General features: G+C 43.1%; 68 protein-coding genes, 2 pseudogenes and 1 other annotated feature (1 of these 71 only partly in view). Of the genes and pseudogenes, 1 reads left to right on the top strand and 69 read right to left on the bottom strand.

The features are described 5' to 3' along the window. From sat to KFT32_RS21280, 61 genes and pseudogenes are all read right to left on the bottom strand, one after another. Nucleotides 1–939, bottom strand: the 5' portion of a protein-coding gene (gene sat, locus KFT32_RS21580) for a sulfate adenylyltransferase (protein ID WP_211749540.1). It extends 231 nt beyond the left edge of the window; the window shows 939 of its 1,170 coding nt (coding positions 1–939); its start codon is at nucleotides 937–939; the stop codon falls past the left edge of the window. 59 nt (nucleotides 940–998) lie between these two features. Continuing rightward, a complete protein-coding gene (locus tag KFT32_RS21575) occupies nucleotides 999–1,691 on the bottom strand; it encodes a phosphoadenylyl-sulfate reductase (protein WP_211749539.1) in 693 nt (230 codons plus the stop codon). A 418-nt stretch (nucleotides 1,692–2,109) separates the two neighbouring features. Beyond that, entirely contained in the window at nucleotides 2,110–2,505 is a 396-nt protein-coding gene (gene rpsI, locus KFT32_RS21570; protein WP_211749538.1) for a 30S ribosomal protein S9, read from the bottom strand. A 19-nt stretch (nucleotides 2,506–2,524) separates the two neighbouring features. Next, entirely contained in the window at nucleotides 2,525–2,962 is a 438-nt protein-coding gene (rplM, locus tag KFT32_RS21565) for a 50S ribosomal protein L13 (protein ID WP_211749537.1), read from the bottom strand. 194 nt (nucleotides 2,963–3,156) lie between these two features. Then, nucleotides 3,157–3,945 carry a tRNA pseudouridine(38-40) synthase TruA gene (gene truA, locus KFT32_RS21560; RefSeq protein ID WP_211749536.1) on the bottom strand — a complete coding sequence of 263 codons (789 nt, stop codon included), beginning with the start codon at nucleotides 3,943–3,945 and terminating at the stop codon, nucleotides 3,157–3,159. 178 nt (nucleotides 3,946–4,123) lie between these two features. Continuing rightward, nucleotides 4,124–4,489, bottom strand: coding sequence for a 50S ribosomal protein L17 (gene rplQ, locus KFT32_RS21555; protein WP_160036628.1), 366 nt, complete (start codon nucleotides 4,487–4,489; stop codon nucleotides 4,124–4,126). Between the two features lie 34 nt (nucleotides 4,490–4,523). Further along, a complete protein-coding gene (locus KFT32_RS21550; RefSeq protein WP_160036627.1) occupies nucleotides 4,524–5,468 on the bottom strand; it encodes a DNA-directed RNA polymerase subunit alpha in 945 nt (314 codons plus the stop codon). Between the two features lie 133 nt (nucleotides 5,469–5,601). Continuing rightward, nucleotides 5,602–5,997, bottom strand: a complete 396-nt coding sequence (rpsK, locus tag KFT32_RS21545; RefSeq protein WP_017692100.1) for a 30S ribosomal protein S11 — start codon at nucleotides 5,995–5,997, stop codon at nucleotides 5,602–5,604. A 19-nt stretch (nucleotides 5,998–6,016) separates the two neighbouring features. Continuing rightward, complete coding sequence (rpsM, locus tag KFT32_RS21540) at nucleotides 6,017–6,385, bottom strand: 30S ribosomal protein S13 (protein WP_076315710.1); 369 nt, start codon at nucleotides 6,383–6,385, stop codon at nucleotides 6,017–6,019. 21 nt (nucleotides 6,386–6,406) lie between these two features. Further along, a complete protein-coding gene (rpmJ, locus tag KFT32_RS21535) occupies nucleotides 6,407–6,520 on the bottom strand; it encodes a 50S ribosomal protein L36 (protein WP_003333770.1) in 114 nt (37 codons plus the stop codon). A 158-nt stretch (nucleotides 6,521–6,678) separates the two neighbouring features. After that, nucleotides 6,679–6,894, bottom strand: a complete 216-nt coding sequence (gene infA, locus KFT32_RS21530) for a translation initiation factor IF-1 (protein ID WP_018753971.1) — start codon at nucleotides 6,892–6,894, stop codon at nucleotides 6,679–6,681. A gap of 2 nt (nucleotides 6,895–6,896) precedes the next feature. Continuing rightward, nucleotides 6,897–7,203, bottom strand: a pseudogene (locus KFT32_RS21525) (KOW motif-containing protein). Nucleotides 7,204–7,333: 130 nt separating this feature from the next. Then, nucleotides 7,334–7,456: pseudogene (locus KFT32_RS27730) on the bottom strand (type I methionyl aminopeptidase); the annotation flags it as partial. A 113-nt stretch (nucleotides 7,457–7,569) separates the two neighbouring features. Continuing rightward, a complete protein-coding gene (locus KFT32_RS21515) occupies nucleotides 7,570–8,214 on the bottom strand; it encodes an adenylate kinase (protein ID WP_211749534.1) in 645 nt (214 codons plus the stop codon). Between the two features lie 112 nt (nucleotides 8,215–8,326). Next, complete coding sequence (secY, locus tag KFT32_RS21510) at nucleotides 8,327–9,625, bottom strand: preprotein translocase subunit SecY (protein ID WP_211749533.1); 1,299 nt, start codon at nucleotides 9,623–9,625, stop codon at nucleotides 8,327–8,329. Continuing rightward, complete coding sequence (gene rplO, locus KFT32_RS21505) at nucleotides 9,625–10,065, bottom strand: 50S ribosomal protein L15 (RefSeq protein WP_211749532.1); 441 nt, start codon at nucleotides 10,063–10,065, stop codon at nucleotides 9,625–9,627. The genes secY and rplO overlap by 1 nt, the downstream gene beginning before the upstream one ends. Before the next feature lie 42 nt (nucleotides 10,066–10,107). Then, entirely contained in the window at nucleotides 10,108–10,290 is a 183-nt protein-coding gene (gene rpmD / locus KFT32_RS21500) for a 50S ribosomal protein L30 (protein ID WP_211749531.1), read from the bottom strand. Nucleotides 10,291–10,302: 12 nt separating this feature from the next. Further along, nucleotides 10,303–10,800: a 30S ribosomal protein S5 gene (gene rpsE, locus KFT32_RS21495; RefSeq protein ID WP_211749530.1), complete on the bottom strand. Its 498-nt coding sequence runs from the start codon at nucleotides 10,798–10,800 to the stop codon at nucleotides 10,303–10,305. A 26-nt stretch (nucleotides 10,801–10,826) separates the two neighbouring features. After that, a complete protein-coding gene (gene rplR / locus KFT32_RS21490; protein WP_211749529.1) occupies nucleotides 10,827–11,195 on the bottom strand; it encodes a 50S ribosomal protein L18 in 369 nt (122 codons plus the stop codon). Between the two features lie 120 nt (nucleotides 11,196–11,315). Continuing rightward, nucleotides 11,316–11,858, bottom strand: coding sequence for a 50S ribosomal protein L6 (gene rplF / locus KFT32_RS21485; RefSeq protein ID WP_211749528.1), 543 nt, complete (start codon nucleotides 11,856–11,858; stop codon nucleotides 11,316–11,318). A gap of 30 nt (nucleotides 11,859–11,888) precedes the next feature. After that, nucleotides 11,889–12,287, bottom strand: a complete 399-nt coding sequence (gene rpsH / locus KFT32_RS21480) for a 30S ribosomal protein S8 (protein ID WP_076315708.1) — start codon at nucleotides 12,285–12,287, stop codon at nucleotides 11,889–11,891. Between the two features lie 31 nt (nucleotides 12,288–12,318). Beyond that, a complete protein-coding gene (locus tag KFT32_RS21475; protein ID WP_010348808.1) occupies nucleotides 12,319–12,504 on the bottom strand; it encodes a type Z 30S ribosomal protein S14 in 186 nt (61 codons plus the stop codon). A gap of 72 nt (nucleotides 12,505–12,576) precedes the next feature. After that, nucleotides 12,577–13,116: a 50S ribosomal protein L5 gene (gene rplE, locus KFT32_RS21470; RefSeq protein ID WP_211749527.1), complete on the bottom strand. Its 540-nt coding sequence runs from the start codon at nucleotides 13,114–13,116 to the stop codon at nucleotides 12,577–12,579. 32 nt (nucleotides 13,117–13,148) lie between these two features. Then, nucleotides 13,149–13,502: a 50S ribosomal protein L24 gene (gene rplX, locus KFT32_RS21465; RefSeq protein WP_076315706.1), complete on the bottom strand. Its 354-nt coding sequence runs from the start codon at nucleotides 13,500–13,502 to the stop codon at nucleotides 13,149–13,151. A 75-nt stretch (nucleotides 13,503–13,577) separates the two neighbouring features. Beyond that, the gene (gene rplN / locus KFT32_RS21460) at nucleotides 13,578–13,949 is read right to left on the bottom strand and encodes a 50S ribosomal protein L14 (protein WP_211749526.1); all 372 of its coding nucleotides are present in this window, start codon (nucleotides 13,947–13,949) and stop codon (nucleotides 13,578–13,580) included. Between the two features lie 34 nt (nucleotides 13,950–13,983). After that, nucleotides 13,984–14,250: a 30S ribosomal protein S17 gene (rpsQ, locus tag KFT32_RS21455; RefSeq protein ID WP_211749525.1), complete on the bottom strand. Its 267-nt coding sequence runs from the start codon at nucleotides 14,248–14,250 to the stop codon at nucleotides 13,984–13,986. A gap of 52 nt (nucleotides 14,251–14,302) precedes the next feature. Further along, on the bottom strand, nucleotides 14,303–14,500 hold the full coding sequence (rpmC, locus tag KFT32_RS21450; RefSeq protein ID WP_047914082.1) for a 50S ribosomal protein L29: 198 nt from the start codon (nucleotides 14,498–14,500) through the stop codon (nucleotides 14,303–14,305). Then, a complete protein-coding gene (gene rplP, locus KFT32_RS21445; RefSeq protein ID WP_160036613.1) occupies nucleotides 14,490–14,924 on the bottom strand; it encodes a 50S ribosomal protein L16 in 435 nt (144 codons plus the stop codon). The genes rpmC and rplP overlap by 11 nt, the downstream gene beginning before the upstream one ends. Before the next feature lie 2 nt (nucleotides 14,925–14,926). Then, entirely contained in the window at nucleotides 14,927–15,589 is a 663-nt protein-coding gene (gene rpsC / locus KFT32_RS21440; RefSeq protein WP_211749524.1) for a 30S ribosomal protein S3, read from the bottom strand. 13 nt (nucleotides 15,590–15,602) lie between these two features. Continuing rightward, complete coding sequence (rplV, locus tag KFT32_RS21435; protein ID WP_211749523.1) at nucleotides 15,603–15,935, bottom strand: 50S ribosomal protein L22; 333 nt, start codon at nucleotides 15,933–15,935, stop codon at nucleotides 15,603–15,605. Between the two features lie 36 nt (nucleotides 15,936–15,971). Beyond that, a complete protein-coding gene (gene rpsS, locus KFT32_RS21430; RefSeq protein ID WP_211749522.1) occupies nucleotides 15,972–16,250 on the bottom strand; it encodes a 30S ribosomal protein S19 in 279 nt (92 codons plus the stop codon). Between the two features lie 75 nt (nucleotides 16,251–16,325). Further along, the gene (rplB, locus tag KFT32_RS21425; protein ID WP_211749521.1) at nucleotides 16,326–17,156 is read right to left on the bottom strand and encodes a 50S ribosomal protein L2; all 831 of its coding nucleotides are present in this window, start codon (nucleotides 17,154–17,156) and stop codon (nucleotides 16,326–16,328) included. A 29-nt stretch (nucleotides 17,157–17,185) separates the two neighbouring features. Then, nucleotides 17,186–17,476 carry a 50S ribosomal protein L23 gene (gene rplW / locus KFT32_RS21420; protein WP_211749520.1) on the bottom strand — a complete coding sequence of 97 codons (291 nt, stop codon included), beginning with the start codon at nucleotides 17,474–17,476 and terminating at the stop codon, nucleotides 17,186–17,188. Continuing rightward, nucleotides 17,476–18,099: a 50S ribosomal protein L4 gene (gene rplD, locus KFT32_RS21415; RefSeq protein WP_211749519.1), complete on the bottom strand. Its 624-nt coding sequence runs from the start codon at nucleotides 18,097–18,099 to the stop codon at nucleotides 17,476–17,478. Before rplD ends, rplW begins: the two co-directional genes overlap by 1 nt. A 26-nt stretch (nucleotides 18,100–18,125) precedes the next feature. Next, on the bottom strand, nucleotides 18,126–18,749 hold the full coding sequence (gene rplC / locus KFT32_RS21410; RefSeq protein ID WP_211749518.1) for a 50S ribosomal protein L3: 624 nt from the start codon (nucleotides 18,747–18,749) through the stop codon (nucleotides 18,126–18,128). A gap of 39 nt (nucleotides 18,750–18,788) precedes the next feature. After that, on the bottom strand, nucleotides 18,789–19,097 hold the full coding sequence (rpsJ, locus tag KFT32_RS21405; RefSeq protein ID WP_005544556.1) for a 30S ribosomal protein S10: 309 nt from the start codon (nucleotides 19,095–19,097) through the stop codon (nucleotides 18,789–18,791). Between the two features lie 467 nt (nucleotides 19,098–19,564). Continuing rightward, nucleotides 19,565–20,755, bottom strand: coding sequence for an elongation factor Tu (gene tuf, locus KFT32_RS21400; protein ID WP_211749517.1), 1,191 nt, complete (start codon nucleotides 20,753–20,755; stop codon nucleotides 19,565–19,567). A gap of 108 nt (nucleotides 20,756–20,863) precedes the next feature. Beyond that, entirely contained in the window at nucleotides 20,864–22,942 is a 2,079-nt protein-coding gene (gene fusA, locus KFT32_RS21395; RefSeq protein ID WP_211749516.1) for an elongation factor G, read from the bottom strand. A gap of 47 nt (nucleotides 22,943–22,989) precedes the next feature. Next, nucleotides 22,990–23,460, bottom strand: a complete 471-nt coding sequence (gene rpsG, locus KFT32_RS21390) for a 30S ribosomal protein S7 (protein ID WP_047914093.1) — start codon at nucleotides 23,458–23,460, stop codon at nucleotides 22,990–22,992. A gap of 109 nt (nucleotides 23,461–23,569) precedes the next feature. Further along, the gene (gene rpsL / locus KFT32_RS21385) at nucleotides 23,570–23,992 is read right to left on the bottom strand and encodes a 30S ribosomal protein S12 (RefSeq protein WP_160036603.1); all 423 of its coding nucleotides are present in this window, start codon (nucleotides 23,990–23,992) and stop codon (nucleotides 23,570–23,572) included. 145 nt (nucleotides 23,993–24,137) lie between these two features. Beyond that, nucleotides 24,138–24,389 carry a ribosomal L7Ae/L30e/S12e/Gadd45 family protein gene (locus KFT32_RS21380; protein WP_211749515.1) on the bottom strand — a complete coding sequence of 84 codons (252 nt, stop codon included), beginning with the start codon at nucleotides 24,387–24,389 and terminating at the stop codon, nucleotides 24,138–24,140. A 211-nt stretch (nucleotides 24,390–24,600) separates the two neighbouring features. Beyond that, the gene (gene rpoC, locus KFT32_RS21375; RefSeq protein ID WP_211749514.1) at nucleotides 24,601–28,215 is read right to left on the bottom strand and encodes a DNA-directed RNA polymerase subunit beta'; all 3,615 of its coding nucleotides are present in this window, start codon (nucleotides 28,213–28,215) and stop codon (nucleotides 24,601–24,603) included. Nucleotides 28,216–28,346: 131 nt separating this feature from the next. Further along, nucleotides 28,347–31,898, bottom strand: a complete 3,552-nt coding sequence (rpoB, locus tag KFT32_RS21370; protein WP_211749513.1) for a DNA-directed RNA polymerase subunit beta — start codon at nucleotides 31,896–31,898, stop codon at nucleotides 28,347–28,349. Nucleotides 31,899–32,324: 426 nt separating this feature from the next. Then, nucleotides 32,325–32,924 (bottom strand): class I SAM-dependent methyltransferase, encoded by a 600-nt coding sequence (locus tag KFT32_RS21365; RefSeq protein ID WP_211749512.1) that lies wholly within the window; start codon nucleotides 32,922–32,924, stop codon nucleotides 32,325–32,327. Nucleotides 32,925–33,080: 156 nt separating this feature from the next. Then, on the bottom strand, nucleotides 33,081–33,446 hold the full coding sequence (gene rplL / locus KFT32_RS21360; RefSeq protein WP_160036598.1) for a 50S ribosomal protein L7/L12: 366 nt from the start codon (nucleotides 33,444–33,446) through the stop codon (nucleotides 33,081–33,083). Nucleotides 33,447–33,501: 55 nt separating this feature from the next. Continuing rightward, the gene (gene rplJ, locus KFT32_RS21355) at nucleotides 33,502–34,005 is read right to left on the bottom strand and encodes a 50S ribosomal protein L10 (protein WP_249436041.1); all 504 of its coding nucleotides are present in this window, start codon (nucleotides 34,003–34,005) and stop codon (nucleotides 33,502–33,504) included. Between the two features lie 159 nt (nucleotides 34,006–34,164). Next, nucleotides 34,165–34,314, bottom strand: a sequence feature (ribosomal protein L10 leader region). Nucleotides 34,315–34,386: 72 nt separating this feature from the next. After that, nucleotides 34,387–35,079, bottom strand: a complete 693-nt coding sequence (gene rplA, locus KFT32_RS21350) for a 50S ribosomal protein L1 (RefSeq protein ID WP_211749510.1) — start codon at nucleotides 35,077–35,079, stop codon at nucleotides 34,387–34,389. A gap of 82 nt (nucleotides 35,080–35,161) precedes the next feature. Further along, on the bottom strand, nucleotides 35,162–35,587 hold the full coding sequence (rplK, locus tag KFT32_RS21345; RefSeq protein WP_211749509.1) for a 50S ribosomal protein L11: 426 nt from the start codon (nucleotides 35,585–35,587) through the stop codon (nucleotides 35,162–35,164). Between the two features lie 73 nt (nucleotides 35,588–35,660). Then, nucleotides 35,661–36,194, bottom strand: coding sequence for a transcription termination/antitermination protein NusG (gene nusG, locus KFT32_RS21340; protein ID WP_047914103.1), 534 nt, complete (start codon nucleotides 36,192–36,194; stop codon nucleotides 35,661–35,663). Between the two features lie 22 nt (nucleotides 36,195–36,216). Then, nucleotides 36,217–36,408, bottom strand: a complete 192-nt coding sequence (gene secE / locus KFT32_RS21335; protein WP_160036594.1) for a preprotein translocase subunit SecE — start codon at nucleotides 36,406–36,408, stop codon at nucleotides 36,217–36,219. Nucleotides 36,409–36,429: 21 nt separating this feature from the next. Beyond that, nucleotides 36,430–36,579, bottom strand: coding sequence for a 50S ribosomal protein L33 (gene rpmG, locus KFT32_RS21330; RefSeq protein WP_072735843.1), 150 nt, complete (start codon nucleotides 36,577–36,579; stop codon nucleotides 36,430–36,432). A 411-nt stretch (nucleotides 36,580–36,990) separates the two neighbouring features. Further along, nucleotides 36,991–37,635, bottom strand: a complete 645-nt coding sequence (sigH, locus tag KFT32_RS21325; RefSeq protein ID WP_211749508.1) for an RNA polymerase sporulation sigma factor SigH — start codon at nucleotides 37,633–37,635, stop codon at nucleotides 36,991–36,993. Between the two features lie 171 nt (nucleotides 37,636–37,806). Further along, nucleotides 37,807–38,331 (bottom strand): NYN domain-containing protein, encoded by a 525-nt coding sequence (locus KFT32_RS21320; RefSeq protein WP_211749507.1) that lies wholly within the window; start codon nucleotides 38,329–38,331, stop codon nucleotides 37,807–37,809. Between the two features lie 13 nt (nucleotides 38,332–38,344). After that, complete coding sequence (gene rlmB, locus KFT32_RS21315) at nucleotides 38,345–39,085, bottom strand: 23S rRNA (guanosine(2251)-2'-O)-methyltransferase RlmB (protein ID WP_211749506.1); 741 nt, start codon at nucleotides 39,083–39,085, stop codon at nucleotides 38,345–38,347. A gap of 65 nt (nucleotides 39,086–39,150) precedes the next feature. After that, a complete protein-coding gene (locus tag KFT32_RS21310; RefSeq protein WP_211749505.1) occupies nucleotides 39,151–39,630 on the bottom strand; it encodes a Mini-ribonuclease 3 in 480 nt (159 codons plus the stop codon). Next, nucleotides 39,627–41,024, bottom strand: coding sequence for a cysteine--tRNA ligase (gene cysS / locus KFT32_RS21305; protein ID WP_211749504.1), 1,398 nt, complete (start codon nucleotides 41,022–41,024; stop codon nucleotides 39,627–39,629). The genes KFT32_RS21310 and cysS overlap by 4 nt, the downstream gene beginning before the upstream one ends. Nucleotides 41,025–41,070: 46 nt before the next feature. Next, a complete protein-coding gene (cysE, locus tag KFT32_RS21300; RefSeq protein WP_211749503.1) occupies nucleotides 41,071–41,754 on the bottom strand; it encodes a serine O-acetyltransferase in 684 nt (227 codons plus the stop codon). Between the two features lie 492 nt (nucleotides 41,755–42,246). Next, a complete protein-coding gene (gene gltX / locus KFT32_RS21295; protein WP_211749502.1) occupies nucleotides 42,247–43,701 on the bottom strand; it encodes a glutamate--tRNA ligase in 1,455 nt (484 codons plus the stop codon). 24 nt (nucleotides 43,702–43,725) lie between these two features. After that, nucleotides 43,726–44,214: a 2-C-methyl-D-erythritol 2,4-cyclodiphosphate synthase gene (gene ispF / locus KFT32_RS21290; protein ID WP_211749501.1), complete on the bottom strand. Its 489-nt coding sequence runs from the start codon at nucleotides 44,212–44,214 to the stop codon at nucleotides 43,726–43,728. Next, nucleotides 44,211–44,906 (bottom strand): 2-C-methyl-D-erythritol 4-phosphate cytidylyltransferase, encoded by a 696-nt coding sequence (gene ispD, locus KFT32_RS21285; protein ID WP_211749500.1) that lies wholly within the window; start codon nucleotides 44,904–44,906, stop codon nucleotides 44,211–44,213. Before ispD ends, ispF begins: the two co-directional genes overlap by 4 nt. 73 nt (nucleotides 44,907–44,979) lie before the next feature. Beyond that, nucleotides 44,980–46,068 (bottom strand): PIN/TRAM domain-containing protein, encoded by a 1,089-nt coding sequence (locus KFT32_RS21280; RefSeq protein ID WP_211749499.1) that lies wholly within the window; start codon nucleotides 46,066–46,068, stop codon nucleotides 44,980–44,982. Nucleotides 46,069–46,261: 193 nt separating this feature from the next. On the opposite strand from KFT32_RS21280, the gene KFT32_RS21275 reads away from it, so the two are divergent. Beyond that, a complete protein-coding gene (locus KFT32_RS21275) occupies nucleotides 46,262–46,657 on the top strand; it encodes a nucleoside triphosphate pyrophosphohydrolase family protein (protein WP_211749498.1) in 396 nt (131 codons plus the stop codon). Nucleotides 46,658–46,848: 191 nt separating this feature from the next. Here KFT32_RS21275 and pssA read toward each other — a convergent pair whose 3' ends face one another. The 8 genes from pssA to KFT32_RS21235 form a co-directional block, all read right to left on the bottom strand. Then, nucleotides 46,849–47,571 carry a CDP-diacylglycerol--serine O-phosphatidyltransferase gene (pssA, locus tag KFT32_RS21270; protein WP_211749497.1) on the bottom strand — a complete coding sequence of 241 codons (723 nt, stop codon included), beginning with the start codon at nucleotides 47,569–47,571 and terminating at the stop codon, nucleotides 46,849–46,851. A gap of 50 nt (nucleotides 47,572–47,621) precedes the next feature. Continuing rightward, nucleotides 47,622–48,698: a DNA integrity scanning diadenylate cyclase DisA gene (gene disA / locus KFT32_RS21265; RefSeq protein WP_211749496.1), complete on the bottom strand. Its 1,077-nt coding sequence runs from the start codon at nucleotides 48,696–48,698 to the stop codon at nucleotides 47,622–47,624. A gap of 13 nt (nucleotides 48,699–48,711) precedes the next feature. Beyond that, entirely contained in the window at nucleotides 48,712–50,079 is a 1,368-nt protein-coding gene (gene radA, locus KFT32_RS21260) for a DNA repair protein RadA (protein WP_211749495.1), read from the bottom strand. A 207-nt stretch (nucleotides 50,080–50,286) separates the two neighbouring features. Next, nucleotides 50,287–52,731, bottom strand: a complete 2,445-nt coding sequence (clpC, locus tag KFT32_RS21255) for an ATP-dependent protease ATP-binding subunit ClpC (protein WP_211749494.1) — start codon at nucleotides 52,729–52,731, stop codon at nucleotides 50,287–50,289. 190 nt (nucleotides 52,732–52,921) lie between these two features. Beyond that, a complete protein-coding gene (gene mcsB, locus KFT32_RS21250; RefSeq protein WP_211749493.1) occupies nucleotides 52,922–53,986 on the bottom strand; it encodes a protein-arginine kinase McsB in 1,065 nt (354 codons plus the stop codon). Nucleotides 53,987–54,015: 29 nt separating this feature from the next. Beyond that, nucleotides 54,016–54,537: a protein-arginine kinase activator protein McsA gene (gene mcsA, locus KFT32_RS21245; RefSeq protein ID WP_211749492.1), complete on the bottom strand. Its 522-nt coding sequence runs from the start codon at nucleotides 54,535–54,537 to the stop codon at nucleotides 54,016–54,018. A 52-nt stretch (nucleotides 54,538–54,589) separates the two neighbouring features. Continuing rightward, complete coding sequence (locus KFT32_RS21240; protein ID WP_211749548.1) at nucleotides 54,590–55,051, bottom strand: CtsR family transcriptional regulator; 462 nt, start codon at nucleotides 55,049–55,051, stop codon at nucleotides 54,590–54,592. A 414-nt stretch (nucleotides 55,052–55,465) separates the two neighbouring features. Next, nucleotides 55,466–56,638 carry a GNAT family N-acetyltransferase gene (locus KFT32_RS21235; protein ID WP_211749491.1) on the bottom strand — a complete coding sequence of 391 codons (1,173 nt, stop codon included), beginning with the start codon at nucleotides 56,636–56,638 and terminating at the stop codon, nucleotides 55,466–55,468. Nucleotides 56,639–56,991 lie beyond the last annotated feature (353 nt).

The raw sequence follows: 56,991 nt of genomic DNA, 5'->3' as shown, positions 1-56,991 counted from the left end.
AGGTGTAAAGTTATTAAAAATCTCCTGTGCCTCATAAGTACCGTAGAAGTCCCCTACACCGGCATGATCACGTCCAACGATAAAGTGGGTGCAGCCGTAGTTTTTACGTACAATCGCATGGAAAATCGCTTCTCTCGGCCCTGCATAACGCATTGCTGCTGGAAAGACACCCAAGAAAGTCCGATTCGCAGGATAGTAATTTTCAAGGAGAGCTAGGTAGCTGTTCATACGGACATCAGCAGGTACGTCATCTGACTTTGTTTCACCAACCAGCGGATTGAGGAACAAAGCGTCTACGATCTCCATTGCACTCTTCTGGATATATTCATGAGCACGATGCACAGGATTTCGTGTTTGGAATCCGACGATCGTCTTCCAACCATTTTGTTCAAAAAGCTGCCTTGTTTGCTCAGGGTCAAAATAAAACTCATTAAATTTAGAAGGTTGCTTACGATTTAATACGTAGATAGGTCCGCCTATATAAAATGTTGAGCGTTCAAATAGTTTTTTTACCCCTGGATGCTCCTTATCATTCGTCTTATAAACACGGATCGCTTCTTTATCATGATCCACTTCATAAATACTCTCTACCTTAAGTGTTCCGTATATGATACCATCGTCTTGGCCTGTAAGTGCAATGGTCTCTCCAATGTGGAGAGATGTTGCTGTAATAGCATCTACATCAAGAGTAATAGGAATACTCCAAACAGTACCATCGGCCAGCCTCATTCCTTCAATGACTGACTGGTAATCCGCTTCATTCATAAAGCCTGTAAGTGGAGAGAACGCGCCCACGCCTATCAAATCAAGATCAGAGATGGTCCAGTTACTAATAGATAAACTCCTCAGATCCGCTGCTGCAACAAGCATTTCTTCTCTTTTACTTTCATCTACAATCCGGTTCACTAATATACCGCCGTGAGGTAATATCGAAGCCATGATTTCATCTCCCTATGAACTTTATACACTTTAACATCTATGAAATGGATATGAATACATTATTTATGAAGACCACACTCTGTCTTGTCATTCCCAGACCACCGTCCTGCACGCGGGTCTTCTCCTGGCATAACCTGTCTAGTACACTGTTCGCACCCGATACTTGGATAATTGCGGTCATGCAATGGGTTATAAATCAAGTTATTTTCTTTAATGTAATTCCATACATCTTCATTCGTCCAACCAGCAATCGGATTGAATTTCATGAGTCCAAATTTCGTATCGTACTCCACCTTTTTGGAGTTAGCGCGAGTAGGTGCTTGATCACGCCGAATCCCTGTGATCCAAGCATCATATTGAGACAAAATACGAGTAAGCGGTTCTACTTTTCGTATATTACAGCAAGCATTCGGTTCGGATTTCCATAGTTCTTCTCCATGAGTAGCTGCCTGCTCTGCAGGTGTAATCTTGGGAGATACTCGCACGAAATCAATATGGTATCGCGCTACAAGACGATCTCTTGTTTCATATGTCTCTTTAAAATGAAAATCTGTATCTAGATAAAAAATATCAGTAGAAGGACTGATCTTTTGGAGCATATCCACAAGAACTACATCTTCAGCACCAAAACTGCATGCAAATGTAATGTTTGGGAATGTTTCAACGGCATATTGAATAATATCTTCGGGAGAAGCATCTTCCAGCTCAATTGCCTTCTCTCTTGCCAACTCTTCCTTTTCTAACAGATTCATAATAAAGACCTCCCGTATGGGTAATGTTCTTACACTAAACCGATATAAATGATATGAATTACAATTAAGTATAAATATTTCCAGTTATATGTCAATGCTATATCCAAGGAATTTTGTCAGAATTTTAAATGGATTTATCTTTATATACTCTAAATCGACGAACAACGAACAATGTAAACAAAAAAAGCCCTATCTTCAGAAGAAGAAGGACCTTGTGATTCTGCAAATTACGATTTCTAGAACTGAACGATTATCTAAACCCGAATCAACATTAGTACTAAAACGATATGATCCATATGCTATTAGGAACGCTTATGTATTCTAATAACCAACAAATGAGACTATTAAATTTAGAAATAAAATAAAAGCCCCTGACCATAATGGCCAGAGGCTTTGAGTCCTTGATAACCAAGGAATATTAACGTTTGGAGAACTGAGGTGCGCGACGAGCCGCTTTAAGACCGTATTTCTTACGTTCTTTCATACGTGGGTCACGTGTCAGGAAGCCAGCTTTTTTCAAGCCTCCACGGTACTCAGGGTCTGCTTTAAGAAGTGCACGGGAGATACCGTGACGGATTGCTCCTGCTTGACCTGTAATACCACCACCGTGAGCAATAACGAGGATATCGTAGTTGCTTGTAGTTTCAGTCAGTTCAAGTGGTTGTTTAACGATCAGTTTGAGTGTTTCCAAACCGCCGAAATAATCGTTGATATCACGTTTGTTAATGACAATGCGTCCTTCACCCGGTATAAGGCGAACACGAGCTACCGAATGTTTACGACGACCTGTCCCATAGTATTGTACTTGTGCCATGAAACTGTCCTCCTTTTAATTATCCGCGAAGTTCGTAAACTTCAGGTTTTTGTGCTGCATGTGGATGTTCAGCGCCAGCATATGCTTTCAATCTAAGTTTCATTTGGTTACCCATACGAGTTTTAGGAAGCATGCCGTGTACAGCAAGTTCGATCATACGCTCAGGTTTGTTTTTTACCATGTCTTTTGCAACAGTGACTTTGAGGCCACCTGGATGCATGGAATGACGATAGTAGTTTTTGTTATCCATTTTTTTACCAGTAAGAACAATTTTCTCAGCATTGATGACTACAACGAAATCACCAGAGTCAACATGTGGAGTAAATTGTGGCTTATGTTTACCGCGGATCAGAGCCGCAGCTTCGCTCGCCAAACGGCCAAGCGTTTTGCCTTCAGCGTCAATGATGTGCCAGTTACGCTCAACTTCATTAGGCTTAGCCATATAAGTGGTACGCATGAAAAGATCCTCCTTCAAATATCGCGTTCATAGTACGCATAAATAGTATTCTTTTATATTCGTTAAATGTAGCTGTTAGTTTGATGGATTTAAGTGTATTGCATACTGTTTACTTAAATGGGGCTGTGGGAAAGCCATTAAGAAAACACAACTTATATATTACACGATTAAAAGCTACTTCGCAAGGCATTATCTCAGGTTTTTTTTAGGAGATCTTCGTACTCAACACTCCATAACATTAAACCTTTACTAACCGCTGTAGGACCCGCTGCAGATCGGTCTTGTGCAGCCAGAATATGTTTCATATCCTCCGGCTGCAGTTTCCCCTCTCCCACTTGCAAAAGCGTACCGATAATAATTCGCACCATGTGTTGAAGGAAACCATTACCCGTCACATAAACATGAATGATACCTTGATCTCGAGGATGATCGTCTCTGCACATGGAAGTGTCGTGGACCATTCTCGCCTCATATAAAGTTCTGACATGAGAATCCTTTGTTGAATGGCGCGATGCAAATGAAGTGAAATCATGTGTACCAATTAGGTACGATAGACTTTTTTCCATTGCTTTAAAATCGAGCTTTCCTGGGTGGTGCAACTGCGTTCTCCGATTAAATAGATCTGCAAATTGATTCGCATTGATCGTGTAACGATATGTCTTTCTTTTGGCAGATCGTCTGGAATGAAATGAAAGTGGAACTTCATATGCATCTGTAATCAGGATATCCTCAGGAAGTCTTGTGTTAAGGGCCATACACCAGCGTTCAAGAGGTATCTTGGACTCTGTGTGAAAGTGAAACACTTGCCCTCTTGCATGAACCCCAGCATCTGTCCGACCCGAGGCATGGATTTTGATCTCTTCTCCAGTCAGGAATTTAATCGATTTCTCGATGATGTCCTGAATTGTGTTACCAATGGGCTGGGTCTGAAAACCAAAATAATCCGTCCCGTCATAATTCACACGCATACATATGTTCCGCATTGATCTCACCTCATAATACCATACTAAACACAAACAACCATCTTCATAATGGTAGCAGTTCACAATGAAAAAGAGCTCCTCTCGGAGCTCCTCCCCAAACTAATGCTTGAGGTAAGTGAAAAAAAGGGGCAGTTCAGAACCGAAATCCTGTCCACCCTTCCTTCACTCTCGCCTCATATTACACGCGGTCTACTAATTCCAAGTAAACCATAGGTGCAGAATCACCGCGACGAGGTCCCAGTTTCATGATACGTGTGTATCCACCTGGACGCTCAGTGTAACGTGGTGCAATATCGCTGAACAGTTTTTGGATTGCATCCTGCTCACCATCAATTGTTTCACGGCGCACATATGCAGCAACTTGACGACGTGCGTGCAAATCACCTTTTTTAGCTTTAGTGATCAGTTTTTCAGCGATTGAACGAACTTCTTTCGCTTTAGCTTCAGTCGTTTGAATGCGCTCATACAAGAACAGATCCGTTACGAGGTCACGGAACAATGCTTTACGAGCACTGGAGTTACGACCCAACTTTTGGTATGCCATGTTTTCCCCTCCTTCACTTCAAGCAATCGTGTTGCTACTCTTCTGTACGAAGACCCAAACCAAGCTCTTCGAGCTTCTCTTGCACTTCTTCCAAAGATTTACGACCCAGGTTACGCACCTTCATCATGTCTTCTTCAGTTTTCGTTGTAAGTTCTTGAACCGTGTTGATACCAGCACGCTTCAAGCAGTTATAGGATCGAACAGATAGATCGAGCTCTTCGATCGTCATTTCGAGTACTTTTTCTTTTTTGTCTTCCTCTTTTTCGACCATGATTTCCGCATCTTTCGCTTCGTCTGTTAGACCCACGAAAAGCAGTACATGTTCAGTCAAAATTTTAGCGCCGAGGCTTACTGCTTCTTCTGGACGAATGCTACCATCAGTCCAAATTTCAAGTGTAAGCTTGTCGTAGTTTGTTACTTGACCTACACGCGTATTTTCAACACCATAGTTGACACGCGCAATCGGGGTATAGATCGAATCCACAGGGATGACGCCGATCGGCTGATCATCGCGTTTATTCCGATCTGCCTGGACGTAGCCGCGACCGCGATTGGCATAAATACGCATGTGAAGTCTCGAACCTGGACCAAGAGTCGCGATATGAAGATCCGGATTAAGGATTTCCACGTCACTATCCGCACGAATATCTCCGGCTGTAACAGCCCCTTCACCTTCAGCGTCAATCTCAAGGATCTTCTCTTCATCAGAGTGAATCTTCAAAGACAATGCTTTCAGGTTTAGAATGATTTCCGTTACGTCTTCCATTACGCCAGGAACTGTAGCAAACTCATGCAACACTCCATCGATTTGTACCGATGTAACTGCCGCACCTGGAAGTGAGGAAAGCAAGATACGGCGAAGCGAGTTACCAAGCGTCGTACCATATCCGCGTTCCAGCGGTTCTACCACAAATTTGCCATAAGTGCCATCATCGTTGACGTCTACCGTCTCAATTTTCGGCTTTTCGATTTCTATCACTGCAATACCCCTCCTTCAAAACGTCGGTCCGATATGAAATATTTACCTTATCTAGTGTTACCATGTAGTATGCCTAAACAACCATTATTAACAGATTGTGCCGGATTATACCACACGAAGGGGGCAAATCTCATTAGACACGACGACGTTTTGGAGGACGGCATCCGTTATGTGGCACAGGAGTTACGTCTTTGATCAGGTTAACTTCAAGACCAGCAGCTTGCAAAGAGCGAATCGCTGCTTCACGGCCAGCACCTGGACCTTTAACCATAACTTCAACTGCTTTCATGCCGTGTTCCATTGCAGCTTTAGCTGCAGTTTCTGCTGCCATTTGCGCTGCGAATGGAGTCGACTTACGGGAACCTCTAAATCCAAGACCGCCGGAGCTTGCCCAAGAGATAGCGTTACCGTGTGGATCCGTAATAGTAACAATTGTGTTATTGAACGTGGAACGAATATGAGCCACGCCAGACTCAATATTTTTACGGTCACGACGTTTAGTACGTACGACTTTTTTCGGTTTAGCCATTGTAGATTATCCTCCCTTCTTATTTCTTTTTGTTTGCTACAGTACGACGAGGACCTTTACGCGTACGAGCATTTGTTTTAGTACGTTGTCCACGAACAGGAAGTCCACGACGGTGACGAACACCACGGTAACAACCGATCTCAGTCAAACGTTTAATATTTAAAGAAATTTCTCGACGAAGGTCACCTTCTACTTTAACCGTTTTGTCGATACCATCACGTAATTTGCTCACTTCATCTTCCGTAAGATCACGGACACGAGTATTTGGACTAATGCCTGTTTCGCTCAGAATTTTCTGGGAAGTCGTTTTACCGATTCCGAAAATGTAAGTCAAGGCGATCTCAACGCGTTTATCACGTGGCAAATCCACACCAGCTATACGAGCCATTTTACGCTACACCCCCTTCTATTAACCTTGTTTTTGTTTGTGTTTCGGATTTTCGCAGATGACCATTACATTACCTTTGCGGCGAATGACTTTGCATTTTTCGCAGATAGGTTTTACAGAAGGTCTTACCTTCATGTTGATTACCTCCTCAAAGTTTTACGATGAGTAAAACTGACTTCGAAAGCATGCTAACAGCCAGATGATACACAATCCATGTACATAGCGTACACCAGAATACGATACCATGCAAAGCTGTTATAAACCTTCATCGTTATTTCAGAAAATACGCCTTACTATTTACGATAAGTTATGCGCCCTTTTGATAGGTCATAAGGCGATAACTGAACAACCACTTTATCTCCTGTCAGAATGCGGATAAAGTGCATCCGCAGTTTGCCGGAAACGTGAGCTAGAATTTGATGACCATTCTCAAGCTCTACTTTGAACGTTGCGTTGGGAAGCGGTTCAATGACCGTTCCTTCCACTTCAATGACATCTTCTTTGGCCACAGTTAGTCTCCTTTCTCTTCAGCTTTGAACTTCGCCTACATTTAAGAACTGTTGAACTGCATAACGCAGTTTTCCGTTCGTTACCCGTCCAACTTCGTTTAAGCTGTTCACAACCTCGCTGCTAATCATCGGCTGGGGTTCCAGGTGAAGAAGATTCTTCTTCTTCCGTCCGTCAAACTTACGTTTGTCTCCGTCAGCAATATACACGAACCTGTTGTCCTCAACAGCGATGACTACTGCAATCTGACCGGCATCTCTGCCTCGAAGTATTTTCACGATCTGTCCGACTTGTGGGATTTTCTGATTCATCGTTTCATCACCTACGCATCTCGCTTTCGTAAAAATGACATCCTGTCTGGTTAAGAACAAGGGTAAGTTCTTGAGCACACAGCACATTGTCATACGACATTGTATCCATCTGAACGTTGTTCGACGTTTCATGCACTCTTCGTTCATCGACTGAAGTACAAATACTGGCAGGAAAACCGTTATAACCTGTGAAAGACGGCACAGCCCCTTGACTGCGATTATGTTGATCAGTCATTTGGTCAAGTTCTCCGGACAAAACCTGAGCAAGACGGTGAAATACACGATCATCACGCACTAAAGTATGAGATAATCTTGCATCACAGTTTGATCCCAGTTCTGCATCGGACTTACAAATGATCATTACCATTAACCTCGCAGTAAGGATACGATCTCTTGCGATACCGCATGAATTTCCTGTTCCCCGTCGATTTGACGCAGAAGACCTTTGTTCTCATAAAACGTGAGGAGTGGTGCAGTTTTGTTGATATATTCGTCAAGGCGAGTACCTACGCTCTCTTCATTATCATCAGAACGTTGATACAATTCGCCGCCGCATTTATCACAAATGCCTTCCTGTTTAGGCGGGTTAAAAACAACATGATACGTAGATCCGCAATTTTTGCACAAGCGACGACCCGTTAGACGAGCCAGAAGTTTGTCACGGTCTACTTTCAAATTGATGACATGATCCAAACCAGTATTAAGACGTTCAAGAATACCATCAAGCGCTTCTGCTTGAGAAATGGTTCTTGGAAATCCATCCAAAAGAAACCCTTTCTTGCAGTCAGGCTGCTGAAGGCGTTCTTCAACAATACCGATTGTAACATCGTCTGGTACAAGCAAACCTTGATCCATGTATTCTTTAGCTTTCATCCCGATAGGAGTTCCCTGTTTGATCGCCAAGCGAAATGCATCACCTGTCGAAATATGAGGAATGCCGAATTCATTTACAATTGCTTCTGCTTGTGTCCCTTTTCCTGCCCCAGGAGGGCCCATGAATAAAATGTTCACGTTATGTCACTCCCTCCAAGACTATCCCTTCAACAAGAAACAGCACAATAGGTGCCGGCTCTGGCAACTTATCATAGAAATGATAGGTTGCTTTATATACCGGAACCTATGGCTACTTATTGATGAAACCTTTGTAATGGCGTTTGATCAATTGACTTTCGATTTGCTTGGTCGTATCCAGCGCTACACCAATTACGATCAGCATGGATGTACCTGCAAGTTGTGCAACTTGCGGCAAACCAGAAAGTGAACCCAAGAATACAGGTAGAACGGAGATGACAGCCAAGAACAAAGCTCCGGTCATAGTCAAACGAGTCATGACACGGGACAAGTATTTCTCAGTTGCTTTACCCGGGCGAATGCCTGGGATATAACCACCATTCTTTTTCATGTTATCAGCCATTTGTTGCGGGTTCATCTGCACGAAAGTGTAGAAGAACGTAAAGCCGATAATCATGAGTACATAGAGCACCATACCAAGCGGTTTGTCATAAGACAAATGCTCAGTTACCCACCGAGCCCAAGGCAAATCCGCCCAGAAAGAAGCGATAATCACCGGGAACTGCAGGAGTGATACAGCGAAGATGACAGGGATAACACCAGCCGCGTTAATTTTCAACGGGATATGAGTGTTTTGTCCTCCGTACATTTTGTTACCTACAACACGTTTAGCATATTGAACCGGAATTTTCCGAATCGCTTGCTGGATGTAGATAACCCCTACGACTGTTAACAAGAGAACGAGTGCCACGATAATCACTTTAAGTGTATTCATGAACACTTGATCAGCCTGAATAAATTCAGATTCAACTGTAGTACGAATTACATTAGGAACGGTAGACACGATACCTGCAAAGATAATGATGGAAATCCCGTTACCAATACCTTTTTCAGTAATCTGCTCACCAAGCCACATGAGGAATGAAGTACCTGCAGTCAACACGATCGCAATGACAACATAGTCAATGAATGTCGCATTCGGTACCATTTCCTGACCATACAAACGGTTGAAACCAATAGATGTACCAAAAGCCTGGATTAACCCCAAAATTACTGTACCATAACGTGTGAGCTGTGCAAGTTTCTTCTTACCATGCTCACCTTGTTTAGCCCATTCCGCAAGTTTCGGAATAACATCCATCGACAGAAGCTGTACAATGATGGATGCTGTAATATATGGCATAATCCCGAGCGCAAAGATGGAGAATTGGAACAACGCTCCGCCCGAGAATGTGTTTAGAAGACCAAACAATTCTCTGCCTTGCGAATCTGCCGCAGTGAAAACTTCTTTGTTAACTCCGGGAACCGGAACAAAGGAGCCAATGCGATAGATTATCAGAACAAAGAGAGTGAATAAAATCCGTTTCCGCAGATCTTCAACTCGCCATATATTCTTTAAGGTTGTGAGCATTAGATCACCTCGGTTTTACCGCCGGCAGCTTCGATTTTCTCTACCGCAGATTGAGAGAACTTGTTCGCTTTTACTGTCAGTTTCACAGTAACTTCGCCATTACCCAGAATTTTGATTCCGGATTTTGTGTTTTTCACAATACCCGAATTAACCAAAATTTCTGGAGTTACTTCAGTACCTGCTTCAAAACCGTTCAGATCGTCAAGATTCACAACCGCATACTCTTTACGAGTAGGGTTAACGAAACCGCGTTTAGGCAGACGACGATACAATGGGTTTTGACCACCCTCGAAGCCCGGACGAACGCCACCGCCAGAACGGGAGTTTTGACCTTTGTGACCGCGACCTGAAGTTTTACCCATACCACTGGAAGTACCACGTCCAACGCGTTTGCGTTCTTTGCGGGATCCAGGTGCTGGAGAAAGTTCATGTAACTTCATAGTTGCACCTCCTTAATGATTTGTGGGAAAAGTCCCTACGAATTAACCTTGTTCTTTAACAGAAACCAGGTGACTTACTTTATTCACCATACCGCGAATTGCAGCATTGTCGTTATGAACCACAGTTTGGTTGAGTTTACGAAGACCGAGAGTGTTAACAGTCGCTCTTTGTGTCTCAGGACGTCCGATCAAACTGCGAACGAGGGTAATTTCCAATTTAGCCATGAGATTCCCTCCTTAGCCCCGAAGCTCTTCGACAGTTTTTCCACGCAATTTCGCTACATCTTCAGCGCGTTTCAAGCGGGACAAACCTTCCAAGGTCGCATTGACCATGTTCATGGAATTCGAAGAACCCAGTGATTTTGTCAAAATGTCACCCACACCAGCAAGTTCCAGAACGGCACGAACTGGACCACCAGCGATAACCCCAGTACCTTCAGAAGCTGGTTTCAAAAGAACACGGCCAGCGCCGAACTTACCAGTGATCAAGTGAGGAATAGATGTTCCTACGATTGGTACGTGAATCAGATTTTTCTTAGCATCTTCAATACCTTTGCGAATCGCATCAGGTACTTCGCCAGCTTTACCAATACCAGCTCCAACCCAGCCATTGCCATCGCCGACAACAACTAGTGCGCTGAAACTGAAACGGCGTCCGCCTTTTACTACTTTAGCTACGCGATTAATATTTACAACTCTTTCAGTGAGTTCTAAAGTGTTAGGATCTACACGCAAGTCGTTAACCTCCTTTTAAAAATATCTTAGAATTCAAGCCCTGCTTCACGAGCAGCATCAGCCAATGCTTGAACACGTCCATGATAAAGGTAGCCACCACGATCGAAAACGATGTTAGTGTATCCTTTTTCTTTTGCACGTTTAGCAACGAGTTCTCCGACTTTACGAGCCGCTTCTACGTTACCACCGTTACTGATTTCGCCACTGATTGCTTTATCTACAGTTGATGCGGATACCAGGGTTACACCTGCTACATCATCGATCAATTGAGCGTAGATATGCTTGGATGAACGGAATACGTTCAAACGTGGACGTTCAGCTGTTCCAGAAATTTTACCACGAACACGGATATGTCTTTTCAGACGCACTTTGTTCTTATCTTGTTTTGTAATCATCTTCGTTTCACTCCCTTCAGTTTGCCTTTAAAAGCTTCATACTAAGACGCACAGGGTATATTAGAAACACGAGCATATCGCCACCATATGATAGGGACGAAGCAAAGTCGGTAAGAAAACTTATTTCTTCTTACCGGCTTTACCTTCCTTACGGATGATGCGCTCGCCTTCATATTTAATCCCTTTACCTTTGTAAGGCTCAGGTTCGCGAACAGCACGAATTTCAGCTGCATAAGCACCTACGCGCTCTTTGTTGATACCGCGAACGATGATTTTAGTGTTCGAAGGAACTTCGAACTCAATGCCCGGCTCCGGAGTGATTTCTACCGGATGGGAGTAACCTACGTTCAGAACGATTTTATCTCCAGATTTGCTTGCACGATATCCGACCCCAACCAGCTCTAGAGATTTTGCAAAACCTTCAGTTACGCCACTCACCATGTTACTAACAACGGAACGAGTAGTACCGTGTAAAGAACGATGAATTTTGTTGTCAGAAGGACGTGTAACAAGAATTTCATTATTTTCAACAGTAACCTTCATATCTTTATGAAGCTCACGTGTAAGAGTACCTTTAGGACCTTTAACCGTAATAACGGCGTCATTCAAAGTGACTTCTACGCCACTTGGTACAGTAATTGGTTTACGACCAATACGGGACATGTGTTGCACCTCCTTGTTTTGTGACTTATATTACCAAACGTAGCAGACAACTTCGCCGCCAGATTTTGCTTGACGAGCTTCTTTATCTGTCATTACGCCTTTGGAAGTAGAAATGATCGCGATTCCGAGACCGCCAAGTACGCGAGGTACTTCATTACTTTTCGTGTAAACACGAAGGCCTGGTTTACTGATTCTTTTCAGACCAGTAATAACACGCTCGTTGTTTTGTCCGTATTTCAAGAAGATACGGATGATTCCTTGTTTGTTATCATCCACATATTCAGCATCACGGATGAAACCTTCACGCTTCAGGATTTCAGCGATTTGTTTTTTCATCGTCGAAGCAGGCATTTCTACCGTTTCGTGACGAACTGTGTTCGCATTACGAATGCGAGTAAGCATATCTGCAATTGGATCAGACATAGTCATTGTGTGTAACCTCCTTCCCGTTCAGGACTTTTTACCAGCTTGCTTTTTTCACGCCAGGGATCTGGCCTTTATAAGCTAATTCACGGAAACAAATTCTGCAAATTTTAAACTTCTGTAATACAGAATGTGGACGACCACAACGTTCGCAACGAGTATAAGCACGAACTTTAAACTTCGGAGCACGTTGTTGTTTAACTTTCATTGAAGTTTTTGCCACTTAGCCTGACACCTCCTAAATAATTTCGGAGAATTCGGGGTCTATCAGGGACACCCGGATACTATTAGTTTCTTACTTTGCGAAAGGCATTCCGAGTTGAGTAAGCAATTCGCGAGACTCTTCGTCGGTTTTAGCCGTAGTTACGATTACGATATCCATACCGCGGACTTTGTCCACTTTATCATACTCAATCTCAGGGAAGATGAGTTGCTCTTTAAGACCAAGTGTGTAGTTACCACGACCATCAAACGCTTTGTTTGATACGCCTTGGAAGTCACGTACACGAGGAAGAGTAATGTTGAACAATTTATCAAGGAAGTGGTACATACGCTCGCCGCGCAATGTCACTTTAACCCCGATTGGCATATTCTCACGCAGTTTAAAACCAGCGATCGATTTTTTAGCTTTAGTGATAACTGGTTTTTGACCAGAAATCAGCTGCATATCGTTCACAGCGGAATCAAGTACTTTGGAGTTTTGGACAGCGTCACCCACACCCATATTGATTACCACTTTTTCGATTTTAGGAACTTGCATTACAGAGCTATATTCAAACTTCTGCACCAAAGCAGGAGTTATTTCATTTACAAAACGTTCTTTCATTCTTGCCATGAATTATGGACCTCCTTTCTCATTCGGTTACATTAGTCGATCGATTCTCCGGAACGTTTAGCAACGCGTACTTTTTTGCCGTTGTCTAAAACTTTATAACCGATACGGGTTACGTTTCCGCTTTTCGGATCAATATGCATCACGTTCGATACATGGATTGGAGCTTCTTTCTCGATGATGCCGCCTTGCGGATTAAGCTGGTTAGGCTTTTGGTGTTTCTTCACGAGGTTAACACCTTCTACAAGCACACGGTTCTCACGAGGGTAAGCTGCGATGACACGGCCTTTTTTGCCTTTGTCTTTACCGCTGATCACCATAACAGTGTCGTCTTTTTTGACGTGCAACTTGTTGTTATGAGATTCCAAGACCTTTTTCACTTTTGCCATTTCGTACACCTCCTATGACTTGCGTGAACAAGCTATAAATCAAACCCTTATTTCATAAGGATTAATTAGTATTGATTAGATAACTTCTGGAGCCAAGGAAACGATTTTCATGTAGTCTTTTTCGCGAAGTTCACGAGCAACTGGTCCGAAAATACGAGTTCCACGAGGGCTTCTGTCGTCTTTAACTACCACTGCTGCATTCTCATCAAATGCGATGTAAGATCCGTCTTTACGACGTACAGAACGTTTTGTGCGAACCACAACTGCTCTTACTACATCACCTTTTTTGACAACGCCGCCTGGTGTTGCTTGTTTGACAGAACAAACGATAAGGTCTCCGATTTGAGCTGTACGACTACGTCCCGTACCACCCAGTACGCGGATACACATCAGTTCCTTCGCACCAGAGTTGTCAGCTACAGCCAAACGTGTAAATGGTTGAATCATCTTGTTTTCCTCCTTTCAGTCAAGCTGAAAATCATTAAATGATAATCGCTTTTTCCACGACTTCAACAAGTCTCCAGTTCTTGTCTTTCGACAAAGGACGAGTTTCCATGATTTTAACAGTATCACCGATTTTCGCAGTGTTGTTTTCATCATGTGCTTTGAACTTTTTCGTGTATTTGATGCGTTTATGGTACAAATCATGTTTTTTGTAAGTTTCTACAGCTACCACGATTGTTTTATCCATTTTATCGCTAACCACTTTACCGAGCAACACTTTACGTGAGTTACGTTCTTCGCTCATTGTTGGCCCTCCTTCCTCAATTACAGACGGATTGTCCATCCGGTACTATATATTAGCTAATCCCAAGTTCTCTTTCACGGATAATCGTTTTAGCACGTGCAATTTCTTTACGTACGTCACGAATACGAGTCGGGTTATCAAGCTGACCGGTAGCGAGTTGAAAGCGGAGGTTAAAGAGTTCTTCTTTAAATCCGGCAATCTTTTGCTCAATTTCAGCAGTGGTTAGGTTGCGGAATTCACTAGCCTTCATTTACTTCACCACCCAATTCTTCACGTTTCACAAACTTCGTTTTGATTGGCAGCTTGTGAGCAGCCAGACGCATTGCTTCGCGAGCAACATCTTCTGGTACGCCAGAAAGTTCAAACATGATTTTTCCTGGTTTAACTACAGCAACCCATTTCTCAACGTTACCCTTACCACTACCCATACGAACCTCGAGAGGCTTTTGAGTGATTGGTTTATCAGGGAAGATTTTAATCCAAACTTTACCACCACGTTTGATATAACGAGTCATCGCGATACGAGCAGCCTCGATCTGACGGTTCGTAATCCACGCTGGCTCAGTAGCTTGTAAGCCGTACTCACCAAAGTTCAGTGTAGTTCCGCCTTTAGCTTGGCCTTTCATGTGTCCGCGTTGTTGCTTGCGGTGTTTAACACGTTTTGGTACCAACATGATTAGTTGCCTCCTTCCTTAGCAGCTTTCTTAGCCGGAGGAAGAACCTCTCCACGATAGATCCATACTTTAACGCCCAAACGGCCGTAAGTTGTATGAGCTTCAGCTGTACCGTAATCAATGTCGGCACGAAGCGTATGCAGTGGAACAGTTCCTTCGCTGTAGCCTTCAGAACGTGCGATCTCAGCACCGCCAAGACGTCCGCCTACTTGTGTTTTGATTCCTTTTGCGCCAGAACGCATAGTTCTTTGAATTGCTTGTTTCAGAGCACGACGGAAAGAAACACGGCGTTCCAATTGTTGTGCAATGCTTTCAGCAACGAGAATTGCGTCAAGATCTGGTTGTTTAATTTCAGAGATGTTGATATGAACTTTTTTACCGCCAGCAATCTTCGTGATTTGACCACGGAGAATTTCAACTTCTGAACCACCTTTACCGATAACCATTCCTGGTTTAGCAGTATGGATCGTTACGTTGACACGGTTAGCCGCTCTCTCGATTTCAATACGAGATACTGCGGAGTCTTTCAATTTGTTTTTCAGGTATTCACGAATTTTAACGTCTTCAAGCAAGAGATCACCGAAATCTTTGCCTGCGTACCATTTGGATTCCCAGTCACGGATAACTCCGATACGAAGTCCAACGGGATTTACCTTTTGTCCCACACGTTTTCCCTCCTTATTTTTCGGATACCACCAAAGTAATGTGGCTGGTGCGTTTATTGATACGACTTGCACGTCCCATTGCACGAGGGCGGAAACGTTTCATAGTCGGTCCTTGGTTTACATAGGCTTGCGAGATAACCAAATTGTTAACATCCAAAGAGTAATTGTGCTCTGCGTTTGCGATAGCAGAGTTGAGCAATTTCTCAACTACTGGAGAAGCGGATTTTGGAGTGTGACGCAGAATTGCGATCGCCTCGCCCACTTGCTTACCGCGAATTAAGTCAACAACAAGTTGAACTTTACGAGGAGCAATCCGAACAAACTTGGCATGTGCTTTTGCTTCCATTGTTTAACCTCCTCTCAAACATTAGCGCTTGATCATTTATCTTCTTGTTTTCTTATCGTCTGCTGCATGACCTTTGTAAGTACGCGTAGGAGCGAACTCACCCAGTTTGTGTCCAACCATATCTTCCGTTACATATACAGGAACGTGTTTACGGCCGTCATACACACCAAACGTATGTCCGATGAACTGTGGGAAAATTGTAGAACGACGGGACCAAGTTTTGATCACCAGTTTCTTGCCAGACTCGTTCATGTCTTCTACTTTTTTCATCAAGTATCCATCAATAAATGGTCCTTTTTTAAGACTGCGACTCATGTGTAAATCCTCCCTTCATCCAATGTTCTCGTTCATTCACGATCGCGCGCGCGAAGTTATGCACAATGATGTGTATTACTTCGTGCGGCGGCGAACGATGTATTTGTCAGAAGCTTTGTTTTTCTTACGCGTTTTGTAACCAAGAGTTGGTTTACCCCATGGAGACATTGGCGATTTACGTCCGATTGGAGCGCGTCCTTCACCACCACCGTGTGGGTGATCGTTAGGGTTCATTACTACCCCACGAACTTCAGGACGTTTTCCGAGCCAGCGGTTACGACCTGCTTTACCGATCTTAATCAATTCGTGATCTCCGTTACCTACGGATCCGATTGTAGCACGGCAAACTTTAAGAATGCGGCGAACCTCACCAGAAGACAAACGAACAGTCACGTATTTTTCTTCTTTACCAAGAAGTTGTGCTTCTGTACCAGCTGCGCGAACCAATTGGCCACCTTTACCTGGTTGAAGCTCGATGTTGTGGATAACAGTACCTACTGGAATATTTTCAAGAGGTAATGTGTTACCTGTTTTGATATCAGCAGTTGCACCTGATTCAACTTTATCCCCGACTTTAAGTCCTTTAGGAGCGATGATGTAACGTTTCTCACCATCTGCATAGTGAATCAGAGCGATATTGGAAGTCCGGTTAGGATCGTACTCGATTGTAGCAACGGTGCCCGGTATTCCATCTTTAGTACGTTTAAAGTCAATGATACGATATTTACGTTTGTGTCCGCCGCCATGGTGACGAACCGTAATTTTACCTTGGTTGTTACGTCCAGCTGTTTTACTCAGCGGAGCAAGCAACGATTTCTCAGGCTGGTTAGTCGTAATCTCTTCGAAAGTAGATACGGACATGTTACGTCTAGCCGGAGATGTCGGTTTGTACTTTTTGATTGGCACTGAATTTCCCTCCTTACTTTAGCAGTTTCTTATACAGATTCAAAGAACTCAAGTGCTTTGCTGTCTGGAGCGAGAGTTACGAAAGCTTTTTTCCACTCTGGAGTGTAGCCAGAATAACGACCGTAACGTTTCAACTTACCAGGAACACGAAGTGTATTCACGTCTTTTACTTTAACGTTGAAAATTTCTTCAATAGCAGCCTTGATTTCCGTTTTGTTTGAACGAATATCAACTTCGAAAACATATTTCAAATCAGCCATCATATCAGCTGTACGCTCAGTAATTACTGGACGTTTAATGATATCACGAGGATTTTTCATTACGCAAGAACCTCCTCTACCATCTGTACTGCATCTTTCGTAATGATCAGTTTGTCGTACGAAAGTACGTCAAGAACATTAATGCCGTCCGCCGCTACGAATTTCACACCTGGAATATTTCTCGCGGAAAGAGCAACATTATCATCATAGCCTGTTGCAACGATCAAAGCTTTGCGATCTACTTTAAGGTTATTCAAAATAGCTGCAAATTCTTTTGTTTTCGGAGCATTCAGCGTAAGAGCATCCAGAACGATAATTTCGTTATCGATCACTTTAGAAGACAATGCGGATTTGATCGCCAGACGACGAACTTTTTTAGGTAGTTTGAAAGCATAACTGCGCGGAGTTGGTCCAAATACAGTACCACCGCCTACCCATTGTGGTGCACGGATCGAACCTTGACGAGCACGGCCAGTACCTTTTTGTTTCCAAGGTTTACGTCCGCCGCCACGTACTTCAGAACGTCCTTTTACTTTGTGTGTACCTTGACGCAGGGAAGCGCGTTGCATAACAACAGCATCATGAAGTACGTGAGTGTTCGGCTCAATTCCGAAAACCGCGTCATTCAATTCAACTTCTCCTACTTGGCTACCACTGACATTATAAAGTGCTACTTTTGGCATTTTGTGTTCCTCCTTTCCTTAGGTGATTATTTCTTCACCGATTCTTTAATTTTAACGAAGCTGTTTTTCGGTCCAGGAATAGAACCTTTAACCAGCAATACATTACGTTCAGCGTCTACTTTAATTACTTCAAGACGTTGGATTGTAATTGTTTCATGTCCCATGTGTCCTGGAAGGTGTTTACCTTTAGGTACACGGTTCGCTTGAATGGAACCCATGGAACCTGGTCCTCTGTGGTAACGGGAACCGTGAGACATTGGGCCAGTTCTTTGTCCCCAACGTTTAATAACACCGGCAAAACCTTTACCTTTAGAAATACCAGTTACGTCAACATACTCGCCTTCAGCGAAGATGTCTGCTTTAAGTTCTTGGCCAACCTCGAATCCCGCAAGATCAACACCGCGGAGTTCACGAACGTAGCGCTTAGGAGCTGTATTAGCTTTTTTCGCATGTCCTGTTTCAGGTTTGTTAGCATTTTTTTCTTTCTTGTCGGCATAACCTAGTTGAACAGCCTCATAGCCATCGTTCTCCAGGTCTTTCTTTTGCAATACAACAGACGGACCTGCTTCGATAACCGTTACAGGAATTACGTTACCTTCTGGTGTAAATACTTGCGTCATGCCTAGTTTTTTACCTAAGATACCTTTCATGTTGACACCTCTTTTCCTTCATTAATACAAGTTATGGTATTACAATTTAATTTCGATATCTACACCGGACGGTAGATCCAAGCGCATCAAGGCATCCACAGTTTGTGGAGTTGGGTTCACAATATCGATCAAACGCTTATGTGTGCGCATTTCGAATTGTTCACGGGAATCCTTGTACTTGTGTACCGCACGGAGAATAGTAATGATTTGTTTTTCAGTAGGAAGCGGAATCGGACCGGATACACCTGCACCCGAACGTTTTGCCGTTTCTACAATCTTCTCAGCGGATTGATCAAGAATTCTGTGGTCGTAAGCTTTCAAACGAATACGAATTTTTTGCTTTGCCATTTTAGTCCCTCCTTCTATCGCCCAATTTTATATCGGACATACTCCGTGAAAATTTTCTGACCCACTCTCCCATGGCAAAGGGGCCGGGTGTGTCAGTAACCTCTCACATCATCGCAACGTCACAGAACAACATTTATTATTATATCGAAAACACAGGCATATTGCAAGCTTTTATACTAAAGATTCTTAAATATATAAGTACCTTTATCTTCTATCTATTACATGGCTCCATATAATAGTAAGAATGAATGCTCATCTTCTATAATGAAGTGCTATATTTTCTTAATTAAGATGTTGTTCCCGAATCACAACTTTTCCTATTATATATGAAAATATAAAAAAAGCAAAAGGAAATAAAAGGAAAAAGGCCTCACCATTTCTGGGGAGACCTTTTTTTACCGTTACAGTACAATGTTACTCGTTCCAATACATTGTTGCTCTATTGTTAATTTGACTATAAAGTCAAATTATTTTTGAATGCTTGCTACCGCACCAGCACCAACAGTACGTCCACCTTCGCGGATCGCGAAGCGAGTACCCTCTTCAATAGCGATTGGAGAGATCAGTTGTACTGTAACTTCGATGTTGTCGCCTGGCATAACCATTTCAGTACCTTCTGGAAGGTTGATGATACCAGTTACGTCAGTTGTACGGAAGTAGAACTGTGGACGGTAACCAGTGAAGAAAGGTTTGTGACGTCCACCCTCTTCTTTAGTCAAAACGTATACTTGAGCAGTGAACTCAGTATGTGGTTTAACGGAACCTGGTTTGGAAAGAACTTGTCCACGCTCGATTTGTGCACGGTCTACACCACGAAGCAATGCTCCGATGTTGTCACCAGCTTGAGCGGAATCCAAAAGTTTACGGAACATTTCAACGCCCGTTACTACGGATTTTTTAGTTTCTTCGTGAATACCAACGATTTCGATCTCTTCGCCGACTTTAACAGTACCACGCTCTACACGACCTGTAGCAACTGTACCACGACCAGTGATGGAGAATACGTCCTCAACAGGCATCAAGAAAGGTTTGTCAGTGTCGCGCTCTGGAGTTGGGATGTAAGTATCGATCTCTTTGAACATCTCAACGATTTTTTGAGCCCACTCACCATCTGGGTTTTGAAGTGCTTCACGAGCAGATCCACGAGTGATTGGAGTGTCATCACCTGGGAAGTCGTATTCGCTAAGAAGGTCGCGAACTTCCATTTCAACGAGTTCAAGAAGCTCTTCGTCTTCAACCATGTCGCATTTGTTCAAGAATACAACGATGTAAGGTACGCCTACTTGGCGGGACAGAAGGATGTGCTCACGAGTTTGCGGCATAGGGCCGTCAGCTGCGGATACAACCAGGATAGCTCCGTCCATTTGTGCAGCACCAGTGATCATGTTTTTAACATAGTCAGCGTGACCTGGGCAGTCAACGTGTGCATAGTGACGAGCATCAGTTTCGTATTCAACGTGTGCAGTAGAGATTGTGATACCGCGTTCGCGCTCTTCTGGAGCTTTATCGATTTGATCGAAAGCGATCGCTGCGCCACCGTAAGTTTTGGACAATACAGTAGTGATTGCAGCAGTCAAAGTTGTTTTACCATGGTCAACGTGACCGATAGTACCAATGTTAACGTGTGGTTTATTACGTTCGTATTTAGCCTTTGCCATTTGAACGTGGCCTCCTTAAAATGGTTAATTTTATATGTTGGCACTGTGTGGATAAGCACCATAAGATTATTTAAACCTCAGGGTGCTACACACATCAGTTAGTAAAAATTATTCTCCCTTAGCTTTGGAAACAATTTCTTCGGAAATTGTTCTTGGAACTTCTTCATAGTGAGATAGTTCCATTGAGAACACACCGCGACCTTGTGTACCAGAACGGAGGGTAGTAGAGTAACCGAACATTTCAGAGAGAGGCACCTTAGCACGAATGATTTGCGTACCACCACGGGAATCCATACCTTCGATTCTACCACGGCGGGAATTCAGCATACCCATAACGTCGCCCATGTATTCTTCTGGAACGGTAACTTCTACTTTCATGATTGGCTCAAGCAGGACAGCTTTACACTTGTCTTTAGCTGCTTTCAGTGCCATCGATCCGGCAATTTTAAATGCCATCTCGTTGGAATCGACATCATGGTAAGAACCGTCTACGATTGTAGCTTTAACGTCTACAAGCGGGAATCCTGCAAGGACACCGTTTTTCATGGACTCTTCAATACCTTGTTGTGCAGGTCCAATGTATTCGCGTGGAACAGATCCACCGACTACTTTACTTTCAAATTGGTTACCGCTACCCGCTTCGAGCGGTTCGAATTCAACCCATACGTGTCCATATTGACCGCGGCCACCGGACTGACGTACGAATTTACCTTCAACGCGCGCTGCTTGACGGAATGTTTCACGGTAAGCAACTTGTGGTTGACCAATGTTAGTATCCACTTTGAACTCACGACGCATACGGTCGATGATGATATCAAGGTGAAGTTCACCCATACCAGCCAAGATTGTTTGACCTGTTTCTTCATCAGTATGAGCACGAAGAGTTGGATCCTCTTCAGTCAATTTACCGAGAGCTACAGACATTTTATCTTGGTCAGCTTTGGTTTTTGGTTCAACCGCGATTTGAATAACCGGATCAGGGAAGTTCATTGACTCCAAGATGATCGGGTTTTTCTCATCACATAGTGTATCACCTGTACCGGTATCTTTCAAACCTACGGCAGACGCGATATCACCAGAGAAAACTTCAGTGATTTCTTGACGGCTGTTCGCATGCATTTGCAGAATACGTCCGATACGTTCACGTTTACCTTTTGTTGCATTCAATACGTATGAACCGGATTGAAGTACACCAGAGTAAACGCGGAAGAATGTAAGTTTACCAACATAAGGGTCAGTCATAATCTTAAACGCAAGCGCCGAGAACGACTCTTCGTCAGAAGATTTACGTACCGCTTCTGTTCCATCTTCCAGGTGTCCTGTAATAGCAGGAACATCAATCGGAGATGGAAGGTAATCAAGAACAGCATCCAACATAAGTTGAACACCTTTGTTACGGTAAGAAGATCCACAGATAACTGGGAAGATTTTAACTTCTACTACACCTTTACGAAGAGCTGCTTTAATCTCGTCAACGGAGATTTCTTCACCTTCGAGGTATTTCATAGTCAAATCTTCATCAAGTTCTGCTACTTTCTCGATCAGTTCCATACGAAGTTCTTCAACTTGGTCAGCAAATTCTGCTGGCACGCCAGTTTCTTCGACTTCTCTACCGAGATCGTCTTTAAACATATATGCTTTTTGCTCGATAATGTCGATGATACCAACAAAATCGTTCTCAGCTCCGATAGGAAGCTGAATTGCAACAGCATTAGCTTGAAGACGCTCGCGCATATCTTTAACTACATTCAAGTAGTCTGCGCCAATGATATCCATTTTGTTTACATATGCGATACGAGGTACGCCGTAACGATCAGCCTGTCTCCATACAGTTTCAGACTGAGGCTCAACGCCTTCTTTCGCACTGAAAACACCTACAGCTCCGTCCAATACACGAAGGGAACGTTCAACTTCTACTGTGAAGTCAACGTGTCCCGGGGTATCGATGATATTAACGCGGTGACCCTTCCATTGAGCAGTCGTCGCAGCGGAAGTAATCGTGATCCCGCGCTCCTGTTCTTGCTCCATCCAGTCCATTGTTGCAGCACCCTCGTGAACTTCCCCGATTTTGTGCGTACGGCCTGTGTAGAACAAGATCCGCTCAGTGGTAGTAGTCTTACCAGCGTCAATGTGCGCCATGATCCCGATATTACGTGTATTTTTCAAGGAGAACTCTCTAGTAGCCATGACTTGGGTCTCCCTTCAAAATGAAGTTTATTTTTAAGACTGAAATCCTACCAACGGTAGTGAGCAAATGCTTTATTTGCTTCAGCCATTTTGTGTGTGTCTTCACGTTTCTTAACGGAAGCACCAGTGTTGTTGGAAGCGTCGATGATCTCAGCTGCCAAACGCTCTTCCATTGTTTTCTCACCGCGGCTGCGGGAGTAGTTTACAAGCCAACGTAAACCAAGGGAAGTACGTCTTTCCGGTTTAACCTCGATAGGTACTTGATAGTTAGCACCACCAACACGGCGAGCTTTAACTTCCAGAACCGGCATAATATTTTTGATAGCTGCTTCAAAGACTTCCATTGGATCTTTACCAGTACGTTCTTGAATCAGGTTGAACGCATTGTACAAGATGCTTTGAGCAACACCACGTTTTCCATCAAGCATGATGCGGTTGATCAGACGAGTAACAAGTTTGCTATTGTATACCGGATCAGGCAACACGTCTCTTTTGGTAACAGGACCTTTGCGTGGCATGGATATCCCCCTTTCTTATATGTTTATACTTTAGTTGTTGTTGTTGTTGTTCTGTGACCGATGCGTTTAAGCAATCGGCTTACTGACACTGTAAAATCATGAAATGATCTTACGCTTTTTTAGCTTTAGGACGTTTAGCACCGTATTTAGAACGAGCTTGCATCCGGTTAGCTACACCTGCTGTATCCAAAGCACCACGAACGATATGGTAACGAACCCCTGCAAGGTCTTTTACTTTACCTCCGCGAAGCAGTACAACACTGTGCTCTTGTAAGTTATGTCCGATACCCGGGATATAAGCTGTTACCTCGAGACGGTTCGTCAAACGAACACGGGCATATTTACGAAGTGCTGAGTTTGGTTTACGAGGAGTCATTGTACCTACACGAGTACAAACACCACGTTTTTGTGGAGCACTAATGTTAGTGGATTCACGTTTTAGGGCATTGTAGCCTTTTTGCAACGCTGGTGATTTAGACTTGTAGACTTTAGCTTGACGTCCTTTACGAACTAGCTGATTAATTGTTGGCATGTTGCCACCCCCTTCCTAGATTCGTCATTCTATTTATAAACCTCACTTTTTAAGTCCACAGACCCAGGCGGTTCATAAAAGAACAAATGAAAAGTTTTTGCCATATAGGAAGCTTGTGCATCCAGACAAAAACATCTTCTAAAACCTATTGTTTCACAACGGCTACCATTGCCGCTCCTACTTCGATTCCGCATGCTTTACCGAGTCGTTCCATCGTGTCGACTAATGTTAGTTTCACTTGGTATTTCTCACATAAAGCCTGGATTTTTGAAGTAATCCGCATATCAGCATCTTGTGCGACGTAAACCTCAGCAGCAAGTCCTGACTCAACCATCTTCATGGTCTGCTTGGTACCGATCTTGACATGAGCATCCTGCAAAAAGTTGTCGTTCGACATTTATCAATACCTCCGAAAAGACATGATAACATGCACTACTCACGCACCTTTGCTATATTAGCACCTAGACACATTCGTTGTCAAGAGATTCATATAATTTCTAAGCATTGGAATTGTTGCATCAGGAGCCGAATCGCTTCGGTTCCTGATGTACAATTCGGTACGCGTCAACCCTGAATCTGGTGCCTCTTAAGACATCAAAGTCTTGTTACTAGTCTACAGATACCGGTTCAAGCGCTTCTACATTCGATTCGCCATCTTCCGGTTGAGCAAATTTAACACTGCGGTAACGATTCATACCTGTACCAGCAGGGATCAATTTACCAATAATTACATTCTCTTTCAAACCAAGAAGCTGATCGACTTTACCTTTAATAGCTGCATCTGTTAAGACGCGAGTCGTTTCTTGGAATGAAGCAGCAGACAAGAAGGAATCTGTTTCAAGGGATGCTTTGGTAATACCAAGAAGAACTGGTTTTGCCACTGCAGGTTCCTTGTCGCTAAGAATTGCATCTTTATTTGCTGTTTCATATTCGTGAGTATCTACAAACGATCCTGGAAGCAGTGTAGTATCTCCTGCATCCACAATACGGATCTTACGAAGCATTTGACGAATCATAACTTCAACGTGTTTGTCGTTGATTTCTACACCTTGGTTACGATATACGCGTTGTACTTCTTGCAAGATGTAGTTTTGAACGCCACGAACACCTTTGATACGAAGCATTTCTTTCGGGTCAATAGAACCATCTGTAAGCTCGTCGCCCGCTTCAATTTCCATGCCTTCGCTTACGCGCAGACGGGATCCATAGGTAACTGCATAAGTTTTCGTTTCTGCTTCCCCTTGGATTTCAATTTCACGGCGATCTTTTGCTTCACGAATTTCTTTAACAACACCATCAATTTCACTGATTGTTGCTTGACCTTTTGGATTACGTGCCTCAAAGAGCTCTTGGATACGCGGAAGACCTTGAGTGATATCGTCTCCGGCAACACCACCGGTATGGAACGTACGCATTGTAAGCTGTGTTCCTGGTTCACCGATGGATTGTGCAGCGATAATACCCACTGCTTCACCAATCTCCACGTGTTTACCTGTTGCCAGGTTACGTCCGTAACACTTCTTGCAGACTCCATGACGTGCGCGGCAGCTAAGCACAGAACGAATCTGCAGCTTCTGAACACCTGCACCTACAATTGCTTCTGCTTTGTCTGAATCAATCAGCTCATTACGATGAGCGATAATTTCTCCAGTTTCCGGGTGACGAACGGTTTGGAAACAATATCGGCCTTCGATACGATCGTATAGATCCTCGATAACCTCTTTACCGTCTTGAATACGGCTAACCGTAAATCCTTTGTCAGTACCACAGTCATCTTCACGAACGATAACGTCCTGTGCAACGTCTACTAGACGACGAGTCAAGTAACCGGAGTCAGCTGTACGAAGCGCTGTATCGGCAAGACCTTTACGCGCACCGTGAGTGGAAAGGAAGTACTCGAGTACTGTCAGACCTTCACGGAAGTTCGATTTGATTGGGAGCTCGATAATACGTCCTGATGGGTTGGCCATCAATCCACGCATACCGCCCAACTGTGTAATCTGTGATTTGTTACCACGGGCTTTGGAATCCACCATGAGCATAATGGAGTTAAAGCGATCCATTGATTTCATGAGAATTTCAGTAATATCATCTTTTGCTTTGGACCAGATATCAATTACACGGTCATAACGTTCTTCGTTGGTGATAAGTCCACGACGATACTGGTTGGTAACGACAGCAACTTTCTCATCAGATACACGAAGAATCTCATACTTCGCTTCTGGAATAATAACGTCAGATACACCAACGGTAACACCAGCACGAGTGGAGTACGTGAAGCCGAGTTGTTTGATTTTGTCCAAAATAACAGACGTTCTTGTTGTATGATAAACCTCAAAACAACGTGCAATGATGTGGCCAAGATACTCTTTACCTACACCATTAGCTTGAGGTGCATTCATAATCGCTTCTTGTAGATCTGCACCTTTCTCATATACAAAAGAATGCTCAGGTGTACCTTGGAAAAGGTTCGCACGAGTCGCATCATTAATATAAGGGAAGCTGCTCGGGAAAATTTCATTAAAGATAATTTTACCCACAGTAGTAATCATCATTGCTTCTTGTTGTTTCTCAGTAAAACTCGTTTTGTTCAGAGCTTTAACCGGAATAGCAACACGAGCATGAAGCCCAGCTGATCCACGTTGGTAAGCAGAAACTGCCTCGTTAACCGTACGCAAGATCATACCTGTTCCTTTTTCCTCTTTATTATCCATAGTCAGATAGAAAGATCCAAGGACCATATCCTGAGACGGTGTTACAACTGGTTTACCATCTTTAGGGTTCAAGATGTTACCTGCTGCAAGCATCAAGAGACGCGCTTCAGCTTGCGCTTCGGCAGACAAAGGTACGTGAACGGCCATTTGGTCACCGTCAAAGTCGGCATTGTAAGCCGTACATACGAGCGGGTGCAAACGGATTGCTTTACCTTCCACAAGAATCGGCTCAAACGCTTGAATTCCGAGTCTGTGAAGAGTTGGAGCACGGTTTAGTAGTACTGGATGTTCTTTAATTACTTCTTCAAGAACGTCCCATACTTCCGGACTCACACGTTCTACTTTGCGTTTAGCACTCTTAATATTGTGAGCAAGACCTTTGTTTACAAGTTCTTTCATAACAAAAGGTTTGAACAATTCAAGTGCCATGTCTTTTGGAAGACCGCATTGATACATTTTCAGGTAAGGACCTACGACGATAACGGAACGACCAGAATAGTCAACCCGTTTACCGAGCAAGTTCTGACGGAAACGACCTTGTTTACCTTTCAGCATATGGCTGAGAGATTTCAAAGGACGGTTACCAGGACCTGTTACCGGACGACCACGACGTCCATTATCGATAAGAGCATCAACTGCTTCTTGAAGCATCCGTTTTTCGTTTTGAACGATAATATCAGGTGCACCAAGATCCAAGAGACGTTTCAAGCGGTTATTACGGTTAATAACACGGCGGTACAGATCATTCAAGTCAGACGTCGCAAAACGTCCACCATCCAGCTGAACCATTGGACGAAGCTCAGGAGGAATGACAGGAAGTACATCCATGATCATCCAGTCCGGCTTGTTGCCAGAGTTACGGAAAGCTTCAATTACTTCAAGGCGTTTGATCGCACGATTACGACGTTGTCCTTGAGCAGTACGAAGCTCTTCTTTCAGAAATTCAAGTTCTTTTTCAATATCAAGATCTTGAAGTAGTTTTTTTACTGCTTCTGCACCCATGCCTGCGTGGAATCCGTAACCATATTTTTCACGGTAGCTACGATATTCTTTCTCGGACAAAAGCTGTTTTCTTTCCAGTGGAGTCTCACCTGGATCAGTAACAACATAGGATGCAAAATAAATGATCTCTTCCAGAGATCTCGGAGACATATCAAGAGCCAGACCCATACGGCTCGGAATGCCTTTGAAATACCAGATATGTGAAACCGGAGCTGCCAATTCGATATGTCCCATGCGCTCACGACGCACTTTAGCACGAGTTACTTCAACGCCACAACGGTCACAAACTACGCCTTTATAACGTACACGTTTGTATTTACCGCAATGACATTCCCAGTCCTTAGTAGGACCGAAAATTTTCTCGCAGAACAAACCTTCTTTTTCCGGCTTCAACGTACGATAGTTAATCGTCTCCGGCTTTTTCACTTCTCCGCGGGACCAAGAGCGAATTTTTTCCGGGGATGCGAGCCCGATTTTCATATATTCGAAATTGTTTACGTCCAACAAGGAGCAACCCTCCTTAACCAAGTCCTAAATTCTAGGTTCTTACCCCTTCGAAAGAGGTCACAAAGTACCTCCGAAGGGGTGTAAGAGCCTGATGAAAATTCCGGTATTGAGACAAATGACTTTCTAATGAATTATTCTACGCCTACTTCTGAACCTTCAAGATTGAGGCTCAGTTTATCGCCAGTAGCATCATCATCGTCATCTGATTCTTTCAAATCAATTTCTTCTTCGTCTTTAGTGAGCATCTTAACGTCCATACCAAGGCTCTGAAGCTCTTTAATAAGAACTTTAAAGGACTCAGGAATACCCGGTTCTGGAACATTCTCACCTTTAACGATAGATTCGTAAGTTTTCACACGGCCAACCACGTCATCCGATTTAACAGTAAGGATCTCTTGAAGCGTGTAGGCTGCACCATATGCTTCAAGCGCCCATACTTCCATCTCCCCGAAACGTTGTCCACCGAACTGAGCTTTACCACCCAGCGGCTGTTGAGTAACGAGAGAGTAAGGACCTGTGGAACGTGCATGGATCTTATCGTCAACCATGTGAGCAAGTTTGATCATGTGCATGACACCAACAGTAACTTCACGTTCAAAACGATCACCAGTACGGCCATCATATAGAACTGTTTTACCATTACGTTGCATTCCTGCTTCTTCCATCGTATCAAATACATCATGCTCTGTTGCACCGTCAAATACCGGTGTAGCGACATGAATACCAAGTTGCATCGCTGCCATACCCAAGTGAACTTCGAGAACCTGACCGATGTTCATACGAGATGGTACACCCAGTGGGTTAAGAACAACTTGAACCGGCGTTCCGTCTGGAAGGAACGGCATATCTTCTTCTGGAAGAATACGGGCCACGACCCCTTTGTTACCGTGACGTCCGGCCATTTTATCACCCTCGGAAATTTTCCGTTTTTGAGCGATATAGACACGAACAAGTTGGTTAACGCCAGGAGGCAACTCGTCGCCATTCTCACGAGTAAACACCTTCACATCTACTACAATCCCGTCGGTACCGTGAGGTACTCTAAGGGAAGTATCACGAACTTCACGAGCCTTCTCACCAAAGATGGCATGAAGGAGACGCTCTTCCGCTGTAAGTTCAGTTACCCCTTTAGGTGTAACTTTACCTACCAAGATGTCACCAGCAGCAATTTCAGCACCGATGCGGATAATACCACGTTCGTCTAGGTTACGAAGTGCTTCTTCCCCCACATTCGGGATATCGCGTGTGATTTCTTCTGGTCCAAGTTTCGTATCACGAGCTTCGGACTCATACTCCTCGATATGGATTGATGTATATACATCTTCCTTCACGAGTTTCTCACTAAGAAGGATAGCATCCTCATAGTTGTAACCTTCCCAAGTCATGAAGGCAACGACAACGTTACGACCAAGCGCAAGTTCTCCCATCTCAGTAGATGGACCATCGGCCAAAATGTCACCGACCTTAACGCGATCACCAATTTTTGCAATTGGACGTTGGTTAATGCATGTTCCTTGGTTCGAACGCATAAATTTGTGTAATTTATGTTTAACAACGTCACCTTTAACTTCTTTACCGTCTACCACTTCAATTTTGCGAACCCAAATTTCATTGGCAGAAGATCTCTCAATAATCCCGTCATGTTTGGATACAATACATACACCGGAATCTTTTGCAGATTTATGTTCCATTCCTGTACCTACAAGTGGTGCTTTAGGAATTAGAAGAGGAACAGCCTGCCGCTGCATGTTAGATCCCATGAGCGCACGGTTGGAGTCATCGTTCTCAAGGAACGGAATGAGTGCCGTTGCTACGGAAACTACTTGTTTAGGTGATACGTCCATATAGTCAACTCGACTATTAGGCATCGTCGTAATGTTATCGGACTGTTTGTTATAACGTACAACAACCATATCCTCGGCAAATGTACCGTCATCATTCAACTTCGCATTCGCTTGAGCGATAACATAGTTATCTTCCTCATCAGCAGTAACGTAGCGAACTTGATCAGTAACTTGACCTGTCTTAGGATCTACCCAGCGGTAAGGAGCTTCAATGAATCCATACTCATTAACACGAGCAAAGGTCGACAAGGAGTTAATCAAACCAATGTTTGGACCCTCTGGAGTTTCAATTGGACACATACGGCCATAGTGAGATGGATGTACGTCACGCACTTCAAAGCCAGCGCGTTCACGTGTCAAACCACCCGGTCCGAGTGCAGACAAACGACGTTTGTGAGTAAGTTCTCCCAGTGGATTCGTTTGGTCCATAAATTGAGACAATTGGGAACTACCAAAGAACTCTTTAATCGATGCAATTACAGGACGAATGTTAATGAGCGCTTGTGGCGTGATTACATTCGCATCCTGGATGGACATTCTTTCACGAACCACACGTTCCATACGAGAAAGACCGATACGGAATTGATTCTGCAAAAGTTCACCTACGGAACGTAGACGACGGTTACCCAGATGATCGATATCATCCGTATCGCCAATGCCATGCAGCAAGTTAAGGAAGTAACTGATGGAAGAGATAATATCTGCTGGAGTAATATTCTTCACAGATTTATCAACATTGCTGTTTGCAATCAACTTCACAACTTTTCCATCTTCTGTTGGTGAAAACACATCGATCGTTTGAACAGGAATATCATTAGCATCGAGTACACCGTTCGCTACATGATAAGTACGTGTTCCAACTCCGTTTTCACTCTCAAGTGAAGGAAGAATCTCATCAAGCAAACGACGGTCAACAACTTGACCTGCTTCTGCAATAATTTCACCTGTAGAGGCGTCAATTAGAGACTCAGCAAGACGTTGATTGAACAAGCGGTTCTTGATATGAAGCTTTTTGTTAATTTTGTAACGACCTACATTAGCCAGGTCATAACGTTTTGGATCAAAGAAGCGAGCTACGAGCAAGCTTTTTGCATTATCCAATGTTGGTGGTTCGCCCGGACGAAGACGCTCATAAATTTCGATCAGCGCTTTTTCTGTCGAATCCGTGTTGTCTTTATCCAGCGTATTCCGAATATACTCGTCGTTACCAAGCAGGTCCAAAATTTCTGCATCTGTACCGAAACCAAGCGATCTTAGTAGTACAGTAACAGGAATTTTACGAGTACGGTCGATCCGAACATAAATAATATCCTTCGCGTCCATCTCAAGTTCCAGCCATGCTCCACGGTTCGGAATCACTGTTGCGGTATAAGATTTCTTTGCATTCTTATCTATTTTAGTGCTGAAATAGACGCTAGGGGAGCGAACCAACTGGCTGACAATAACCCGTTCCGCACCGTTAATGATAAACGTGCCTGTTTCGGTCATCAGCGGGAAATCCCCCATGAATACTTCCTGCTCTTTGACTTCGCCCGTTTCCTTATTAATGAGCCGGACTTTAACCCGAAGTGGTGCGGCATAAGTAACGTCGCGTTCCTTCGCGTCGTCTACCGTATATTTCGGTTCACCGAGACTGTAGTCGATAAATTCCAATACCAAATTACCGGTAAAATCCTGAATAGGCGAGATGTCCTGGAACATTTCGCGCAAACCTTCCTCCAAAAACCATTCGTAAGATTTTTGTTGGATTTCTATCAGGTTCGGAATTTCGAGTATCTCGTTAATTCGTGCATAACTGCGCCGAGTGCGTCGACCATACTGAACAAGATGTCCTGCCAACTTAAACTCACCCCTCAATGTCTACTCACTTTTAAAAATTTCGTTGCGAACCTCTGTTTGTAACCTTATAATGGAACTCATAACAGGATTAACTGAAAACAGAGATTGCATATCCACAAATAAAGAAAAGCCCTTACTCGAATTTTTTTTCGATAAAAGAGCAACTTAATTAGTGGATGTCCTCTTCATCCCAGAAAAACCCACTTACATATAGTTTGCCCAAAATGTACATATTATACGCCGATCCGCATAGAAATATGCCAAAAACAGCGAAAAAAAAGATTGACATTTTTACAAACTAAAGCTAAGTAGGGCATCTTAATACTGACATTCACTAAGAATACCACAACTGAATTTACAAGTCAATAGTCCTATTGCATTTTTTATTGCAATCATCGTATACTATCAGCTACTATTAAATCTCAGTTATTTCTCCGCTCTGAATATCCGATATCCTTTATCTTTCGTAACTTCTTCTACATATTTAAACATAGACTCCAGCTTTTCTTTTGCTGAAGGTGCACCCTGTTTCTTCTGAATTACAATCCACAGCGAACCTCCAACTGTAAGATGCTCATAAGCCTGTTCAAAAATAGAATGAACTATATCTTTTCCTGCTCGAATTGGTGGATTCGTTAGTATCACGTCAAACACCTGATTACGAACTACCTCAAGACGATCACTCTGTTTAATAACTGTGTTGCTGCTCACTTGGTTTTGAATGGCATTATGTCTCGCCAGTTCAACAGCTCTCTCATTAATATCGATCATTGTCACAATAGATTCCGGAGCAAGTTTCGCAGCCGTAATTCCAATGGGACCATACCCACATCCAACATCAAGAACTGCTTTGGCACCCGTCAAATCCATTGCATCTATAAGGACCCGACTACCATAATCCACACCATTCTTCGAAAAAACTCCCGCATCACTTGTTAGCTTCAGCGAAAAACCTCTCAAGTCCGCTGTAAGTGTCTGCTTATTATGAGCAGTTTCAGGTTTACTGGAATAGTAGTGATCGGACATGGTACAACACCCCTTCTCTACAAGTGCATTGGCTGTAATAAAGATACTTATTATCTTCATTTATTTCCAATCATGTCCCTTCATAACAACAAACCCCTTGATTGGTTCAAGGGGTTTGTATGTTAATCTCCTATTCACTTAAGAAAGTGAAATGGACTATTTCAATTCAACAGAAGCGCCAACTTCTTCAAGTTTAGCTTTAACTGTTTCTGCTTCTTCTTTGCTTACTTTTTCTTTCAAAGCTTTTGGAGCGTTATCTACTACTTCTTTAGCTTCTTTCAAGCCAAGACCAGTGATTTCGCGAACTGCTTTGATTACGTTGATTTTGGAAGCACCAGCAGATGTAAGGATTACATCAAATTCTGTTTGCTCAGCAGCTTCAGCACCGCCAGCAGCGCCGCCCATAACAGCTACAGGAGCTGCTGCAGTTACGCCAAATTCTTCTTCGATTGCTTTAACAAGATCGTTCAGTTCCAATACAGTCATACCTTTAATTGCTTCCAAGATTTGCTCTTTACTCATGGTTGAACCTCCATTATTTTAATTAGTATTTTATACTGCTTGTTTATTCAAAAAATTAAGCGCCTTGCTCTTCTTTTTCGCCGACTGCTTTAACCGCAAGGGCGAAGTTGCGTACAGGTGCTTGAAGCACGCTGAGGAGCATGGAAAGAAGACCTTCGCGTGAAGGAAGTTCTGCCAGTGCTTGAATTTCTTCAACACTAACTACGCGACCTTCAACTACCCCACCTTTAATTTTCAATGCATCGTTTTTCTTAGCGAAGTCATTCAAAATTTTAGCTGGAGCAACAACATCCTCTACGCTGAACGCAATTGCAGTAGGGCCAGTAAGAACTTCATCAAGTTCAGTCAGCTCAGCATCTGCAGTTGCACGGCGAAGCAATGTGTTCTTCAGTACTTGGAATTCGATTCCCGCTTCACGAAGCTGTTTACGCAGCTCAGTTACTTGGGAAACGTTTAGACCACGGTAGTCAGCTACTACAGTAGTTGCGCTTTCGCGCAATTTAGCTGTTACAACATCAACCGCTTCTTGTTTTGCTTGGATCACTTTAGCGTTTGCCAAATTGTACACCTCCTGATAGATTTCTTGCAGCTTAGTCAAATGGCCAACCTGCATCCAGTCCCCTCTGAAAATCAAAGGATACGAACTGTGAAAACCGCTATTCGCGGAAGATTTTCCGTAAGATATGTGAGTCTGAACACATTACGCATCCAGCTTCATTTATCCATAAGAAAAGCCTCCGTAGAATCACGAAGGCTTGATAAAGTCATATTGAGCAAAACACTCAAATGAAACGTTCTATCATCACACCTCGGTAGGAAATTAAGCCATTACAGCACCTACTGTCTACGGTAAGCATATTCGAATTTAGTGGTCAGTCATAAGGACTAAACAACTTTTACAGAATAACAGATTCAGATAACAGAAGTCAACTGGAATTTATTATTTGAAAGAAGCTGTGCTCACGCGTGCACCAGGGCCCATTGTAGAGGACATGCTGATGTTTTTCAGGTAAACACCTTTTGCTGCTGCTGGTTTCGCACGGTTAAGTGCTTCAACCAAAGCGCTAAGGTTTTCATTCAACTGCTCAGCAGTGAAAGAAGCTTTACCGATTGGTGCGTGAATTTGTCCTGCACGATCCAGACGATACTCGATTTTACCGGCTTTGATTTCTTGAACAGCCTTAGTAACATCAAAAGTAACCGTTCCAGCTTTCGGGTTAGGCATAAGACCTTTACCACCGAGCAAACGACCCAATTTACCTACTTCACTCATCATATCAGGTGTAGCTACACAGACATCAAACTCGAACCAACCTTGTTGGATTTTTGTGATCATATCTTGATCTCCAACGTAGTCTGCTCCAGCTGCTTCCGCCTCTTTCGCTTTTTCACCTTTTGCAAATACCAATACGCGTTGTGTTTTACCTGTACCATGTGGCAAGACAACAACACCACGAACGGCTTGGTCTTGTTTACGAGGGTCTACGCCCAAACGTACTGCAACTTCAACAGTTTCGTCGAATTTCGCAGTAGCTGCCTTTTTGACAAGCTCTACAGCTTCCAAAGGCTCGTAGCTAGCTTCGCTGTCAATCAGCTTAGCAGCTTCAACATATTTCTTACCATGTTTAGCCATGTTTTTTTCCTCCTTTGTGGTTTTAACGGATATACCTCCCACAACACGGGCTGCGAATCAACCCGTGTACGAACACTTGAAATTAGTCTTCGATGGTGATACCCATGCTGCGAGCAGTACCTTCTACCATGCGCATTGCGGACTCAACGTTCGCAGCGTTTAGGTCAGGCATTTTTTGCTCAGCGATTTGACGAACAGCGTCACGTTTTACAGTTGCGACTTTTTTCTTGTTCGGTTCACCGGATCCTTTTTCAAGTTTAGCAGCTACTTTAAGCAGAACTGCTGCCGGTGGAGTTTTGGTGATGAAAGTGAAAGAACGATCTTCAAACACCGTAATTTCAACTGGAATAATCAAACCTGCTTGATCAGCAGTACGAGCATTAAATTCTTTACAGAATGCCATGATGTTGACACCTGCTTGACCCAATGCTGGACCTACTGGTGGTGCTGGGTTTGCTTTACCTGCAGGAATTTGCAGTTTTACCATTTTAATTACCTTTTTGGCCATGTAAGACACCTCCTTGCATCAATAGTGGTTAGCGAGCATAAAGCCCTCCCACAGAAACCATTAAGCTTGCGCTCTATAATTTCTCCACTTGAGTGTAATCCAGCTCAAGCGGGGTTTCCCGTCCAAACATGTTGACGTGAACTTTCAACTTACTCTTCTCAGCCAATATTTCTTCCACGGAGCCCACAAAATTCGCAAAAGGACCAACTTTAATTCGTACGGATTCCTTAATATCGAATTCAATCTTCGGTTTCGGCTCCACAACACCCATATGCTTCAGAATCTGTTCGACTTCATCTGGCAATAGTGGCGTGGGCTTCGAACCTGATCCTGTTGAACCAACAAAACCAGTAACTCCAGGCGTGTTGCGAACAACATACCAAGAATCATCAGTTTGAATCATTTCAACTAGGACATATCCGGGGTAAATTTTACGCATGACGGTTTTTTTCTTTCCGTCCTTATTTACCACTTCTTCTTCCATTGGAACAAGAACACGGAATATTTTGTCCTCCATGCCCATGGACTCTACGCGCTTTTCCAAATTGGCTTTGACTTTGTTCTCATACCCTGAATAGGTATGAACGACATACCATCTTTTTTCCATATCAAGCCACCTGGGACCCTTCTTAAATTATCGCTTCGATCACAGCGGAAATTCCGATGTCAAGCACCCAAAAATAAAGTGTAATAACTATAACCGTACCCAGTACAATAAGGGTGTAGTTAGTTAACTCTTTACGATTAGGCCAGCGAACCTTTTTAAGCTCTGCCCAGCTTTCTGAGAAAAAGGAAAACAGAGACTTGAAACTACGTTTCACGCCGACTACACCTCCAAATAACTATCTGGTTTCGCGATGAGAAGTCTGCTCGTTACAAAACTTGCAAAATTTCTTCATCTCCATGCGGTCGGGGTGATTACGCTTGTTTTTAGTCGTTGTGTAATTTCTTTGTTTGCAATTCGTACAAGCCAAAGTAATAATTACCCGCATGATGTGCACCTCCCGAAGACATCCGAACATTATCAGAGTCTCTAAATTGGTTCCTAAAAAAATAGCGCGAATTTAGGCCTACCTAAAACACTTTATCATAAGGGTATATTCATGTCAATCGAAGAATAGGCTTTAAGCATTGCCTAAAATACCCTTTTCTAGTTAGCCGTTTCAAGTCTTGTCTTTTCTCAGAAAGCTGGTTCTTGACACCTATAGCCTATCGACACAAAAGTTGATTATACATCCTGTAGAAATCAAAGCTTTTATGGCGATAGCCCGGAGCGAGCGTACAATCGAAAACGTCAATGTTTATCAGTATTAATCAATCCGCTTTTTTTAAACGCTCTTTCTCTTCTCCAACAAAAAAAGACTCGATCTAGTCTGAGTCCTTCTTCAGAAAAATGAATTATTCTAATTATCTCTTACTTCAAGATATTTCTCAAGTTTTCGTTTAACGCGTTGTAATGCATTGTCGATAGATTTCACATGACGATTGAGATCTACGGCAATTTCCTGATAAGATCTTCCATCCAGATAAAGCATAAGCACCTTACGTTCCAGGTCACTTAAAATTTCTGACATCTTATCTTCCAGGCCAACAAACTCTTCCTGGTTAATAATAAGTTCCTCCGGATCACTTACTTGTGAGCCACAAATAACATCCATCAAAGTGCGATCAGATTCTTCATCATAGATCGGTTTGTCCAGAGAAACATATGAATTCAGTGGTATATGCTTCTGACGAGTCGCTGTTTTTATAGCCGTAATGATCTGCCTTGTAATGCACAATTCGGCAAATGCTTTAAATGATGCCAGCTTGTCCCCTCTGAAATCACGTATCGCTTTGTACAGCCCAATCATTCCTTCTTGAATGATATCTTCTCTATCCGCACCAATTAAAAAGTAAGATCTTGCTTTGGCTCGTACAAAATTACGATACTTGTTGATCAAGTATTCTAGTGCCTCACTGTCGTTGTCATGAACGGCTTGGACAATATCCTCATCACTTAGGTAATCAAACTTGGACAACATGATATCTTTGAGGTCAACACTCACTAACAATCCCTCCGGCTGCAACGCAAGGACCCCGTTACCTATCAAAATATAGCCCAAGTATATATGATCATACCTTCCACCGTCAACCACACTTCGCCTAAAAAAGAAAAGAATGATATAAATGTCAAGAGATTCATAATTCCAATGTTTTACAAAAAGGAGCGTCCTGCCTCAATCTCTTCTCCAGTTTTCAAACAATTTTCTCATCTCTGGTGTCAGTTTTGAATCAATTGTATTTTTGGTTGATTTCTTCTGGTATTCATCTTTAATCTTCCGGCCAAGTTCTTTATCATTCTGTTCAAGCTCAATAAAAAGTTCACGGGCGGACAGGCGCAGCGCGCCTTGCCCGAATATGACGTGCTGCTCCACCATATCACTTGTAGCCACATAGATTTGACGCCTGCGAGAACTGAGATCACCTACAAGTCTTTCAATACACTCGTCAGCCGTCTCTTTTTCCTTGGTGAAATACACCTGTACTTTACTCTCTGTGAAAGATTTTCCTAAACCAGGTACTCTATAAGCATCAAATACTACAATAACTCTTATCCCCGAAAACCCCTGGTAATCCGCTAGCCGCATTAACAGCCTGTCCCGTGCATCCTGCAAATCGGTCCGGGCAAGGGCAGAGAGGTCTTTCCAAGCCCCTATCATGTTATAACCGTCCACGAGAAGCACATCACGGGTATCCTTCATCTCCTACTGATCCTTATGACTTTCGGGATCTAAGCACTTCGTACATAACTACGCCTGCGGCAACAGAAGCATTCAGGGAGTTGATCTGGCCTGCCATCGGCAATTTCAGAAGAACATCACATTTTTCACGTATGAGTCTTCCCATACCTTTTCCTTCATTGCCAATTACGATCGCGACGGGGCCTGTAAATACACCGTTTCCGAAAACTGACTCTTCGGCTTTCAGGTCTGTACCGACTACCCATACGCCTGCTTCCTTAAGGTCGTCAATCGTCTGTGCCAAGTTACTTACTCTAGCAACAGGAACATACTCTGCTGCACCCGCTGAAGTTTTGGAAACCGTTGCAGTTACTTGTGCAGAACGACGTTTCGGGACAATTACACCGTGAGCCCCCGTGCAGTCAGCAGTCCGCAAAATGGACCCTAGATTGTGAGGGTCTTCAATTTCATCAAGCAAAACGAGAAAAGGATCTTCTCCCTTATCCCGAGCTGCAGCAAGAAGATCTTCCACATGTGCATATTCATAAGGAGCGGCTTGAGCTACAACACCTTGATGCTGAATCCCAGGTACCATTTGATCTAGCTTTCGCTTGTCTACCTGTTGAATGATCACGCCCACCTTCTTTGCCTCAGCAAAGATGGGTAAGGTGAGATGCTTCTGAGCCTGTTCGGCAATCCATATTTTATTAATCGTTCTTCCGGAGCGCAGCGCCTCGATAACCGAGTGCTTACCGGCAATCCATTCTTCTTCCATCTTCTATATCCTCCTAGCTTCAACGTGCAAATATCAACGTTTAGAAGCTCTCTATTTCGTATAATTCACTTTTTCTTTTGTGCTACTTCGTTTTCTTTTGCCTGCTCCATACTTTGAATACCAAGTACGATAAGTTTACTTAGGCGTTCTTGATGACCGCTCGTATACAAGTATCCGATCAGACATTCAAAAGCAGTGGCATGCCTGTATTCTAGAACGTCTGCATTTTTCGGTACATTCGATTTGGCATTTCGCCCTTGTCTCACAATGTCCAATTCTTCAGGCATTAGTTCTTTTTCAATATATGACAAAATTCTACTCTGTGCTTTAGCAGATACAAAACCTGTCGCATTTTGGTGAAGATGATTCGGTCTAAGGTTGGGCTTGGACAACAAGTATTGTCTTACTGCGACCTCATACACAGCATCTCCTATATAAGCAAGAGCAATGGGGGGAATGAGCTCAGGTTTACGGGAGGGAGAGAAGGGGAACATCCACCCCTTGTCTCCTTGAACATCATTATTCACTAGCTGCTCATCACTCATTTGCGCCGCCATCTTATACCTTGCGGTGTATCTTCAATAACGATACCCATTTCAGCGAGTTCATCACGAATCTCATCAGAACGAGCCCAATCCTTTGCCTTACGAGCTTCCGCACGTTCGTGAATAAGCTTCTCGACATCAGCATGAAGTTCGTCTTTTTCTTCTGTGTATACACGAAGCACTAAGTTCATTTCTTCAAATAACGCAAGCATCGCTTCCAAATCAGCGCGGTTGACCACCTCTGTCTGAAGAAGCATATTTGCTTCATTTACCCATTCAAAAACAGCGGTAATCGCATCCGGTGTATTGAAATCATCCTGCATTTTTTCATGAAACTGATTACGAATTTCCGTAATTTTTGATTCACGCTCTTTTGAAATCGTTTCGTTAATAGTAACTGTATTCAGACGATGTTTCACATTATTAACCGCATTTGCGATCCGATCCACACTATTTTCCGCCTGAGCCATAATATCTTCACTAAAATTAAGTGGATTACGATAATGTGTCGAAAGCATGAAATATCGAATCGCTTCTCTTTTATATTCTTGACGCAAATCTTTAACAAGGATACCGTTACCAAGAGATTTCGACATTTTCTCATTATCAATTCGGATAAAACCGTTGTGCATCCAGTAGTTTGCGAGAGGCTTACCGGTTAATACTTCTGATTGTGCTACTTCACATTCATGATGAGGGAATTGTAAATCCTGTCCACCACCGTGAATATCGAGTGTATCCCCCAAAATATTGCGAGCCATAGCAGAGCACTCAATGTGCCAACCTGGACGACCTTTCCCCCAAGGGCTATCCCAGAAAATCTCCCCTGGCTTCGCTGCTTTCCATAGTACAAAATCCTGCGGATTTTCTTTGCGTTCATCGACGCCGATCCGAATACCAAACTGAAGTTCATCCAAATTCTGCTTGGATAGTTTACCGTAATCCGGGAATTTGTGAGTACGATAGTAGACATCGCCGCCTTTTTCGTAAGCGATCCCTTCATCCTCCAGCTGCTTAATAAAATCAATGATCAAATCCATATTTTCAGTTACACGAGGATTATGTGTTGCTCTTGGAATACCTAGTCCATCTAAATCTTCGTAATAAGCTTTAATGAAACGATCTGCTACTTCCGGTACCGTGGTACCTAGTTGTTCAGCCTTTTTAATCAATTTATCATCTACGTCTGTGAAGTTTACGACATAATTCACGTCATTACCAATAACCTCAAGATAACTGCGAACTACGTCGAAAAAAATCATCGGTCTTGCATTCCCGATATGAATATAATCATATACAGTCGGACCGCAAACGTACATTTTCACTTTCCCCGGTTCCTGGGGTGTAAAAGTATCTTTATGCCTTGTGAGCGTGTTATAAATTTGAAGCGTCATAAGTCACGTTCCTTTCGATCTTTTCCATCATTATATTGTACCACGTTTACGCTTTGTTACCACGAACAGCTGGTTCTTTTTCAGGACAATCCGGTTGCTGTTTAGATTTCAGCATCTTCAGTTCCTCGCGAAGTTCGTGAATCTCGAGCTGAAGCTCACGCATGGAATCAATAATCGGGTCGGGGAGCTGATGGCTTAAACGATCGATCCGTTTACCATCCCGTTTTACTATGCGACCGGGAATACCTACTACCGTGCTGTTAGGCGGAATTTCTTTTAATACAACCGAGTTAGCACCAATATTGCTATAATCCCCCACTTTAAAAGAACCAAGTACTTTAGATCCGGAAGAAATAACGACATTATTCCCGATTGTGGGATGCCTTTTCCCTTTTTCTTTACCTGTTCCCCCTAAAGTCACTCCCTGGTAAATGACGACATCGTCACCAATTTCGCAAGTTTCTCCGATGACCACACCCATGCCATGATCTATAAAGAGCCTCTCTCCAATGGTGGCACCAGGGTGAATTTCAATACCTGTTGTAAAACGACTCGCTTGTGAGATGGTTCTCGCTACGGTAAACCATCCTTTACGGTAAAAACGGTGAGCCAGTCGATGAGCCCAGATCGCATGCAAGCCGGAATACGTAAAGATGACCTCAAACCAGCTTCTTGCTGCGGGATCGTTATCAAATACTGCCTGAATATCCGATTTCAGTTTTCTAAACATGTCCGTTCCCCTCTTTGGCATGATGCACCGTCTTAATTTCGAATTCCTTGCAGGTCTATGAAAAAAAACGCCTCTGCAGCCTATATAGGCTGCAGAGGCGTCATAAGTCCGCGGTTCCACTCTGCTTAGCATTTGATCTTATTTCACTTGCCATATGACAAGCCAAGAACAAATAACTATCTTGGACGTCCGGTAACGAGGACGAGACGTCGCTACCTACCTGACGTGTCCCTGCTATAACAAGGGGCCAGGTTCGGAGGCGCAGCTCCCAGGCGCATTTTCGATCGGTAGATTGTGAGATGACTTCCAGCCCAGAAGGCCCTAAGACCTTTCCTGATCATCTTCTCTGGTTCACTTTCATACCGCCTACTTCTCCTGCTCACAGCTGTTTATATTATCGATCATTCCTTATTATTTCTTATATCTTAACGAAAACAACTCCTGCTGACAAGAACAAGAATATTCCGTTTATTACTTTTATCATCTATTGTCCTACAGTCGTGCATTCAGACGAGAAAGAACTTTCTCACGGCCCAACAAGTAGATGGTAGCATTCAAATCACGACCATGCGTCTGTCCCGTAAGAGCCACACGAATTGGCATGAAAAGCTGTTTCCCTTTAAAGCCTGTTTCTTTTTGAACCTCTTTAATAAGTGCAGCCATACGTGATGCAGAGAAATCTTCTTCCACTGCCACTTTATCAGCAAAAGCACGAAGCACAACAGGAACTTGCTCTTCTTCGAGTACAGTAGCTGCATCGCCTTCAAATTCTACTTTATCTTTGAAGAATAATGCAGATAATTCCACGATATCGGAGGCAGCTGTCATTTGTTCCTGATAAAGAGCTACCAATTCCTTTGCCCAGTTTTCCTGTTCTGTTGTAAGCTCGGCAGGCAACAACTCAGCTTTTTGCAAATGCGGAATGGCAAGCTTAGCAATACGATCTGTTTCTGCATTTTTAATATAAGAATTGTTCAAATGCGCTAGCTTATGTGTATCAAATACTGCCGGAGATTTCGAAAGACGGTTCGGATCAAAGATCTTGATGAGCTCCTCCTTACTGTAAATCTCCTCTTCACCTTCCGGAGACCAGCCTAACAAGGAAATGAAGTTAAACATTGCTTCCGGCAAGTAGCCCAGCTTATCATATTGCTCAATAAATTGGATAATAGACTCATCCCGTTTACTGAGTTTCTTATGATTCTCATTCACGATCAGCGTCATGTGGCCAAAGATTGGGGGCTCCCAACCGAGTGCTTCATAGATCATTAACTGTCTCGGCGTATTAGAGATATGATCTTCACCGCGTAAAACATGCGTGATTTTCATCAAATAGTCATCTACTGCAACCGCAAAGTTATAGGTAGGAATCCCGTCTTTTTTGACAATGACGAAGTCACCGGACTCTTTGGAATTAAATGAGATCGTTCCTTTTACCATATCGTCAAAGGTATACACTCTTTCATCCGGCACACGGAAACGTACGCTTGGTACACGGCCTTCTGCTTCAAATGCCTGACGCTCTTCTTCCGTTAAATTACGGTGTTTACCAGAATAACGCGGAGTTTCTCCACGTGCTGTCTGCTCTTCTCTCTCCTGCTCTAGCTCTTCTTCAGTGCAGTAGCAGCGATAAGCGAGTCCACGGTCAATCAGATCTTGCCAATATTCACGATAAATATCGAGGCGTTCAGTTTGACGATAAGGACCATACTCCCCTGGCACGTCAACACTTTCATTCCATTCGATACCGAGCCATTTTAGGTACGTGAGCTGACTTTCTTCTCCGCCTTCAATGTTCCGTTTCACATCGGTATCTTCAATACGAATAATCAATTTTCCACCTTGGTTTCTAGCATACAAATAATTAAAAAGCGCCGTTCTTGCATTCCCGATATGTAAGTGACCTGTCGGGCTTGGCGCGTAACGCACGCGGACTTCCGTGCTCATAATATCCCCTCCGAATTGTTTATCTCAAGATGATAGCACAGGTTGAATCAGGCAGACAACCGATTGCGCTGCGATCCCCTCTCCCCGTCCTGTAAAGCCTAACTGTTCTGTTGTAGTCGCCTTCACATTGACTTGCGATACTTCAGCATGAAGTGCCTTAGCAATAATCTCCGCCATTTGCGGAATATAAGGAGCCATTTTCGGCTTCTGAGCAATAATTGTGGAATCCACATTTCCGAGCTGATAACCGCGTTCTTCTGCTAGTTCCCACACTCGCTCAAGCAGCTTCAAGCTGTCAGCATCCTTGAATACCGGATCGGTATCAGGAAAATGCTTACCAATATCTCCTAGGCCCAGAGCGCCAAGGATCGCATCACTGATCGCATGCAGCAGTACATCTGCATCGGAGTGGCCGATTAAGCCTTTCTCATAAGGAATAGTCACTCCGCCGATAATACATGGCCTGTCTTCCACCAACTGATGGACATCAAAACCTTGTCCTACTCGAATCATTGTTCTCTCTCCCTTTTTTGCATAAATGCAGCATAATCTAGATCTTCCGGTGTTGTGATCTTGATATTGGTATAACTACCCTCTACAACCTTAACCTGTCCTCCCAGACGTTCAACCAGCATCGCATCATCTGTTCCTGCAAAACCTGATTCTGCTGCCTGTTTATGCGCCTCTATTACTTCTAAAAGACGAAAAGCCTGTGGGGTTTGAATGCTCCACAGACTGCTCCGATCGGGGGTCGCAGTTATTATTCCCTCTGCACTTACTTGCTTGATTGTATCTTTGACGGGAACAGCAAGTACCGCAGCTCCAGATAACGCCGCAGCCTTCATGCAAGCTTCAATGTGTTCAGATTGTACGAAAGGCCGGACCCCATCGTGGATGAGTACATAATCCGTACTCAGCATCTGGAGACCCGCATACACCGACTCTTGTCGTTCTTTGCCGCCCTCAACAACTCGAGTACGATGATCATAAAGTCCCGTTTGCTTAATCCATTCTTCACACCGCTCCACATCGGTTGCACCTGTTACCACAACAATATCCTTAATCATAGGCATGCGACTAAACACTTCAAGTGTATGTATAAATATAGGTTTGTCTTGCAGCAGCAGAAACTGTTTGCTCTCACTCGTTTTCATTCGTGATCCACGTCCTGCTGCGACAATGACTACCCCCCATGATTTCGTCATGTGCATAAACCCCTGCCTTGTCCGTTATCTGTCAGTATCCAATACGTGGACACTTACTCTCCATCATAACGCTTTATTGCGCTTTTTCCAACAGTTTCGGCTTAGCAAAAATCATCCGACCTGCAGAAGTTTGCAGTACACTCGTCACAAGAACTTCCATCATCGTGCCGATATACTCGCGTCCTCCCTCAACGACAATCATCGTTCCATCATCCAAGTAGGCAACACCTTGTCCATGTTCTTTTCCATCCTTAATAATCTGAACCATAATTTCCTCACCAGGGAGAACTACTGGTTTTACCGCGTTGGCAAGATCATTAATATTAAGTACGGAAACCCCTTGTAACTCACATACCTTGTTGAGGTTGAAATCATTCGTCACTACTTTGCCCTGCAGTACTTTTGCCAGCTTGACGAGCTTGCTATCCACTTCAGAGATTTCTTCAAAATCCCCCTCGTAAATCAGTACCTTAATCTCGAGTTCCTTTTGGATTTTATTAAGGATGTCGAGACCTCGGCGTCCACGATTTCTTTTCAGAAGATCAGAGGAATCTGCAATATGCTGCAGCTCTTCAAGCACAAACTCAGGAATAACAATAGTCCCTTCAATGAATCCTGTTTTGCAAATATCAGCAATTCGTCCATCAATAATGACACTGGTATCAAGTATTTTATGTTCTTCAATCCGTCTTTCCTCATTCACCGTACCCGTATTCCATCTTCCAGAGGTCCAGAATGAACCGAGATCCTCTTTCTTTGCCAAACCAACACGAAGACCCATATAACCGAATACGAGCATGAGCGCCACTTGAAGCAAGTCTCCGGGTCTACCAAGCCAGTTAACGGAAGGATAAAGAAGTAACGAGAACAATAACCCTATGCCAAGCCCTAGTGCCCCCGCTGCAAGTTCTCCCATGGGAACACGTGCAAGTTTAGAGACCCCTTCTTCAACCCGTAGATCAAGAATAGATCCAAGCATCCTACATACCAGGACAAAAAATGTGGCACCTAGCACCATAAATAATGTTAATGTTGTTCCTATTCCTAGTGTATCAGATACCTCTCTAGACCAAGGGACCGTTTGTCCTACTGAATGATAAAGCGCATAACCAGACCACGCTCCGCAAAGCCCGGTGAAAATAAAAACAAGTTTTTTCCACACGTCCCTACACCTCCTTCATTACTTTTTCTTTATCCAGTATGATCCAATTTTTCTGGTCCTAATCCTTAGAAAGAGGTATTTTTACAGGTATTCACACAATCACCCTTCCCATTAACCTGTAAATGATGGTTGAAAATGGATTGCGTGGTGGCATATAATAAGTTCAACTGATAACCAGAGGTGAAATAATGATATGAGCGCATCAAGTTTGCAAACGTTCCAGACTCAAGTATCCGAACTGTTGCTTCGCCACCGAAGTCTCATTGACGTTTTGTCCAAGACAGGACAAGCCGACGCTTCTGTTAACCGAGCTGTTTCCAAAGCCATTACAGACTGCGGTTGTATTGAACTGCATGCGACCAAGCAATCTTACGCTCATAATGGCAATCTGGAAGATGCTAAATCTTCGGTACAAACGCATGTACACGGTGAGCTGTGTGACCAATGCAAAGAAGTTATCAGCTCAGAATTAGGACGTAATTTGTTCTATATGTCAGCACTGTGCAATCTGCTAGACATTCAATTGGAAGATGTGATTGAAAATGAAGCCAAAAAGTGTTCTACACTTGGTATTTTCAACCTTTCCTAGGTCACCTAAGAAACGTTTCAGTAATGTACAATCTACACAGCCCATCTGCTCAATGAGTTATAATAAAAATGAAAAAGCATTTACCTTCCTGATTAAAGGAAAGTAAATGCTTTTTCTTATCTAGATCATTCCGTTTGTCTTCACTAACGGTGTCTCATCCGTCTTCTACATGTTCCTTTTGCTACCATACATTAAAGGGATTCATCTTGCTCCCTTTTCTTTTTCCTTTTGCGACTTCGAGCCAGAATAAGATCAATGTTATGAGTCATACCATAGATGGCATAAAGTACGAGAGGAATAAATACTAGCATGGATAGCTGTTCTGAGAACAAGACAGCTAGTGCAATAGAGAACAGGACTACAAGCGGAGCGATCCAAACCGCTTTCTTGGGCAAGCCCACTTTTTTTAGATTAGGATACTTTAATGAGCTAATCATCAGATAAGCTAACAATAAAGTAGCAATCATCATAAAAGGAGCTGAGATATCTTTACTAAATAGAGATAAAGTGGCTAGGACGCCGCCTGCAGCAGGAATAGGTAACCCCGTAAAGTAACCTGGGATTCCCGGCCGTACATTAAAACGTGCCAATCTCAAAGCCCCGCAAATTGGGAATAAACACGTTACAATCCAAGCAAGAGCAACAGGTGCCTCATGGAATGAAACGGTGTACATAATATAAGCAGGTGCAGCTCCAAAAGAGATCATATCCGACAGGGAGTCAAGCTCTTTGCCAAAATCACTCTGAGCATTTAAAGCTCTGGCAATTCGACCATCCAGTCCATCCAATAACATCGCTACAACCACCATAATGGCGGCTAAACTGTAGTGATCTTCGGATGCAAGCAGGATGGCAATCATTCCGAGAGATAGGTTACCTAAGGTAAACAAGTTCGGAATAGATTTTGTTATCATCACGTCACCTCGTAGTGTAACTGTACAATTTTCTTTTAGACTAAGTAACTTTACATTTGTCGATCAATAAACATCTGCTCCTGCAGACGCTTTAAACCATCTTTAATGGTGCGTGCACGAACCTCGCCAATACCGTCTACCTCGTCAAGCTCCTCAATCGTCGCCATAATTACGTGTGGCAATCTTTCAAATTCCTCGACTAGATTATGAATAATGACATTAGGCAGTCTTGGAATTTTGCTAAGTACACGGTACCCTCTAGGAGCTACTGATTCCTCAGAGGCAGCAGCCGCTGCGCCATAACCGAGAAGACGTGCAATATGATGTGTATCCAGTAGCTCATCATCTGTAGATCGTTTTAAGCCGTTAATGATATCACGAATTTTCTCATCGCTGTTATCTTTGGCATAATCCTTATACAAGAGCCAGGCTTCCTCTTCCGTGTTACTAACGAGTTCTTCCATCTGCATGTTAATAAGGCGGCCCTCATTACCAAGCTCATTAATATATCGTTTGATTTCCATCTTGATGCGCAGTACCATTTCCACACGCTGAATTACGTTAACCACTTCGGGAATCGTAACCAGTTCTTCAAATTCCGATGCACTCAAATTTGTCAGGGACTGGTTTAGCACTGCTTTGTATTTTTCCAAAGTTTGAATGGCCTGATTGGCTTTCGTCAAAATTACTCCAATTTCCTTCAGTGCATATCGGAGCGTTCCTTGGTAAAGTGTGATGATATTCCGTCTTTGCGAAATGGATACAACCAGTTTACCTGTTTGTTTCGCTACCCGTTCTGCTGTCCGATGACGAATCCCTGTTTCTGATGAAGAGATGGAGGAGTCCGGAATCAGCTGTGTGTTCGCATACAAAATCCGTTTCAAATCTTCACTCAGGATAATAGCCCCGTCCATCTTGGCAAGTTCATATAAATAGTTCGGTGAAAAGTCGCAATTGATGGAAAATCCCCCGTCAACGACTTCCATTACTTCAGGACTGTAACCGACAACGATAAGCGCCCCGGTTTTTGCACGCAGTACGTTTTCGAGTCCTTCACGGAAGGGAGTTCCCGGAGCAACCAATCGTAACAACTCATTCATTTTATCCAGTTGGCTCGATTCTTTCATCTTTCAATGCCCCCTAATCTAAAGCAGCCGCTAGTGCATCTCCGACCGTGTTAATACCGATCAGTTCTATTCCTTTGGGATGTTTCCATCCCTTCAAGCTCTTCTCTGGCATAATTACCCGTTTAAACCCCAGTTTCTGTGCTTCTTTAGCTCTTTGTTCTGCTCGGGATACTCCACGGACTTCTCCGGTCAAACCTACTTCTCCAAAAATGACATCGTAGGGTTTGGTTGGTAAATCACGAAAGCTGGAAGCAATACTTACCGCCATTGCCAAATCAATAGCCGGTTCATCCAGTTTCACCCCTCCAGCCACATTCAAATAGGCATCTTGATTTTGGAGAAACATTCCTTGTCGCTTCTCAAGAACCGCAATAATCAGCGCCATTCGGTTATGATCAACGCCGGTAGCCATTCGTCTGGGTGACGGGAACTGTGTAGCCGAGATCAGTGCCTGAAGCTCGACAAGCATGGGACGAGTCCCCTCCATACTCGCTGCAACGGTAGAACCTGCAACCCCTAGCGGTCGCTCAGATAAGAACATTTCTGATGGGTTTGCCACTTCTCTGAGGCCGGCTTCCCCCATCTCAAAAATCCCCATTTCATTGGTGGAGCCAAAACGATTCTTTACCGCACGAAGCAAACGATACGTATGGTGACGTTCTCCTTCAAAATAGAGTACACAATCTACCATGTGTTCCAGCATTCTCGGGCCTGCAATAGCGCCTTCTTTAGTAACATGCCCTACCAGAACCGTTGCAATGCCTAACCCTTTCGCAATCCGCATAAACCGTGATGTACATTCTCTTACCTGTGCTACACTTCCCGGAGCACTTGTAATTTCCGGCAGAAATACAGTCTGAATAGAATCAATAACCAAAAAGTGAGGATCTACCTGACTTACGGCTTCCTCAATTCGCTCCATGTTGGTTTCACTAAGAACATATAGATCGGGGGACAATGCTTCTAGCCGATCCGCTCTCAGCTTGGTCTGTCTGACCGATTCCTCTCCAGAAATATACAAGACACGCAAACCGGAAGCTGTCATCGCATGAGAAGTCTGCAACAGCAGGGTTGATTTACCAATACCCGGATCTCCACCAACTAGAATCAGGGAACCTGGTACTACCCCTCCGCCAAGAACTCGATTGAGCTCTTGGATGCCGGTAAGAATACGCGGCTCTTGATCACTTTCTATATTTATGATGGGAAGCGGCTTTTCTTTACTATCAAAAAGGGAGGAATTCCTTCCCTGTGTCTTCACAATACTTTCGGTTTCCTCGACCATGGTATTCCATGACTGACAACCTGGACATTTACCGTACCATTTTGGCGATTCATAACCGCATTCTGTACAATAAAACTTCGTTTTTACTTTGGCCACTACACTTCTCCTCAGTTAACATTTCTAAAGCTTAAAGCATGAATTACATATACCGAATTAAACAAAAAGGATTTACTAAAAGTTTAACATTGAATGCATTTTGGCGTAAAGCTTAATCACAAACTTTACATCATAAGGAATAGTTCTTTTCACTAAAAAATAAAAAAAGCCCCCTGATAAACAGGGGGCTTCTTCAAAAATCATTTATTAAGAATTGGTAGGCACATTACTCTTCTTTGTGACGACAAGTGCGCCATCGTTTTCGTCGATGAGTAGGAAATCACCTTTTGTGACAGTACCCGTAAGGAGTTCCTCAGAAAGACGATCTTCAATATGCTTTTGAATAGCCCGACGAAGAGGTCTTGCCCCATAAGCAGGATCAAACCCTTCTTTGGCCAAGAAAGCTTTTGCCTTATCGGTAAGCTCGAAATCAACATCGTATTCAAGCAGACGTTTACGAAGCTCTTCTGCCATAAGGGTAACAATCTCTCCAATATGTTTCTCTTCAAGAGAATGGAAGACAATAAGTTCGTCAATCCGGTTCAGGAATTCAGGACGGAAGCTCTTCTTCAGTTCATCCATCACTTTCCCTTTCATATTGTCATACTCAGCACCTGCATCTACAACAGCAGTAAATCCAAGAGTGGAATTACGTTTGATTGCATCTGCACCCACATTCGAAGTCAGAATAATAAGGGTGTTACGGAAGTCAACAACGCGACCTTTAGAGTCTGTCAGACGTCCATCTTCAAGTACTTGAAGCAAGATGTTAAATACTTCAGGGTGTGCTTTCTCGATCTCATCCAAGAGAACTACGGAATATGGTTTGCGGCGAACTTTTTCAGTCAACTGCCCGCCCTCTTCATATCCTACATATCCTGGAGGCGCCCCGACAAGTCTGGAGGTTGAATGTTTCTCCATATACTCCGACATATCAATTCGGATCACGGCATTTTCATCTCCAAACATGGCTTCTGCAAGCGCACGAGCAAGTTCCGTTTTACCGACACCTGTAGGACCAAGGAAAATAAATGAACCCATCGGACGTTTTGGATCTTTCAGACCCGCACGCGCCCGGCGAATTGCCCGGCTAACGGCTTTAACTGCTTCGTCCTGACCGATTACCCGTTCATGAAGAATTCCTTCCATATTTAGCAAACGATCTGTTTCTTCTTGTTTCAGCTTGTTAACAGGAATTCCCGTCCAGCTGGCTACCACTTGAGCAATATCTTCCGGTGTTACTTCGGAATCTGTACGCCCTTGTTTTTCTTTCCACTGGTTTTTCGTAACATCCAGTTCCTCGCGAATTTTTTGCTCTGTGTCTCGAAGTGCTGCCGCTTTTTCGAATTCCTGACTTTGAACCGCAGAATCTTTCTCTTTACGGATATCATCCAGACGGTTTTCCAATTGTTTGAGATTAGGCGGTACAGTGTAAGAGTTCAGTCTTACTTTGGATCCCGCTTCGTCAATCAAGTCAATCGCTTTGTCCGGCAGGAAACGATCCGTAATATAGCGGTCGGACAATTTTACTGCTTGTTCAATCGCCTCATCTGTAATTTTCACACGGTGATGGGCTTCGTAACGATCTCTTAATCCATGCAAGATTTGAATAGCTTCATCGACAGATGGCTGATCTACGTTAATCGGCTGGAAACGGCGTTCAAGTGCAGCATCTTTTTCAATATATTTACGATACTCATCCAGTGTAGTAGCACCAATACATTGTAGTTCACCACGGGCAAGAGCAGGTTTCAAAATATTCGAAGCATCGATAGCTCCTTCTGCTCCCCCTGCACCAATAAGCGTATGCAGCTCATCGATAAACAGGACAATATTGCCTGCCTGGCGTATTTCATCCATAATTTTTTTGAGACGATCCTCAAACTCACCACGATATTTCGTGCCTGCTACGACAGAGCCCATATCGAGTGTCATTACACGTTTATCACGTAACGTTTCAGGAATCTCATTAGCAATAATTTTTTGAGCTAGGCCTTCCGCAATTGCGGTTTTACCTACCCCTGGCTCACCAATCAGAACTGGGTTGTTCTTCGTACGGCGACTGAGCACTTGAATAACACGCTCAATTTCCTTACTCCGACCGATTACTGGATCGAGATTGCCTTCTTTTGCTGTAGCAGTAAGATCACGAGCCAGACTATCCAGTGTAGGCGTGCTTACATTTGCTTGTGTGCCGTTATGGCTAGATACAGCTTCACTGCTTCCAAGCAACTGCAACACTTGCTGGCGAGCTTTGTTAAGGCTAATACCGAGGTTATTCAGCACACGTGCTGCAACCCCTTCACCTTCTCTGATCAAACCGAGCAAAATATGCTCTGTTCCAACGTAAGTATGGCCCAGCTTACGAGCTTCATCCATTGAAAGCTCAATTACTTTTTTCGCACGTGGCGTATATGCAATATTGGTAGGTTGCTCTTGACCACGACCAATGAGAGTTTCTACCTCATCCTGTATTTTTTCAAGACCAAGGCCAAGACCGATCAGTGCTTTTGCAGCAATACCTTCACCTTCACGAATCAGGCCGAGCAAAATATGTTCGGTACCGATGTTATTATGACCTAAACGAACCGCTTCTTCTTGAGCTAAAGCGAGAACTTTCTGCGCTCGTTCCGTAAATCTTCCAAACATCATATCCCCTGCACCTCCATAAGTTTAGAAATGAATCCTTTATCTATATATCCAGGCTGTTCAAGATATCGCCCGGCCGACATAATGCCGGTAAATCCCACGTCTGTTGTTCTTGTTAGGACAAGAATACAATGGTATGGGTTATTACTTAAACCAGTGTTACTTGAGTTGTAACAAATATTGTAACAGAGCTTTACTGATGTTCTTGAATAGTATCCCTTATCAGCTGTGCACGGTACATGTCTCTTTCCCCAGCTTCCAGTATTCTTCCGAATTTCTTCTGAAGAAACCCAGGCTGTATCATCACATTCAGCTCGTTCATTTGAACAATTGATTTTTCTTTGATCAGGTCCAAATCGATACCTAGTCGTACATCAGACAAACGCTGAGCGGCTTCCTTGGAATCCATAATATACGCGTGAGATAGAATACCATATGATCGCATCACACGATCGGCAATACGAAGTTTTGAATCCCTCATAAGTCTTTCTCTTGCATTACGCTCATGACCGATAATTTGTAAAACAACACTATATAAGTTTTCAATGATCTCAGCTTCGGATTGCCCTAATGTAATTTGATTCGATATTTGAAACAGATTTCCTGTCGCCTCACTGCCTTCACCGTAAATTCCTCGTACCGCAAGACCAACTTGAGATACGGCAGTGAGTACTCGACCAATCTGCTTCGTCATTACGAGAGCGGGTAAATGCATCATTACTGAGGCGCGAAGACCAGTCCCTACGTTCGTTGGACAACTAGTGAGGTATCCTCTGCGATCATCGAAAGAATAATTGATATGGGCTTCAAAAACATCATCTATTGCTGAAGCTCGTTTCCACGCTTCCTGTACCTGAAAGCCAGGATACAAACACTGAATCCGCAAATGATCCTCTTCGTTCACCATAATACTGATCGATTCATCTTCACTTAGAATGACCGCACCATTTCTTGATTCACTTGCAAGGTTCGGACTAATGAGATGTTTTTCCACCAGTATTTCCTGATCGAGCTCTGAAAGTTCATCCAGGTTCAGTACATGGAAATTGCCAAACTGATGAATATCGTCAAATTGAAGGACTTCCGTTACCTTATCGAGTACCGCTCTCGATTGTTGGTCTGTTGCCAACATAGGAAATGGAAAGCTCTGCACATTTCGTGCCACTCTTACCCGGCTGCTAATGACAATTTCTGAATCAGCTGCGGTATTCCGCATCCATTCACTAAGTGGTTTATCGGTAAACCGGATATCTGACATGGTGCATACCTCCTGCTCTTTACCAAACTTTACTCCTCGGTTATTTCTTTTTCAAGTTCACGAATCTGATCACGCAATTCAGCAGCAGACTCGAATTCCTGTAAATTAATATGTTCCTGGAGTTCTTTCTTAAGCTCATCTACTCTTCGTTTTAAATGAATTTTACCTCCAGCACGGACTGGGACTTTACCCACATGAGTAGTATTCCCATGTACGCGCTTAAGAAGCGGATCCAGACGATTAGAGAAATATTTATAACAAGAACTACAACCAAAGCGATTAAGCTTACTAAACTGCTGTATCGTCATCCCACATTCTTCACACTGAAGCGTTTCAGGTGCAGGTGTACCACTAGTCTTGTGTTTCCCGGATTCAAAATCCATAAGGCCTGAAAGGAGTCCATGGATAGAGAACCCATTGGAGATACCGGACAAATGATCTCCTTTTTCTCTTGCGCAGCTTTCACAAATATGGAATTCCGTCTTCTCTCCATTCACAATTTTCGTAAAGTGAAGAGTAGCAGGACGTTCATTACATTCTTGACAAAGCATACCGCATACCTCCTTTATTTCAATCCTAACGGATAAACGAATGCTAGCAGACTTACTTACCGAGGAGCGAAATTAGCATTGCCTTTAACATACGAGCACGGATTTGATCCCGATAGGGAAGTTTAATAAGCAGCACTTCTCTCGACATGGCAGCTTTGATCAAAGCCGCCTCTCTGCAATTCAGAAACTTTGCTTCTTCCAGCTGATAAATGAGTCCTTCTGCAGAAGCCTGATTGATTTCATCGCCAATATGCTGATGGAAATGCCCACCGAGCACAGACTGTGCAGGAAGTTCAACTCGCTGTATCCGTATATAACCGCCACCACCACGTTTGCTTTCTACAAGATAACCTTTTTCCAGAGTGAAACGGGTACTAATTACATAGTTTATCTGGGACGGCACACAGGAAAACTTATCCGCGAGATCATTCCTCTGAATTTCAATCATGCCATCAGAGCTATCCTGCAAAATATTTTTCAGATATTGTTCGATAATATCAGAAATATTACGCATCCTCATCCCCCACTGTATAAAACCCGTAAGTTGATCCGATTCGTTAGAATCTTTCATTGAGGCATCTCCATTAAATTACCCATCTAATCAGGAGTGCGAACCCCATTCATCTAAATGAATGTGCTCTTTTATGAACAACACATTAAACTTTCATGCTTAGCATGGTTTGCTGTGATGCGAAGTACATAACATAGCCTAAATCAACTTACTACCTAATATTATTAGTATAACCAAGAAAGTGAAATTTGATTTCTGTTGACTTTGACTTTCTTTGACTTTGTATTCATTATAACACACTATGTGGAATTCTCAAGTAGGTTCCTTTTTTCATTTTTCACAATTCCCTGTAAATTATTCATAAAAACAAAAAACTCTTTTGACCATAGGATCATAAGAGTTTTTTTGTTTTTATGATTAGAAAAAATCCATCAAAAATGTTTGTCCTTGTGGAATGAGATTCTCAAGTTCTGTCACTTTTTGTGATTGCCCCTGTAGCTTGTTCATATTAAATAATTGTTGTGGGCGCTTATATCCCATAAAAAGAGCAGAAAATGTCTGGATATCTCCCGTCAAGTCTGCATTAATCTCTTCTTCTAAAGTCAGGAGTTTAGCCTGTGCTTGCCCCTTATCATTTATTGAGATGCTCCATATCCCAGTATTCCAAGGAGCTGTAGGATCATCAATCTGAATCGTCAACTCAGAACTCTTGTCAGTTTCAAATGTATATTGCTGTAAGAAAGACTCCATATCGACAATACGCCCCATAAAATATGGCACTGTCTCTTGCGTTACTCTTGGATCTAGAAGCATATAAGGAAATTGGTCATCACCTGGCACCATAATAAGCTTCACTTGCTCAATACGAGAATCATGATTTGCAAAAAAGGTCCATAAAGCGCTGCGTGCTTCCTCGTTCAAATAAACAAACTCATCACACACCAGCTCTTTGTCTTTTAACTCATAAAGTACATAACCTTGCGGTTCCCCTTCAGGCGAATAATAAACAGCACTGTGTTCAAAGTCTTGAAGGACTGATTCCTTCCACCACTCCTCATCTCGAACAAGCGTACCGTTGTAACGGCAAGCAAAAGAGTGATACAAAGCATCTAAAACAGATAAGTCTTTAACGTCTCTTACAATTTTCCCTGGATACTCAACCTTAGCAGGAAATTGTTTGGCAGGAATAACATAATTCTTATATTCAGCATACAACTCCCAACCATACTTACGATAGAAAGGAATAGAGAAGGGATGTAAAAAAGATAAGCTCTGTCCTTTATCCTTCATTACTTTGAGCGCTTGTTTGAGCAGTTTAGAGACATGCCCCTTACGACGATTTTCCGGCCATGTGGCTACTCCCGCAATTCCACCCATATGTAAAACCTTGCCTTGCAGATACACCTCAAATGGTACTATCGTTAGTTTTGCTTGCAGTACATTCTCTTCATAAATACCCCATGACTGCTCGGGCTTAAATCTTTCTTTTCTTTCTTCTTTTTGCTCCGGTGTTAATGTATAGTGAAAGGCATATTCTGATAGGCTGTTGCTTTGTTCATATTCATCTACTTTAAGTTGTCTGATTTCCATTCTTCCACCTCTTTTTATGGATTATATTGTGTTCCTGAGGAAATTAAGAGAAAGCTAGGTTCTTATGTGAAAATAAATAAAAAAGAAGAAAACCTACAGCAGCTTCCTTTATATCACTCTTAGCTTGAGTGTGTCAGAGCATCCATTAAAAGTCAATGAAACTACACTAGTTTAATGAAGTACTTTTATAATGCATCATTTTCCGAGAGAATGAGAGAAAAGAATTTATGAGTAACACAGATTGAATACTAAGTGAACTATAAAAATAAAAAAAGACACTACCTATTGGTAATGTCTCTTCTTTGCTTGGCGGCGTCCTACTCTCCCAGGACCCTGCGGTCCAAGTACCATCG

The sequence above is a fragment of the Paenibacillus sp. Marseille-Q4541 genome (genome assembly GCF_018310695.1).
Lineage (GTDB): Bacteria > Bacillota > Bacilli > Paenibacillales > Paenibacillaceae > Paenibacillus.
This window is presented reverse-complemented; position numbering and strand designations above follow the sequence as displayed.

Excerpts from the sequence above, each read along its gene's own strand:
- rplL (WP_160036598.1), bottom strand. The coding sequence starts at position 33,446 with ATGAGTAAAGAGCAAATCTTGGAAGCAATTAAAGGTATGACTGTATTG.
- rpsL (WP_160036603.1), bottom strand. The coding sequence starts at position 23,992 with ATGCCAACAATTAATCAGCTAGTTCGTAAAGGACGTCAAGCTAAAGTC.
- rpmD (WP_211749531.1), bottom strand. The coding sequence starts at position 10,290 with ATGGCTAAATTGGAAATTACCCTCGTTCGCAGTTTGATCGGACGTCCT.
- rpmC (WP_047914082.1), bottom strand. The coding sequence starts at position 14,500 with ATGAAGGCTAGTGAATTCCGCAACCTAACCACTGCTGAAATTGAGCAA.
- rpsS (WP_211749522.1), bottom strand. The coding sequence starts at position 16,250 with ATGAGTCGCAGTCTTAAAAAAGGACCATTTATTGATGGATACTTGATG.
- rpsQ (WP_211749525.1), bottom strand. The coding sequence starts at position 14,250 with ATGAGCGAAGAACGTAACTCACGTAAAGTGTTGCTCGGTAAAGTGGTT.
- KFT32_RS21235 (WP_211749491.1), bottom strand. The coding sequence starts at position 56,638 with ATGGAAATCAGACAACTTAAAGTAGATGAATATGAACAAAGCAACAGC.
- KFT32_RS21575 (WP_211749539.1), bottom strand. The coding sequence starts at position 1,691 with ATGAATCTGTTAGAAAAGGAAGAGTTGGCAAGAGAGAAGGCAATTGAG.
- rplF (WP_211749528.1), bottom strand. The coding sequence starts at position 11,858 with ATGTCCCGTATTGGTCGTAAACCAATTACTGTACCAAGTGGCGTAGAA.
- rplA (WP_211749510.1), bottom strand. The coding sequence starts at position 35,079 with ATGGCTAAACATGGTAAGAAATATGTTGAAGCTGCTAAGCTGATTGAC.
- disA (WP_211749496.1), bottom strand. The coding sequence starts at position 48,698 with ATGAAAGAATCGAGCCAACTGGATAAAATGAATGAGTTGTTACGATTG.
- mcsB (WP_211749493.1), bottom strand. The coding sequence starts at position 53,986 with ATGTCAGATATCCGGTTTACCGATAAACCACTTAGTGAATGGATGCGG.
- secY (WP_211749533.1), bottom strand. The coding sequence starts at position 9,625 with ATGCTCACAACCTTAAAGAATATATGGCGAGTTGAAGATCTGCGGAAA.
- rplK (WP_211749509.1), bottom strand. The coding sequence starts at position 35,587 with ATGGCCAAAAAGGTAATTAAAATGGTAAAACTGCAAATTCCTGCAGGT.
- rplQ (WP_160036628.1), bottom strand. The coding sequence starts at position 4,489 with ATGGCATACCAAAAGTTGGGTCGTAACTCCAGTGCTCGTAAAGCATTG.
- rplN (WP_211749526.1), bottom strand. The coding sequence starts at position 13,949 with ATGATTCAACCATTTACACGTTTGGCTGTAGCTGACAACTCTGGTGCG.
- truA (WP_211749536.1), bottom strand. The coding sequence starts at position 3,945 with ATGCGGAACATATGTATGCGTGTGAATTATGACGGGACGGATTATTTT.
- mcsA (WP_211749492.1), bottom strand. The coding sequence starts at position 54,537 with ATGCTTTGTCAAGAATGTAATGAACGTCCTGCTACTCTTCACTTTACG.
- cysE (WP_211749503.1), bottom strand. The coding sequence starts at position 41,754 with ATGTTTAGAAAACTGAAATCGGATATTCAGGCAGTATTTGATAACGAT.
- KFT32_RS21320 (WP_211749507.1), bottom strand. The coding sequence starts at position 38,331 with ATGAAGGATACCCGTGATGTGCTTCTCGTGGACGGTTATAACATGATA.
- KFT32_RS21275 (WP_211749498.1), top strand. The coding sequence starts at position 46,262 with ATGAGCGCATCAAGTTTGCAAACGTTCCAGACTCAAGTATCCGAACTG.
- rplC (WP_211749518.1), bottom strand. The coding sequence starts at position 18,749 with ATGAAAGGTATCTTAGGTAAAAAACTAGGCATGACGCAAGTATTTACA.
- rlmB (WP_211749506.1), bottom strand. The coding sequence starts at position 39,085 with ATGGAAGAAGAATGGATTGCCGGTAAGCACTCGGTTATCGAGGCGCTG.
- fusA (WP_211749516.1), bottom strand. The coding sequence starts at position 22,942 with ATGGCTACTAGAGAGTTCTCCTTGAAAAATACACGTAATATCGGGATC.
- ispF (WP_211749501.1), bottom strand. The coding sequence starts at position 44,214 with ATGATTCGAGTAGGACAAGGTTTTGATGTCCATCAGTTGGTGGAAGAC.
- rplO (WP_211749532.1), bottom strand. The coding sequence starts at position 10,065 with ATGAAGTTACATGAACTTTCTCCAGCACCTGGATCCCGCAAAGAACGC.
- ispD (WP_211749500.1), bottom strand. The coding sequence starts at position 44,906 with ATGACGAAATCATGGGGGGTAGTCATTGTCGCAGCAGGACGTGGATCA.
- KFT32_RS21310 (WP_211749505.1), bottom strand. The coding sequence starts at position 39,630 with ATGAGTGATGAGCAGCTAGTGAATAATGATGTTCAAGGAGACAAGGGG.
- rplM (WP_211749537.1), bottom strand. The coding sequence starts at position 2,962 with ATGCGTACCACTTATATGGCTAAGCCTAATGAAGTTGAGCGTAACTGG.
- rplX (WP_076315706.1), bottom strand. The coding sequence starts at position 13,502 with ATGGCAAAAGTGAAAAAGGTCTTGGAATCTCATAACAACAAGTTGCAC.
- nusG (WP_047914103.1), bottom strand. The coding sequence starts at position 36,194 with ATGGAAAAAAGATGGTATGTCGTTCATACCTATTCAGGGTATGAGAAC.
- clpC (WP_211749494.1), bottom strand. The coding sequence starts at position 52,731 with ATGATGTTTGGAAGATTTACGGAACGAGCGCAGAAAGTTCTCGCTTTA.
- rpsG (WP_047914093.1), bottom strand. The coding sequence starts at position 23,460 with ATGCCACGCAAAGGTCCTGTTACCAAAAGAGACGTGTTGCCTGATCCG.
- rplR (WP_211749529.1), bottom strand. The coding sequence starts at position 11,195 with ATGATTACAAAACAAGATAAGAACAAAGTGCGTCTGAAAAGACATATC.
- KFT32_RS21380 (WP_211749515.1), bottom strand. The coding sequence starts at position 24,389 with ATGTCGAACGACAACTTTTTGCAGGATGCTCATGTCAAGATCGGTACC.
- rpsM (WP_076315710.1), bottom strand. The coding sequence starts at position 6,385 with ATGGCTCGTATAGCTGGTGTGGATTTGCCACGTGATAAACGCGTTGAG.
- cysS (WP_211749504.1), bottom strand. The coding sequence starts at position 41,024 with ATGACGCTTCAAATTTATAACACGCTCACAAGGCATAAAGATACTTTT.
- pssA (WP_211749497.1), bottom strand. The coding sequence starts at position 47,571 with ATGATAACAAAATCTATTCCGAACTTGTTTACCTTAGGTAACCTATCT.
- rpsJ (WP_005544556.1), bottom strand. The coding sequence starts at position 19,097 with ATGGCAAAGCAAAAAATTCGTATTCGTTTGAAAGCTTACGACCACAGA.
- rpsK (WP_017692100.1), bottom strand. The coding sequence starts at position 5,997 with ATGGCTAAACCGAAAAAAGTCGTACGTACTAAACGTCGTGACCGTAAA.
- rplP (WP_160036613.1), bottom strand. The coding sequence starts at position 14,924 with ATGTTGGTACCAAAACGTGTTAAACACCGCAAGCAACAACGCGGACAC.
- KFT32_RS21240 (WP_211749548.1), bottom strand. The coding sequence starts at position 55,051 with ATGCGTAATATTTCTGATATTATCGAACAATATCTGAAAAATATTTTG.
- rpmG (WP_072735843.1), bottom strand. The coding sequence starts at position 36,579 with ATGCGGGTAATTATTACTTTGGCTTGTACGAATTGCAAACAAAGAAAT.
- rplW (WP_211749520.1), bottom strand. The coding sequence starts at position 17,476 with ATGAAAAATCCTCGTGATATCATTAAACGTCCAGTAATTACTGAGCGT.
- tuf (WP_211749517.1), bottom strand. The coding sequence starts at position 20,755 with ATGGCAAAGGCTAAATACGAACGTAATAAACCACACGTTAACATTGGT.
- rpsH (WP_076315708.1), bottom strand. The coding sequence starts at position 12,287 with ATGACTATGTCTGATCCAATTGCAGATATGCTTACTCGCATTCGTAAT.
- rpmJ (WP_003333770.1), bottom strand. The coding sequence starts at position 6,520 with ATGAAGGTAAGACCTTCTGTAAAACCTATCTGCGAAAAATGCAAAGTC.
- KFT32_RS21365 (WP_211749512.1), bottom strand. The coding sequence starts at position 32,924 with ATGTCCGATCACTACTATTCCAGTAAACCTGAAACTGCTCATAATAAG.
- rplE (WP_211749527.1), bottom strand. The coding sequence starts at position 13,116 with ATGGCAAGAATGAAAGAACGTTTTGTAAATGAAATAACTCCTGCTTTG.
- rpsI (WP_211749538.1), bottom strand. The coding sequence starts at position 2,505 with ATGGCACAAGTACAATACTATGGGACAGGTCGTCGTAAACATTCGGTA.
- gltX (WP_211749502.1), bottom strand. The coding sequence starts at position 43,701 with ATGAGCACGGAAGTCCGCGTGCGTTACGCGCCAAGCCCGACAGGTCAC.
- rplD (WP_211749519.1), bottom strand. The coding sequence starts at position 18,099 with ATGCCAAAAGTAGCACTTTATAATGTCAGTGGTAGCCAAGTAGGAGAA.
- rplV (WP_211749523.1), bottom strand. The coding sequence starts at position 15,935 with ATGGAAGCAAAAGCACATGCCAAGTTTGTTCGGATTGCTCCTCGTAAA.